The sequence below is a fragment of the Goekera deserti genome (assembly GCF_010685995.1).
GTDB classification, from domain to species: Bacteria; Actinomycetota; Actinomycetes; order Mycobacteriales; family Geodermatophilaceae; genus Goekera; species Goekera deserti.
Genome location: NZ_JAAGWK010000021.1, coordinates 1 through 56570, shown reverse-complemented (window position 1 = coordinate 56570; position 56570 = coordinate 1). Strand labels below are relative to the sequence as shown.

Genomic DNA, 56570 nt, shown 5'->3' with positions numbered 1-56570 from the left:
GGCCCCGCAGCCGACCCTGCAGGCCTGTGGCCTGCCCGCCCCCCGACGGTCCGCCGTCGTCACGCTTATCGTGCGGGAGTGTTCACCACCCGACCGGAACTCTCGGGCACGTTCGGCATGGTCGCCTCCACGCACTGGCTCGCCAGCGCCGCTGGGATGGCCGTCCTCGAGGGCGGCGGCAACGCCGTCGACGCGGCAGTCGCTGCCGGCTTCACCCTCCAGGTCGTCGAGCCGCACCTCAACGGCCCGGGCGGGGAGGTCCCCGTCCTCTTCGCCCGCGGGGACGGGCGGGGGCAGCCGGGCGGGGCCGGGTCGGGGCCCACCGTCCTGGCAGGTCAGGGGACAGCCCCGAGCGCTGCGACGATCGCTGCCCACCGCGATCTCGGCCTCGACCTGGTCCCCGGGACGGGACTCCTCCCGGCGACGGTCCCGGGCGCCGTAGGCGCCTGGCTGACGCTCCTGCGCGACCACGGCACCCAGCCGTTGGACGCCGTCCTCCGCTTCGCCATCGAGTACGCAGAGACCGGCCACCCCGTGCACCCGCGGGTGGCCGCGACCGTGGCCTCGGTCTCCGAGCACTTCCGCACCCACTGGCCCACTTCGGCCGCCACCTGGCTCACCTCCGACGGAGCACCCCCCGCCGCCGGCCGCCTGTTCCGCAACCCGGTCCTCGCCTCGACCTACCGCCGACTGCTCGTCGCAGCGCGCGGTGCCACCCGAGAGGCTCAGATCGACGCGGCACTGGCTGCCTGGTACCAGGGGTTCGTCGCCGAGGCGATCGACGAGTTCTGCCGGTACCCCGTGATGGACGACTCCGGTCGTGCGCACACCGGGTTTCTGACCGGGCAGGACCTCGCAGGGTGGACGCCGACGTACGAGGCACCGGTCACGCTGGACCGGGGTGGATGGACGCTCGCGAAGGCCGGCCCCTGGTCGCAGGGACCCTCGCTGCTCCAGGCGCTGGCGATGCTGGACGGTGATCCGGCAGTCGGGTCGTCCGACCGGTCACCCGGTACGCCTTTCGTCACGGCCGAGTTGATCCACAGCTGTGTGGAGTCGGTCAAGCTGGCGATGGCCGACCGGGAGGCCTGGTACGGCGACCCCGGCACCTGGGGGCCGCTCGGCGGGGACGTCGTGGACGTCCCGGTGGAGGCGCTCCTGTCCCAGCAGTACACCGCCGAGCGGCGGGCGCTCATCGGGGAACGGGCCAGCACCGAGCTGCGGCCCGGGTCACCCGACGGGCGCCCGCCACGGCTCCCTGAGCTCGCCGTCCGCGCCGCGAGCGGGACCGCTCCGTCACGACCGGCCGCGGCCGGCGTCGGGGAGCCGACGGTCGCCCGGGCCGACGCGGACGTCGTCCCCGGCGTGGACTCCCGGACCGGCGAGCAGTCGGTCACCCCGCAGGGCACCACCCGCGGCGACACCTGCCACGTCGACGTCGTCGACCGCTGGGGCAACATGGTCTCCGCCACCCCGTCCGGGGGCTGGCTGCAGAGCTCCCCGGTCATCCCGTCACTGGGCTTCGCCCTGGGCACCCGGGGGCAGATGTTCTGGCTGGAGCCGGGCCTGCCCAACTCGCTGGCGCCGGGCAAGCGGCCGCGCACCACGCTGACCCCGTCGCTCGCGCTGCGCGACGGGGTGCCCGCGCTGGCGTTCGGCACGCCCGGCGGCGACCAGCAGGAGCAGTGGCAGCTGTGCTTCTGGCTGGCGCACACCGCCGGCGGGATGGACCTGCAGCAGGCCATCGACTCCCCGGCCTGGCACACCACCAGCTTCCCGTCGTCCTTCTACCCGCGGGACATGACACCGGGCGAGGTCGTCGTGGAGGACCGGGTGGGGCCGGAGGTGATCGCCGAGCTGCGCCGCCGCGGCCACGACGTCACGGTGTCCGGGCCGTGGTCGCTGGGCCGGCTGTCGGCGGTCTCCCGTGACCCGGAGACCGGCGTCCTGCGCGGTGCGGCGAACCCGCGCGGCATGCAGGGGTACGCCGCCGGGCGCTGACCGGGCCCCGGCGTTGACACTGCTTCGCCGATGTCCTCAGATGTGCTCACCAACCGGTCGTGCACAGCGGACACAGGGGACACGCACATGCGCAGCAGGCTCACCACTCTGGCCATCGGGACCGCGGCACTGGTCGCCGCGGGGCTGGTCGCCCCGGGCACGGCCGGCGCCATCACCGGCGGCACCGAGGACCTCGCCAACAGGTACTCCAACGTCGGGCTGATCCTGTTCTACGACGACGGCGTGCGGTACCGCTGCACCGCCACGCTGGTCCAGCCCGACGTGCTGCTCACGGCCGGGCACTGCACGTTCGGCACGTCCGGCGGCACGATCGTGACCTTCGACCCCGACGTCGCCCGCACCCCGACCGAGGCCGCCGCCGAGATCCCGACCGCGGCCGACCCGGCGCTCGGCTTCCAGCCCGGCGACCTCGGGGCGGACGACGGGGAGTGGCGGATCGGCACCGCGTCGACGCACCCCGCCTACTCCGACTTCACCGACCTGGACAACTGGAACGACGTGGGCGTGGTGCAGCTGGCCGAGCCGGTGGCGGGCATCACGCCGGCGTCGATCGCCGACCGGGGCGCGCTCGACGAGGTGGCGCAGCCGGCGCTGAACAAGACGGCGGTGACGGTCGTGGGCTACGGCACCGAGGTGCGCAAGCCGGTGGCCGGCCCGCAGAAGCCGACCCCGATGAGCTACCCGATCGTGCGCCGCTACACCGACGCGATCGGCCAGAAGCTGACGCCGCAGATCCTGCAGACCAACGGCAACGAGAACGACAACCGCGCCGGCGGCGGCTCCTGCTTCGGTGACTCCGGGGGCCCGTCGTTCCTGGACGGCGACATCGTCACGGTGACCAGCTACGGACGCACCGACAACTGCCGGTACATCGACGGCCTGCAGCGGGTGGACATCGGCGTCGTGCAGGACTGGCTGGCGACGTTCGGCGTGACGCCCGCCGCCTGACGGACCGCGCCCGGCCCCGTCCCGCCGCGGGCGGACGGGGCCGTCAGGCGGGGGGCGCGGGTGCCGGCCAGGGCAGCACGGCCCAGACGGCCTTGTGCCCGGCGCGCACCTGCCAGCCGTGGTCGACGGCGAGCTCGGCGATCAGGTACAGGCCGAGCCCGCCCTGGCTGGGGTCGCGGTCGACGGCGGGTGTGGGCGAGGTGTGGGCGTCGTCGTCGCAGACCTCGACCAGCCAGCCGCCGGTGCAACCGCGCACCGAGGAGACCACCCCGCCGCCGCCGTGCCGCAGCGCGTTGCTGGACATCTCGTCGAAGGCGAGCACCAGCTGGTCGGTCGCGTCGGCCACCGCGTCCGGATCGCGGTGCTCCCCGGCGCCGACCAGGTGACGGCGGAGCTCGGCCCGCACGCGGGGCAGGTCGCTCACCCGGGCCAGTGACCAGCTCCACCCCGCCCCGACCGCGGGGGCCGCAGCAGGGGACCACAGGCGCCGGTCTGCCCTCCCGGCCACCTGGTCTCCCTGCCTCGTTCCGGGTGCCGCCGCCATGACCCGTCGGCAGGTGCTTGCGTTCATCACCCAGTTCCCAAACACATTGTGATGCACCTCATGGAAAGCGGCGCATCGTCGGCCCCGGGTGAGAGGGTGCTCGCGTGCGGTGGGGACGGGTCGAGGTCGCCGGACCGCTCTGCGGACCGGCAGCTCCGGGGCAGCCCCGGGCACGGCAGGGAGCCTCCACCACCACGACGCAGGCGTGTCGCTGCGCTCCGCGCAGGTCAACGCCCGCACGACGGGACTGGCCGAACCGCCCCACCGCACCCCCTGCCCGGTGAGCACCGACCGCGGCCAGGAGGTCGCCCGGGCGCTCGCCGACGCGTTCCTCGGCGCACCGGTGTGGCTGCCCTCGGCCCTGCTGGCCCGCGCCGAGCTGGTGATCGGCGCCCGGCCGCCCTGGCTGGCGGCGGTCGCCGTCACCGCGGCGACGGCGTACCAGGAGCCGCCGAGGGACGCCCCCGGCGAACTGGCCGGGTTCCTCGCGGCCAGCTCGGCGCTGGAGGCCGGGCTGCTGGCCGGCAACCCGACGGTCACCGCCCGGGGCAGGCGCCGCCGGGCGCCGGTCCGGGTCGTGCGCCGGCTGCCCGCCAGCACCGCGATGGGCCGCACCCGCTGGCCGGTCGTCCCGCTGGACGACCTCGGGGACCTGGCCCGGCTGCTGGACGTCGACCCGGGACACGTGGCCTGGTACGCCGACGGACAGGGCCGCCAGCGCCTCGACCCGCCGGGCCGGCTGCACCTCTACCGCCGCGCCTGGCTGCCCCGGCCCGGCCGCACGCCCCGGCTGCTGGAGGTGCCCACGCCGCGGCTGCGCCGGGTGCACCGGCTCGTGCTCGACCAGGTGCTGGCACCCGTGCCGGCGCACCCCGCGGCGCACGGCTTCGTGCCGGGGCGCAGCGCGCTGACCGGGGCGCGGCAGCACGTCGGGGCCGGCGTCGTCGTCTCGATGGACCTGCTGTCGTTCTTCGCCACCGTGCACGTGCGCCGGGTGTACTGGGTGCTGCGCACCGCCGGGTACCCCGAGCCGGTGGCCTCCGCGCTGGCCGGCATCTGCACCGTGGCCACCCCGGTCGCCGACCTGCGGGCCATGCCCGCCGGCGGCGACGACCAGGAGCGGTCGGCGCTGCGCCGGGCGCTGGCCGCACCGCACCTGCCGCAGGGCAGCCCCAGCGCGCCGCACCTGGCCAACCTGTGCGCGCAGCGGCTGGACCGCCGGCTCGCCGGGTACGCCGGCTCGGTCGGCGCCGTCTACACGCGGTACGCCGACGACCTCACCTTCTCCGGGCGGTTCCGGGCGGGCCCGCTGATCAGCGGGGTGGGTGCGGTGGTGCGCGAGGAGGGCTTCCGGCTGAACGTGGACAAGACGCGGGTGCGCGGGCGGGGCAGCCGGCAGTCGGTCACCGGCATCGTGGTCAACGAGCGGCCGACCGTGCCCCGCCCGGAGTACGACGCGCTGCGCGCCCAGCTGTTCAACGCCGCCCGCCGGGGCCCGTCGGCGCGCGACCTGGCCGAGCACCCCGACCTGCGCGCGCACCTGACCGGGCGGGTGGCGTGGGTGGCCCAGCTGGACCCCGAGCGGGGACGGCGCCTGCGGGCGCTGCTCGACCGGGTGGACTGGTCCGGGCCGGCGTCGTGAGCTCCATCGACCCGGCGCGGGTGCGGCCACCCGCGGCGGTGGGGGAGCGGCGGCTGCTGGTGCTGCTCGCCGGCCTGGGCGCCCTGGCCGGTGCGGCGGCCAAGGCGGCCGACGAGTCGCCGTGGCGGTGGGCCGCCGACCTGGGCACCTTACCGGCGGCCTGGGTGCTCGCGGTGGCGCTGCTGGCGCGGGGCGCGGGCAGCGCGCGGGCGGCCGCCGTCCGGTCGGCGGTGTTCTTCTGCGCCATGACGGTCGCCTACTACTCCTGGGCGGCCGGCGTGCTCGACTTCGGCTGGAGCGTGCAGCTGCCGCTGTGGCTGCTGCTCTCGGTCACCGCCGTGCCGGCCTTCGGCGTCACCGTCTGGACGGCGACGCGGCGGGCCGGCGCGCTGCCCGGGCTGCTGCTGGCCTTCGCGGGTGCGGTGACGCTGGCCCGGGGTGCGGTCGGCCGGCTGTGGGCGCAGGCGCTGTCCGAGCAGCTGGGCACCCGGCCGGTCCAGCTGCTGGCCGACGTGCTGGTGGCGGGGTTCGTCGTCCTGGTGCTGCCCGGGCACCGCTCCACCCGGCGGTGGGCGGTGGCGGCGCTGGTGCCGCTCACCCTGCTGGTCCGGCTGGCGCTGGACGCCCGCGGGTGAAGCGACACCCACAGGTGACACGACAGCAGGGGGCATGCCGCCGGCTACGCCGTCCAGGCATACCAGAGCGTGGTGCGGGCCGGGTCCCGGCTGTCCGGGCGGGTGCCGATGGGTGTGAAGCCGAGGCGCCGCAGGATCCGGTGGCTGGCCTCGTTCGGCAGCTGTGCGTTGCTGCCCACCCGGCGCAGGCCCCGCTCCTCCCGCGCCCAGCGCAGCACCTCAGCTGCCGCCTCGAACCCGTGGCCCTGGCCCCAGGACAGCCGGCCGTAGCGGTAGCCGAGGTCCCACTCGGCCGGGTCACCGCCGTCGTTCGACGACGGGTACAGGCCACAGACGCCCAGGACGGTGCCGTCGCAGGTGCGCACCACCAGGAACTCGTCGTCCAGCCGGCCCTGCGCGGTCGCCCGCTCGATCGCGCTGTCGAGGTCGGCGCGGGTGAACCCGTCGCGTCCCGCCCCGACCCAGTGCCAGACCTCCGGGTCGTCCCAGGCGGTGACCAGGCCGTCCCGGTGTGCCTCGGTGGTGAGTGCCCACGGCAGCAGGGTCAGCCGGGCGGTGGTCAGCGGTACGGGCACCGTGCGAGTCGACCACGGCCTCCCGGCCGGTGTCGACGACCCGGGTGTCGGCCGGCGGCGAACACTCAGTCCGTGAGCAGCCCCGCGCGGCACCAGCCGGTCGCACGCCGTGGCGGCGTGGTGCACACCTGCGCGCGGAGCCGCGGATGAGTGCCGTCCGGGACGAGGTGACCGCGCGGCTGCGGGCCGCCGGGTGCGTGTTCGCCGAGGAGGAGGCCGACCTGCTGCTGGTGGCCGCGGCGTCGCCGGCGGAGCTGGACGGACTGGTCCGTTCCCGGGTGGCCGGTCTGCCGCTGGAGCACCTGCTCGGCTGGGTCGAGTTCTGCGGCACCCGCATGTCGGTGGGCCCGGGGGTGTTCACGCCCCGCCGGCGCACCCGGTTCCTGGTCGCCGAGGCCGTCGCCCGCTGCGCCCCGGGCGCCGTCGTGGTGGACCTGTGCTGCGGGTGCGGTGCGGTGGGTGCCGCGGTGGCCGCCCGCGTGCCGGGCGTGCAGTTGCACGTCGCCGACGTCGACCCGGTCGCCGTCGGGCACGCCCGGCGCAACGTCGCCGCGTTCGGCGGGCAGGCCCACGTCGGCGACCTGTACGAGGCGCTGCCCGCCGGGCTGCGCGGCCGGGTCGACGTCCTGGTGGTCAACGCGCCGTACGTGCCCAGCGACGCGATCGCGCTGATGCCGCCCGAGGCGCGCGACCACGAGCCGCACACCGCCCTGGACGGCGGGGACGACGGCGTGCACGTGCAGCGCCGCGTCGCCGCCGGCGCCGGGGAGTGGCTGGCACCCGGGGGACACCTGCTGGTCGAGACCGGGCAGGACCAGGCTCCGCTCACCGTGCGGGCCGTCCGGGACGGCGGCCTGGACGCCCGGGTGCTGACCTCCGACGAGCTGTGCGCCACCGTCGTGGTCGGCGCGCGCGTGCTCTAGCGTCCCCGGGCGTGACCTCCCGCGCGAGCTACGGCGTCGACGGCTGGCCCTACGTGCTCGGGCTGGCCGGCTCCGGTGCGCTGACGTCGCTCGGCGCGGTGCTGGCCGCGCGGGCCGGCCGCGGCCGGTGGGCGGGTGCGCTCGCGGTCGCCGCGGCCGGCGCCCTGGTGCCGGCCGGGCTGGGCGTCGACTACGTGCGCAGCGGCAAGCTGCTGCTCCGCGACCGGCTGCTGGACGCGGTGACCTGGCGCGGCGACGAGGTGGTGCTGGACGTCGGGTCGGGCGCCGGGCTGCTCGGGCTGGGCGCCGCCCGCCGGGTGCCGCGCGGGCGGGTGCACTGCGTGGACCTGTGGGTCGGCACCGACCTCTCGGGCAACGGGGTGGACCGGTTGCGCCGCAACGCCCGGCTGGAGGGCGTCGCCGACCGGGTCGACGCGCGCACCGTCGACGCCCGGGAGCTCGACCTGCCCGACCGCAGCGTCGACGTCGTGCTCAGCAGCCTGTGCCTGCACAACATCGACGACGCCGGCCGCCGCCGGGCCGCCGGCGAGATGGCCCGGGTGCTCGCACCCGGCGGGACCGTCGCGGTCAGCGACCTGGCCGGCACCGACGACCTCGCGGCGTGGTTCACCGCCGACGGTCTGCGCGTGCTGCGGCACGAGCGGGTCCCGCGCACCTTCCCACCGCAGCGCTGGGTGCTCGCCGAACGGCCCCGCTGAGTCGATGAGGCCCGGGACGACGTCCTGGCCGCGCACGCCGGTGCCCACGGGCGCACCCCTCAGGCCTGAGCGGCGGCTGCCGGCTCCCTCCGGGAGCGGCTGGCGCTGCTGGTGAGCAGGCCGACCAGCGCTGCGGCCACCACCACGACCAGCGCGCTGCGCACCCCGGAGCCCTCGGCGACCAGCCCCACCAGCGGCGGCCCGCCGAGGAACGCGCAGTAGCCGATCGACCCGACCACCGACACCCGGACGGCGGCGTGCGCGGGGTCGTCGGCAGCGGCGCTCATGCCCAGCGGGAAGCCCAGCGACGCCCCGACGCCCCACAGGGCTGCCCCGGCGACCGCGCCCGGCAGGCCGGGTGAGACCACGACGGCCAGCGCCCCCGCGGCGACCACCGCCGCGCTGACCCGCAGCACCACCACCCGGCCCAGCCGGTCGACCACCGTGCCACCGACCAGCCGCCCGAGGGTCATCGCCGCGACGAACACGCCGAACACCGCGGCGCCCAGCGCCTCGGTGGCGTCGTAGCCGTCGACCAGCGCCAGGGCCAGCCAGTCGTTGGCGATGCCCTCGCAGAGCGCGAACGCCAGCACCATCACGCCGAGCAGCAGGGTGTGCGGCTCGCGCCACGCCGACAGCGCCGACGGGCGGGGGCCGGCCGGTGCGGTGCCGTCGTCCGGGGGTGCGGTGACGGGCAGGAACGCCCGGGCGGCGAGCACCGCGCCCAGCACGACCGGGGTGGTGAGCAGCAGCTGCACCTGCAGCGGGACGTCGATCGCCGCGCAGCCGCTGCCCACGCCTGCGCCCAGCACGGTGCCCAGGCTGAAGCCGGCGTGGAAGCGGGGCATGATCGTGCGGCCCAGACGGCGCTCGACGTCGGCGGCCTCGATGTTCATCGCGACGTCCCAGGTGCTGGTGCCCAGCCCGAGCACGAACAGCCCGGCGCCGACCAGCGCGGCGGTGGCCGTGGCCAGCCCGAGGGCCATGGTCAGCGACCCCAGCACCACCGTGAGCACGCCGCCGACGACCGCGCGTGACGCGCCGACCCGGGCGACCAGCGCCCCGGACAGCGGCAGCGCGACGAGCGCGCCGGAGGACACGCAGAGCAGCAGCAGGGCCACCCCGCCGGCACTGAGGTCCAGCGCGCCGCGGATGGCCGGCACGCGGGCGGCCCACGAGGCGAAGGCCAGCCCGTTCAGGGTGAACACCACCCCGACGGCGACCCGTGCCCGGTCGACCCGGGCGGCGCTGTGCTCGGCGGTGGTCGGCTGCTCCACGGTGCGGTCCCCCGGTGCGGTACGTGTCGACCAGCCTGGTGCCGAATCGATTCGGCACTCACTGTCGGGGGTGGTCCCGTACCTTGTCAAACCGATTCGGCAACACCGGCGGACGGAGGGTGCGGTGCGGCAGCGAGCCCGGCTGGAGGACGTCGCCGCGCGGGCTGGGGTGTCCCCGTCCACTGCCTCCGTGGCGCTCTCCGGTGCCGGCCGGGTGGCCGCGGCCACGCGCGCGCGGGTGCAGGCGGCCGCGGCCGAGCTGGGCTACAGCCCGGACCCGGTGGCGGCCTCGCTGCGCAGCGGCAGGTCCGGCGTCGTCGGGGCGGTCGTGGGCGAGCGCCTGCTGTACGCGTTCCGCGACCCGGTGGCCGTGCAGCTGCTCGACGGCCTCACGGAGGAGCTGAGCCGGCTCGACGTCGGCCTGCTGCTGCTGGCCGGTGACGCCATGCGCTCGGGTCCGAGCCCGGCCCAGCTGTCCCGGTTGCCGCTGGACGCCGCGGTGTTCGCCACCTGCGGCCTGGAGGACGACCCGGCGTTCACGCTGCTCCAGGCCCGCGGCGTCCCGCTGGTCGCCGTCGAGGGCCCGGTCGCCGCCGGGGTGCCGCTGATCGCCATCGACGACGAGCGGGGCAGCGCCGAGCTGGCCCGGCACCTGCAGCGGCTGGGCCACGCCCGGGTCGTCGTCGTCACGCTGCCGATGCGGCTGGACGGCCGGCGGGGGCCGGTGGACGCCGAGCGGCTGGCGCGCGGGGTGTACCGGGACGCCCGCCGGCGGCTGGTCGGGCTGCGCTCGGTGCTGCCGGGTGCCCCCGCGGTGGAGGCGGCCGGCAACAGCGTCGAGGAGGGTGAGGCGGCGGCACGCCTGGTGCTCGACGTGCCCGCCGCGGATCGACCGACCGCACTCGTCGCGCAGAGCGACGTGCTCGCCGCCGGCGCGCTGCGGGCTGCCGCGGACCTGGGCCTGCAGGTGCCCGGCGACCTCAGCGTGGCCGGCTTCGACGGTGCCGACCTGCCGTGGCTGGCCCCGGTGCGGCTGACCACGGTCGTGCAGCCGACCGCGGCGAAGGGCCGCGCCGCCGGGCATGCGGTGGCCGAGCTGCTGGCCGGGCGCACCCCGGCCGACGTGGAGCTGCCGGTCGAGCTGCGCCCGGGCACCACCACCGGCCCGGTGCCGCCCGGCTGACTCAGGGTGTGGGCACCGGCCGGCGGCGGGCGGTCCACAGCGGGCCGGTGACCAGCCACACCGCCAGCACGACGCCCAGGACGGGGAAGAAGTCGCGCAGTGCCGTGGTGTCGGTGCCATCCGGCACGACCAGCAGCAGGCCGCCGAGCACCGTGGCGGCCACGGCGGCGGCCAGCAGCGCGAGCCGGAACGACCGCCACTCCAGGGCCTGCCGGGCCGGGCTGCCGGCCGGCGGGCGAGGGGCCGGCGGCGGCCCGCCGGCGAACCGGTGGGCCACCCGGACGTCGGCCCAGCGCACCATGTCGTGCCCGAAGGCCACCGAGAAGCCCAGGTACAGCGCGGCCAGGCCGTGCGCCGACTCCGGTTCTGCCCCGCGCCCGAGGTCGACGGCGGTGAGGACCAGGAGGACGACGTCGACCAGGGGCACGCAGACCAGCAGGGCCGCCCCCAGCCGCGGACGGCGCAGCACGTAGCGGGCCAGCAGCCCGGCGCCCAGCACGACCCAAAAGCCGATCTCGCAGGCGATGATCGCGGCGATCATCCCGCACCCCCTCGTTCCGACACAGTTGTGCTGGAACCATAGCAGTACAACTGTGTTAGAAAAGGGGCGTGCCGAGGACCGTCGACCGCGAGGCGCGCCGCCGCGAGCTCGCCGAGGCCCTCTGGCGGGTGGTCCGCCGCGAGGGCATCGACGGCATCTCGGTGCGCTCGGTCGCCGCCGAGGCGGGCACCAGCGCCGGCGCGCTGCGGCACTGGTTCGCCACCCAGGACGAGCTGGCCGCGTTCTCGCTGCGCGCCGTCGTCGACCGGGTGGGGGAGCGGCTGGCGGTCTCGCTGCCCGGGCTGGCCGGTGTGGAGGCGGCACTGTTCCTGCTGGAGCAGATGCTGCCGCTGGACGAGCAGCGCCGGGCCGAGACCGAGGTGTACCTGGCCTTCCTCGGCCGGCCGCACGCCGAGGGGCCGCTGCGGGAGATCCGCGGGGTCGCCGAGGCCGCCAGCCGGCAGGCTGTCGCGGCGGCGGTGCGGCTGCTGGCCGGGGACGGTGGGCTGCACCCCGACCGCGACCCCGCGTCGGCGGTGGACCTGCTGTACCCGCTGGTCGACGGGCTGGCCCTGCACAGCACGCTGTGGCCCGACCGGTACCCCGCCGAGCACGTGCGCGCCGTGCTGCGCGCGCACGTGCACGCGCTCGCCGGCCCGCCCTGAGTCGCCGTCGGCAGTCCGGGGTCACCGTCGGCACGGCAGGACGCGCGGTCGGTGAGCCGTGGGTGCCGCTGGCAGCCGAGGACGCCGCCGTCACCGCCCTGGCGCAGGCCCAGCGCGCGAGGGAGGCCCGCGCGGAGGAGCACGCCGCTGGCTGGCTGCCGACACCGCCTGGGGGCCGCGATCGCCGCCGAACGGCTCTCGCCATGGCCCCGGAACTCAGCAGACGTCGGGTGAGTCCTGGCCGCTGTGGGCGTTGGGTGGGCGGCCCGGCACGAGGCGTGTGGAGAACCAGTCGTTCAGCGACGCTGCCGTGCCCACGCCTTCAGGCACGTGATCGTGGACGAGGTGATCAGCGCGACACCGACGTACAACAAGAGGTTGCTCGCCGGGACCAGCGCGACGATCGCCAATCCCAGTACTGCCCCCAGGATCGCAATGGCCGATGTTCGCTTCTCGGCACCTTGCATCGGCGGCATGGGCAGGGTGTTCACCAGTCTTCCCTCCAGTACGAAGGCGTCGTGCGCGAGCTGACGATTGATGTGATGCTGGCCGTCGATGCGGGCCGCTCACCGTCCCGCTGTGTTGCGCCAGGGGGGACAACCAGTCCAGAAGGGACTGGACCACGGCGACCCCGACGGACGTGATGAGTGTGCAGGTGGCCGAGTTCGAGGAACACCACTGCTGCACGGCGTCGTGACCCTGTTCGATCTCCGACCAGACGTCCCTCTTCCCCTGGGGGTACTGGATCTTCAGGACCGGGGTGTTGTTCTCGAAGAGCCAGTAGTACTGACCTCCACAGGTCCGAGGGTCCTTGCCGGTCCATTCGGTCTGCGTCGTGCCGAAGCCGCACACCGCGTAGTTGCCGTCGGCGACCGACGCCGAGGCTGGCTCGGCCATGCTGACCGCCCTGCAGAGACGAGCGGGGCCGCCAGCCCAGCAATCGAAGACCTCATCGCACGATGCATCGCCGGAACTCCACTGCGGTCTGCAAGCTCGGACTCAGAGTGACAACCAGGTGGTTGCGCCGTGCAATCTGCCGCTCTCTGTCGATGTGTGCAACCCGCGCTCATGGCGTGTGGAGAAGCTGTGAGATCTCGGTGAGCTCCTACAGGGGGAGATGGGCAAGGGCTCCGGGTCTCGGCATCGCGCGCACAGAGAATGGGACTGCCCAGTCGTCAGTTGACTTGGATCGATCGGGCGATCAGGGCCGCGTGAGCGGCTGGGGTCAGCGTCTCGAACTCGATCGGGGTCATGCGTCCGAGGGCGTCCTGGCGTCTGCGGCGGAGGAGGGGCATCGTCGATGACGAACCCGTTGTAGGGCGAGGTGGCCCCACCAAGCGGAGGACCAGCTCGCCGACCTCGAAGCCGATCGTCGAGCCCGGCATCGAGCGGGGTCAGCAACGGCCTGGTTCAGTCCGGTGGGACGACGAAGACGCAGAACGGGTGGCCGGCGGGGTCGGCGTACACCCGCAGCGGCTCCTCCGGGTCGTCCGACCGGTCACGCAGCAGCCGGGCGCCCAGGGCCAGCGCCCGCCCGTGCGCCCGGTCCAGGTCGGCCACCGTCGGCACGGTGCAGTCCAGGTGCAGCATCTGCGGGTGCGGGCCGTCCGGCCAGCCGGGCTCCGGCAGGCCGGGGACCGCCTGGAACGCCAGGCACGGCTCGCCGTCCGGACGGCGCAGGCACAGCCAGTCCGCGCCGGCCGGGTCGGGCTGGCCGGGCGGTGGCGGCTCGTCGCCGGCGCGGTAGCGCAGGCCCAGCAGCTCCCGGTAGAACTCCGCAAGCGCCCGCGGGTCGCGGCAGTCGAGCACCACCTGCCGCACGACGGGCACACCGGTCACCTCGCTCATCCCGCGAGCGTGGCACCCCGACTCGAGGCCGGCCAGCGCAGTCGCGGCAGGGGTCTGGCTGCCAGCCCGCCCGAGGCACGAGAGTCGCTGCGGACCGAATCCAGGTCGCCCGGTCGGGTCGGCGACCGTCGGCCGCGCCCAGGAGCGGCCGGGCACGGGCGTCGTCTCCGGTGATCAGCCCAGTGCGGTCAGCTAGACCATGCGCGCTGGGTCCTCCTCCGGGGCGTAGTCGCTCATGAGCTGCCGCAGGCGTCGTCGGGATCGCGCGAGCCGTGTGCGGACGGTGGCACTCGGGAGGTTCAAAACCATGCTGACCTCCGCCGACGTCAGACCGTCCCACGCAATGAGCGTGACGATCTCCCGGTCGACCTCCGACAGCTGGCCCAACGCGCGGCGGGCGTCGAGACCTGCGTCGACGTGCCCACCGGCCGAGGGCTGCGTACGTTCGGTGAGCAGGCTGGCGAGGTGCGCGGTAGCCGTGTGGCGCCGCGTGGTCGACCGGCGGTGGTTGGCCAGCACGTTCCGGGCCACACCGAACAGCCACGGGACGTCGTGGGGTGAGACCGGCAGGTCGGCGCGGCGGCGCCAGGTGATCAGCATCGTCTCGCTGAGCAGGTCAGCCGCGTCCTCGACGGGCTGCACGCGCCGCGCCAGGTAGCCGAGGACCCGGTGCCCGTGCTCGCGGTACAGCGCCGCGATCTGCTCCTCGACCGGCGGCATGCCGCTCATCTGGCGATGTCGAGGTCGCAGTTGACGTCGGTGTCGCGCTGGATCGGGCGAGGGTCGCCAGCCTGAGCGGCCGCGGCGATCTGCCGCAGGGACTCAGTGACGCCTGCACCGTCGATGTCGCCCAGTACCGGCTCGTCAGGGAAGCGGGCGAGCTGCACCGTCGCCCGGTCCTGCGCCTCGGCGTCGCCCGCCGCGTGGGCGTCCAGCCAGGACAGTTCCCACGAGCAGACGCTCCAGAAGAACGTCTGGCCGCGCAGGCCGTCTGCCTGGACCAAACCGTGGTCGCCGGCCATGAACCGGTCGATGAGCGGCTCCGCGTCGAAGCCGGGTGCCAGGGGCAGCTCCGCCACGTAGCTGCGCAGCAGGTCCGGCACCTCGGGCGACGCCGCGCGGAGGAGCTCTGAGGTGTCGTTCTCGGTCATGCCCGGCTCTCCGAAGACACCGGTGTGCAGCTCGAGGAAGCCGGTCGCGGCAGCGACGCCGGTACCCGCCGCGAGGACCAGCGAGGTCGCGACGGCGGCGCGGAACACTGTCGTCCGACGTCGCGCTGCGGTCCGCGATCCGGTGCGTTCGCCGGTGAGGGGGAGCACGTCGGCCCCGTCCTGCCCGTCGACGTCCCCGCGGGAGTGGGCCTGGGCCAGCATCGCGCCGATGGCATCGTGGACCTCAGGTGTGTCCAGTGACGCCTGGTCCACCGGCGCTGCTCTCCGCAGGATCGTGTCCAGCGGGTCGGCGTTCGTGCTCATGTGCGTTGCCCCTTGCGGTCGTGGCGCGGTCGTGTCATCCACTACTTGTCGCGGCCGACGCCTTCTGTTTCACCAGCGGGATCGCTTTACCGAGGACCTCCGCAGCCGAGCGCCGGCGACGCGGCGATCAGCTGGGTCGGCGGTCACGGGGACATCGACAACCGCTCCACGCGGACGGGGACGTGTCTTTCGATCCTCCCGCCGCCGACCTGACCGGCCTCTCCGGGACTGGTCGAGGTCCCGGGCGCGGTCTCGTCCCGAGTGGTTCGGGCCTCCGGCAGCACCAGGCAGCCCAGTCGCAGGGCCTACAGTCCCGGCGTGGCGACGAAGGGGTTGATCATCGCCCGCGACCTCGTCGTGGGCTACGGCACCGACCCGGTGTGCGCGCCGGTCAGCGTCGCCGTCACCGAGGGCACCGCCCTGGGCGTGGTCGGCCCGAACGGCGCCGGCAAGTCCACGGTGCTGCAGACGATGGTGGGGCTGCTGGCCCCGATCAGCGGCAGCGTCCAGTTCGACGGCCGGGACGTCGACGAGCGGGAGGCCGGGTTCCGCCGGGACGTCGCCACCGTGCTGGACGACGACGCCTTCTTCCCCTCGCTCACCGGCCAGGAGCACCTGCTGCTCACCGCCCGCGGGCACGGCGTCGACGCCGCGGAGGACGTCGTTGCCGCGGAGATCGCCGAGTTCGGGCTGCAGGACCGGGCCGACGCCCTGCCCTCGGCGCTCTCCTCCGGCCAGCGGCGGCGGCTGGCGCTGGCGGCCGCGTTCGTCCGGCCGGCCCGGCTGCTGGTGCTCGACGAGCCGGAGCGCCGGCTGGACACCCGGATGCGGCGCCGGCTCGCCGAGCGGCTGCGCGAGGAGGTCGCCGACGGGCTGACCGTGGTGTTCGCCAGCCACGATCCGGAGTTCCTGGCCACCCTCGCCCGCCGGGTGCTGATCGTCGGGGACGACGCCTGCCGGCTCACCGGCCCGGCCGAGGCCGTCGCCGCGCTGCACGAGGGCTGAGCCACGGACACCGCACTGCCCGGGCACGCCCACGCCGACCAGGCCGGTGAGCTCACCGCCGCCGGGGTGCGGCGGTTCACCCGGCGGGCCTCCGCGGCGCGGGCCGACACCAGCTGGCTGACCCTGCTGGGCGACCTGGTCTCCTACGTGACCGGCGCCGCCGTCGTCGTTGCCGCGCTGGGCAGCACGATCACCTCGCTGCGGGAGGACATCCGCTCCCGGGAGGACACCGTCTCGGCGGTGCTGCCCGGGTCGGTGAGCGCCGCGGTCGCGGGCCTGGTGGTGGCCGCCGCCCTGGCGGGCCTGCTGGACCAGTTGGGCCCGGTCAGCGCGACGCCGCCGGCCGCCGCGTGGTGGCTGCCGCTGCCGGCGGCCCGCCGGGGCCTGCTGCGCGGTGAGCTGTGGCGGATCGGCCTGGTCGCCGTCGTCGTCTCGGTCGTGCTCGGGCTGCCGGTCGTGCTGTCCGGGGCGCGCTCGCCCACCGTGACCGGGGTGCTGCTGGGGCTGGCCTGCGCGGGGCTGCTGGGCGCCGCCGTCACCGGGCTGCTGGCCGCCGCCCAGGGTGCCGGGCGCGGGGGTCGGGTCAGTGCCGCCGCCGGGCTGGTGACGGTGCTGGCCGTGGCGCTACCGGCCCTGGGCGGCACCGCCGCGCACGCCCTCGGCGCCGCCGTCGGCGACCCGCCGTACTGGCTGGAGCTGTGCCTGCCGTCGTCCTGGCCGGTGCTGGTGGCCGGCGGGTCCTGGTGGCTGCTGGTGCCCGCAGCGCTGCTGGCCGTCGCGGGCCTGGTGCTGGGCGACCGGGGTCTGGCCGGGCTGCGGGCCGGCGTGCTGCGGGCCGGCGGGGAGACGGTGCAGTACGCCTCGGCGTCGGTGCTGTCCCTGGACACCCGGGCGATCGGGCGGGCGCTGGCCCGGCCGGTGCGCCGGGGCCGCCGGCCGGCCGCGTTCGGCCGGGTGCGCACCGCGGCACAGGCGGTCGTCGCCTCCGACCTCGCGGTGCTGACCCGCTCGCCGTGGCGCTGGGGGCAGCTGGTGGTGGGCTGCCTGCTGCCGGTGCTGGTGGCCCGCACCGAGGGCCTGGGGGAGTCCCCGCCGCTGGTCGGCATCGCCGTGGTGCTCGGCTGGGCCCTGGCCGCGGTGGCCCTCGGCGAGCCCAGCCGGCACGCGCAGGCCGCACCGGCCGCGGACCGGATGCTGCCGCTGGCCGACCGGGAGGTGGTGCGGGCGCGCGCCGTCGTCCCACTGGTGGTGCTGGTGGGCGTGTGCGGCGTCTCTGCGCTGCTGGTCAGCCAGGGCGCCGGGCTGCCGGTGGGCTGGTTGCTGCTCGGCGCGGCCGCCGCCCCGGCCTGGGCGGGTGCCGCGGTGCGCGGCGGCTACCGGCCCGAGCTGGACTGGTCCGGGCCGGTGGTGTCCTCGCCGATGGGGGCTGTGCCCAGTGGTGTGGGCGCGACGCTGGTGCGCGGTCTCGACGTCGGCGTCGTCGGCACGCTGCCGTTCGTCGTCGCGCTGCTGGTGGGTGAGCCGACCCAGCTGCTGCTCACCGTCCAGCTCGGCTGGGCCCTGCTGCTCGGCGCGGTCGCCGTGCACACCGCCCACTCCTCCCGCACCTGACTCCGGCCCTTCCCGCGGAAACGGCCGCCCAGGGTCGCGCGCCCCCGACCACTTCCGCGGAAACGGCCGTCGGGGTCGGGCACCGGCGGCCGTTTCCGCGGAAAGGGCCGCCGAGGGTCGTGCTCCGGCGGCCATTTCCGCGGAAAGGGCTGGGGGGTCGGGCGCACCGGCGGCCGTTTGCGCGGGGAGGGCCGTCGGGTGGGGTCAGCCGCCGACGAAGATCGGGTCCCAGGCGCCGGTGAGCACGCTGGTGGTGACGGCGAGGGCGCAGACCGCGACGGTGCCGGCCACGAACACCGCGTCCCTGGCGTGCAGCGTGGAGCCGCGGGCGTTGGTGCGCGGGATGCCGGAGTCGAAGCCGCGCGCGTCCATGGCGGTGGCCAGCCGCGTGCCCCGGCGCACCGCGCTGACCAGCAGCAGGAAGCCGATCCCGGCCAGCAGCCGCGCGTGGGCGACCGGGTTGCGGCCGGCGTCGACGCCGCGGGTGCGCCGGGCCAGCCGCACCGACTCCAGCTCCACGACCAGCAGCGGGGCCAGCCGGAGCGCCGCCAGCGCGCCGTAGGCGAACCGGGTGGACAGCCGCCAGTGCACCGTCAGCGCGTCGGCCAGCCGCACCGGGTCGGTGGCGGCCACCAGCAGGACGCCGGGCAGGGCCAGCGCGACCACCCGCAGGGCCAGGCCCAGGCCGGTGACCAGCGCGGCGTCCCGGGACAGCACGACGTTGACCACGCCCACCATCACCGCGCCGAACAGCAACGGCCAGGTGCGCAGCCACAGCGCACGGGGGCTGGTCAGGCCGGCGGCGGGCAGCAGGCACAGCTCGGCGGCCAGCACGACCGCCGGCGTGACGACGTCCAGGCTGGTCAGCAGGACGACGGTGACCGCGACGATCGCGGCGAGCTGGGCGACCGGGTTGACCCGGGACAGCGGGACGTCGGGCGTGGGCCCCAGAGCGAGCGAGGCGGTCACAGGGCGGGGTCCGGGGGCAGGGCGGGGGCCACAGCGGGTTCTGGGAGCAGGGAGGCGGTCACAGCCGCAGCTCCTCGTCGGCCAGCACGTCGACCAGGTCGGCGTCGTGCGTGACCACCGCGACCGCGCACCCGGCGGCGCGGCGCTCGGCCAGCAGCTGCACCAGCTCCCGCCAGGTCGCGGCGTCCTGGCCGAAGGTGGGCTCGTCGAGCACCAGCACCCGCGGGGACGTCGCCAGCGCGGTCGCCACCGACAGCCGGCGCTGCTGCCCGCCGGACAGCGTGAACGGGTTGACGTCGGCGAACGCGGCGAGGCCGAGGCGCTCCAGCAGCTCGTCGGCCATCGCCCGGGCGGCGGCGTCGCCGGACCCGGAGCGCAGCGGCCCCAGGGCCAGCTCGTCGCGCAGCCGGCCGGTGAGGAACTGGTGCTCGGGCTGCTGGAAGACCGTGCCGATCCGGGTGACCAGCTCCGCGGCCCGCCAGCGGTGCGGCTCCCGCCGGCGGGCTCCCGCGGTCAGCTCGTCGGCGGCCTCCACCCGCCCGGTGGTCGGCGCCCGCAGACCGGCCAGCAGCAGCGCGAGGGTGGACTTCCCGGTGCCGTTCCGGCCGGTCACGGCCACGGCCCGACCCGCCCGCAGCTCCACGTCGGTGGGCGGCAGCGCCGGCGCCGCCGCCCCGCGGTAGGTCCAGCCGGCGGCGTGGGCGGCGAGCAGGACCGGTCCGTCACCACCCGGCGGGAGCTGCAGCCCGCTCGTCCGCGGCACGGGCCGCCAGTCCGGCCCGTGCTCGACGACGCCGTCCGGGCCGACCTGCACGACCCGGTCGACCAGCGGCAGCCACGGCCCGGCGTCGTGGTCCACGACCAGCACGGTCACCGCCCGGTCCGCGGTCGCCTGGGCCACCGCGGAGCGCACCAGGGCTGCGCCGTCCGGGTCGAGCTGGGCGGTGGGCTCGTCGAGCAGCAGCAGGCCGGGCCGGCGCACCAGCGCGCCGGCCAGCACGAGGCGCTGCTTCTCCCCGCCGGACAGCGCCTGGGTGGGCCGGTCCCGGCCGTGCCGGAAGCCCACCGCGGCCAGCGCCGCGTCGACCCGCGGCCAGATCTGCTCGGCGGGCACGCCGGCGTTCTCCAGCCCGAACGCGACGTCGTCCCCGGCGCGGGTCATGACCAGCTGGCTGTCCGGGTCCTGGGCGAGCAGGCCCAGCCCGCTGCGCCGGTCCCGCGGCGGGTGCCCGTCCACGGTCAGCTCACCGGTGAGCTCGGCCGAGTCGGGGTCGAGCAGGCCGGCCACGGCGGTGAGCAGGGTGGACTTCCCGGCCCCGGACGCGCCGGTCACCAGCACCCGCTCGCCCGGCTCGACGACGAGGTCCACGTCGCGCAGCGCCCAGGCCAGCCGGCCCGCGTGCCGCACGCCCAGCCCGCGCGCGAGCACGCGGGCCGGGCGTCGGTCCCGCTGGCCGGCCATCGGGACGGCGGGGTCGGCGGTGGTCACCGGGCGCGGTTCAGACGCGTTGGCGACCGGAGGCGAAGGCGGTCAGCGCACCCGTGCCGGCCAGTGCCCGCACCAGCAGGACACCCACCACCCCGGCCAGCACCACGCTGGAGACCACGGTGGACAGCACGTACGGCAGCGCGAACGACGCGAACGGGAACTCGGCCGACACCGGGTAGTACAGCGCCAGGTCCATGACCGACGTCGACAGCCCGGCCGTGACCGCGGCCAGCACCGCCGTCGCCCAGCCGAAGCTGCGGTAGCGGGTGAGCAGGAAGCCCAGCTCGCCGCCCAGGCCCTGGACCAGGCCGTAGACGACGATGATGCCGCCGTAGGGCGAGCCGAGCAGGATGCTGACCGTCGCGGCCAGGGTGGAGGCGAACGTGGCGGCGCCCGGCTTGCGCACGAGCAGCCCGGCCACGACGCCCGGCATCAGGTAGACGCCGTTGAGCAGGCCCTTGATCGGGGGGAAGAAGTCCAGCGGGGTCGCGAGCGTGCTGTTGAGCAGGTTCCAGCCCCAGAAGACGACGCCGAAGGCGACGCCGAGGACGGCGGTGACGACGATGTCGACGGTGCGCCACGAGCGGCGCGGCGCCGTGGCATCGGCAGCGGACGACGGACGGACGGCCTGGTCGGCCATGGTTCCTCCAGGACTCCCTGCGCTGGCATGACCCAGATCAGGTACGAGGGTCTGCGGTTGCCCGCACTCTCAGCGCCGAGGCGCTCCCCTGTCGTGTGGTGCTCTGTGCGCTGCAAGGTACCCCGCCGTCTCCAGGAGCTGCCGGGGGGCCGCGACGCGGGCCGCGGGTGCCCCGCTCGGCGGGTGCCCGGCGTCCCCGTGGTGAGATCGGGTCCGGACCAGAGGACGGCGGGCGACGCGAGGGCATCAGCTCCTCGCCGGCTCACCCGCTCTCGACAGCGAGGAGATGCAACGTGGCAACCGAACGCAGGACGGCCATCGTCACCGGGGCGGCACGGGGGATCGGCGCGGGCGTGGCCCAGCGGCTGGCCGCCGACGGCATGGCCGTGGCCGTGCTCGACCTGGACGAGGGGGCCTGCGCGGGGACCGTCGAGGCCATCACCTCCGCCGGTGGGCAGGCCCTCGCCGTCGAGGCGGACGTCGCCGACGAGGCGTCGGTGAATGCCGCCGTCGAGCGGGTCGCCACCGAGCTGGGCGCGCCCACGGTGCTGGTCAACAACGCCGGCATCACCCGGGACAACCTGCTGTTCAAGATGAGCGTCGACGAGTGGGACCTGGTCATGGACGTGCACCTGCGCGGTGCGTTCCTGATGGCCAGGGCGACGCAGAGCTACATGGTGTCGGCTCAGTGGGGTCGGATCGTGAACCTCTCCAGCGTCTCGGCGCTGGGCAACCGCGGTCAGGTCAACTACTCCGCGGCCAAGGCCGGGATCCAGGGGTACACCAAGACCCTCGCCCTCGAGCTCGGCCGCTTCGGCGTGACCGCCAACGCGATCGGCCCCGGCTTCATCGAGACCGAGATGACCGTGGCCACCGCAGCCCGGCTGAAGATGTCCTTCGAGGACTTCAAGGCGTTCGCCGCCAAGGACATCCCGGTACAGCGCGTCGGTCAGCCCGAGGACATCGCGCACACCGTCTCGTTCCTCGTCAGCGAGGGTGCCGGCTTCGTCTCCGGTCAGGTCATCTACGTGGCCGGTGGCCCGCGCGACTAGACCCGGCGCGTCGGGTGGACCTCCGGGTGCAGGCCGCGCCCGTCCCGGAGGTCCTCCTGGCCACGCCGATGCCGGTGCCAGCGGTCCTGACCGGCAGGTGGTCGTCGACCGGTACCGAGCTGTCGCGGCCGCGACTCAGGACGCCAGCATCGTGGCCGTGACCCGCTGCAGGTAGTCGGTCACCACGGCCTGCTGCTCGGCGGGCAGGCCGGCCGCGACCGAGTCCATCGCCCGGATCACCGGCTCCCACACCGCCCAGCTCTCCTCCCGCGCGGGGCCGGTCAGGTGCACCACGGTGCTGCGCCGGTCGGTCGGGTGCGGACGGCGCTCGGCCCGCCCCGCGGCCACCAGCCGGTCGACCAGCACGGTCGCGGACGCCGTCCGGATGCCCAGCCGGTCGGCCAACGCGCCCACGGTCAACGGGCCGGCCATGTCCAGCTGGCCGACCGCGGCCACGTCGGTGGCGGGCATGTCCAGGCGGCGGGCCATCCGGCCGGTCAGCTCGCGGGAGGCGTTCATCAGGTCCCGCAGACCCACGGTCGCCGGGGCCAGTCCCGGCATCGTCGCGTCGTCGGCCACCACACCTCCTGATTTGCTAGACAATCTAGCTACCTGTCTACTGAGGTCATGACCTCACGCAGCATCCTCGTCTCCGGCGCCAGCATCGCCGGACCCACCCTGGCCTACTGGCTCGCCCGCGCCGGCTGGGAGGTCGCCGTCGTCGAGCGCACCGACGCCCTGCGCGAGGAGGGGCAGAACATCGACGTGCGCGGCGCCGCCCGCGAGGTGCTCCGCCGGATGGGGCTCGAGGACGCCGCGCTGGCTGCCACCACCGGCGAGCAGGGCACCGTCTTCCTCGACGCACAGGGCCGCGAGCTCGCCCGCTTCACCGCCGGCACCGACGACACGTCCGGCCCCACCGCCGAGCTGGAGATCCTCCGTGGCCGGCTCGGCGCGCTCCTGCACGACGCCACCGCCGGGGACGTCTCGTACCTGTTCGGCGACCAGATCGCCGGGCTGGGGCAGGACGCCGGCGGCGTCGACGTCACCTTCGCCTCCGGCCGCGAGCAGCGCTTCGACCTCGTCGTCCTGGCCGAGGGTGTCAACTCGCGCAGCCGCGCCCTGGTCCTCCCCGACGCCCGCAAGCAGCACCTGGGCATGTACGTCGCATACCTGACGATCCCGCGCCGGGACGACGACACGGACGAGTGGCGCTGGTTCGTCGTCGGCGGTGGGCGTGGGGTGAGTCTGCGTCCGGACGACGTCGGCACCATCCGCGCGTCGGTCAACCTGATGTCGGACACGCGTGGGCTGGACGAGCTGGACCGCTCCGGTCAGGTGATCGTGCTGCGGCGGGCGTTCGCCGACGTCGAGCAGGCAGCCCCCCGGGTGCTGGCGGCGCTGGAGGACGGGGCCCCGTTCTACCTGGAGGACCTCGCGCAGATGCGCCTGCCCACCTGGTCGGCCGGCCGGGTCGCGGTCGTCGGGGACGCCGCCTGGTGCGCCACCCCGGTCAGCGGCATCGGCACCACGCTGGCACTGTCCGGCGCCTACACGCTGGCCGCGTGCCTCGCCGGGGCCACCGACCACCACGCCGGACTCGCCGAGTACGAGCGACGGATGCGGCCCTTCGTCGGCAAGGCGCAGTCGCTGCCGCCGGGCACCCCACGGGTGGCCAACCCCCGCAGCGCGCTGGGCACCAAGGCCTTCGGCGCCGCGTTGCGGGTCATCGGCAGCGCGCCCGCGCAGCGACTGGGCGGCGTCCTCGGTGGCATCGGTTCGCCGCCGGCGGACCAGTACGAGCTGCCGGCGTGGCCGACCTGCCGGTAGGCCGACGACTCCGTCGGCGGACCTGGCCGGGCACACCTGGGCCCCGGCGGCGACCCGGTGGAGCCGCGGGACACGGGTCGGTCGCTGTCGCTCAGGGGTCGCGCGTCCCGGACGCGCGCAGGTGGTGCGTCTCCCACCCGGTGCCCCTCCTCCTGACCCGTGCACGTCGATGGCCCGGTCAGGTGACAGGACGACGGTCACCGGACCGTCGTCCGACCGGGTCAGCCGGCGCGGTTGGCCGGACCGCCGTGCAGCCCGCGGCGGGCCAGCACGGCGGTCAGGGCCGTCCACGGGCGCACCGGGACCAGTCGGGCGAGCTTCATCGCGACCATCATCGGGGCCGGGAAGACGATCTCCGCCTTGCCCTTGGCGATCCCGTCGGCGATGGAGCGTGCGGCCTGCTCCGGCTCGACCATGAACGGCATCGGGAAGCGGTTGCGGTCGGTCATCGGGGTGCGGACGAAACCCGGGGAGATGGTCTGCACCACGATCCCGCGCACGCCCAGCGAGGCGCGCAGGCTCTCGAGGAGGTTGAGCAGCGCCGCCTTGCTCGCGCCGTAGGCCTCCGACCCGGGGATGCCCCGGTAGCCCGCGACCGAGGCCATCCCGGCGATCTGCCCGTGGCCGGCGGCCAGCATCGCCGGCACCACCGCCTCCAGCGAGTGCACGGTGCCCATCAGGTTGACCTGCAGGTGGTCGGCGAAGGCCTGGGAGTCCCACTGCTCCACGTGGAACTGCGACCAGGTGCCGGCGTTGAGCACCGCCAGGTCCAGCCCGCCCAGCGCCTCGCGCACCGCGGCACCGGCGGCCACCGTGGCGGCCCGGTCGGTGACGTCGACCGGCTGCACGTGCATCCGCCCCGCCGCCACCGCGGTCAGCCGCTCGGCGTCCCGGGCGCTGATCGCGACGCGCGCGCCACGGTCGGCCAGCTCCCGGGCCAGCGCCGCCCCGATGCCCGACGACGCGCCGGTGACCCACACCCGTGCCGTTGCGATGTCCACCGGGCACACCCTGCCAGCACCCTGCCCGGGCCCCGCACGTCCGTCCCCGGCGGTCGGGTGCTGTCGCGCTGGTGCCGCAGACCGCCGGGGAGGACTGCAGCATGCTGTCCCCGGCAGCGCCGTGCCGTCCTGATCAGCGGCGTCACCCGCTCGACCAGCCCCTGCACCACCCACCGCCCCGTACCACCGACCCGGAGGACACCCGCAGATGAGCACCCCCACCGCACGCGTCCCGGCACCACCGACCGACCCGGCCGAGCAGCTGCAGTGGCTGGTCGACCGGGCCGCGATCAGCGACCTGCTCGTCGAGTTCGCCCGGACGCTGGACGAGAAGGACTTCGAGGCGAACACGGCCCTGTACCTGCCCGACGGCACCTTCACCGTCGAGGGCGCCCCGTTCGTGCTGGTCGGGCACGAGCAGCTCATGCGGACCGGGTCACCGACCGGTCTGGCCAAGTGGCACGCCACCTGGCACCTGTCGGCCAACCACGCGATCCACGTCGACGGCGACACCGCCACCACGCGGTCCTACCTGATCGGCGTGCACCGGTTCACCGAGGACAAGCACCGGCACGCCGACGGCGCCGGCTGGTACGACTGCACGCTGCGCCGCACCCCGGAGGGCTGGCGGTTCGCCACCGTCCGGATCCACGAGGTGTGGATGGCCGGCGAACCCCTGCCCGAGGTGGCGCCGGGCGGCCCGCCGGCAGCCGGCTGACCGCGGCCGCCCGCACCGGCGGCGCTCACCCGGGGGTCGGCGTCCCCTGCGGGGCGGGGGACCCGGCGCCCAGGCGCCGCTCGAAACCCGGGGGGACGACGACGTCGTCGGGGCGCAGGTCGTGCACCGACTCGTGCCCGAGTCCGACCAGCGCCGAGCCCAGCCCGTCGCGCATCAGGTCCAGCACGTTCTCCACGCCGGCCTGCCCGTTGGCCGCGAGACCCCACAGGTACGCCCGGCCGATCATGACGGCCTTCGCGCCCAGCGCCAGGGCCTTGGCGACGTCGCCGCCGCGCCGGATGCCGCCGTCCAGCAGCACCTCGACCTGGTCGCCCACCGCCTCGGCGACCGCCGGCAGGGCACGGATCGAGGCGGGGGTGCCGTCGAGGTTGTTGCCGCCGTGGTTGGACACCGAGATCGCGGTGACGCCGGCGTCGACGGCCCGGTGGGCATCGTCGACCCGCATGACGCCCTTGAGCATGAACGGTCCGTCCCACTGGGCGCGCAGCCAGGCGACGTCGTCCCAGCTGGGCATGGGCGAGGCCATCCACTCGCCGTAGGCGCCGAAGAACGTGGGCGCCGGGGCGCCGGGTGCCGTCGTCATGTTGGGCACGGACAGGTCCGGGATCCGGCCGGTCCGGGCGAAGGCGGCCAGCCAGCGCGGGCGCAGGAGCACCTGCGGGGCGTACTTCCGCACGGCTTCGAGGTCGATCTTCTCCGGGATGAACGGGCTGCCCCAGTCCCGGCCGTAGGCGAAGGACCAGTCGAGCGTGGCGATCATGCCGACGGCGCCGGCGGCGCGGGCGCGGTGCATCCGGGCGACCATGTCCTCGCGGCTGCCGACCCAGTACATCTGGAAGAACGTCTTCGGGTTGGCGGCGACGACCTCCTCGACCGGCTTGGAGGCGAAGGAGCTCAGGCCCATCGCCACGCCGCGGGAGGCGGCGGCCCGGGCGACGGCGACCTCGCCGTCCGGGTGCACGGCCTGGACGCCGGTGGGGCTGATCAGCACGGGCAGCGAGACCTGCTGGCCCATCACCGTGGTGCCCAGCTCGCGCTTGTTGCTCAGGCCCGCGGTGTGCGGGGCGAAACCCAGCTCGGCGAAGGCGGCGGTGTTGTCGTCGGCGGTCAGCCCGCGCTCGGACCCGGCGACGAGCGCCCCGTAGACCCCGGAGGGCAGGCGCTTCCGGGCGCGGCGCTGCGCCTCGGCGACCGACTCGAACCAGGCGTTGGCCATGGGCGTGCTCCTCCTCGGCCAGCTCCGTTGCTGGCGGTCCACTGACGTGCCGCGGCCCGGTCCAGCCCCGGCACGTCAGTGTGACACGCATCGCCCCCCGGGTGGCACTCAGTGCCACGCGGGGTGGGTCAGCCGACCCGCAGCGCGGGTCGCGTGGTGGCCGGCACCCGGAACGAGGGCAGGTGCGGCAGGACGGCGGCGACCGTCCGGTCCGCGGCCAGCACGGTGCCGTCGGGCCGGACGACGACGGCGCCGGCCCGGCCCCGGCGCAGCCACCGCTCCAGCGGCTCCCCGGCCCGCACCTGCAGCGGGACGGCGCCCCGGCGTTCCACCGTGTCCCGCTGCTGACCGGTGAACGGCTGGCGGCTGACCAGCAGGAACTGGTCGGGTGCGACCTCGTCGAGCCGGCGCTGCCCGTCGACCAGGGCATTCGGGCAGAGCCGGCCGGGCAGCGGGCCGCTGCGCAGGCTGCGTCGCACGAGCGGCCCGGCCGACAGCCGCGGCGTGGCACTGTCCAGGACCCGGGCCCGCACCCCGGGCAGCAGCTGCAGCCGCGGGGCGACCAGCTCGCGCAGCAGGTCGCCGAGGCGGCCGCCGTCGGTCATCGCCCGGCCGAGGCCGATGGCCAGGCGCACCATCGCCGTGGCGTGCGGCTTGCGCTCGGCCTGGTAGGTGTCCAGCACGTCGCCGGGCAGCTCACCCCGCAGCACCCCGGCCAGCTTCCAGGAGAGGTTCGCGGCGTCCCGCAGCCCGGCGCCCATGCCCTGGCCGATGAAGGGCGGGGTCAGGTGGGCGGCGTCGCCGAGCAGGAACACCCGGCCCGACCGCCACTGCTCGGCCACCTGGGCCCGGAACTCGTACTCGGCGGTGCGCAGCACGGTGAGCTCCTCGTCGGCCACGTGCGCGGCCCACGGGTCGATGAGCGTGCGCAGCCGGGCGAGGTCGGTGTAGTCCGCCGCGGACTCGCCGGCCAGCAGCTGGAACTCCCACCGGTAGCGGGTGGTGCCGATCCGCATGTAGGTGCCGGCCCGGCGGGGGTCGCACACCTGGTGCACGCCCTCCCACGCGTCCATCTCCGCCGTGGTGGCCACGTCGACGACGAGCCAGCGCTGGGCGAAGCCGAGGTCGCGGACGCCGATGCCGAGGACCTGCCGCACCAGGCTGTTCGCGCCGTCGCAGCCCAGCACGTACTCGGCGGTGACGTGCTCCTCGACCCCGGTCAGCCGGTCCTGCAGCTCGACCCGCACCGAGCCACCGGGCGAGGTGGACAGCCCGGTGATCTCGACGTCGCCGCGGAAGGTCACCTCGGGCCGCTGCTGCAGGTCCGCGCGCAGCGCGGCCTCCAGGTCGGGCTGGTCGAACATGCTGGCCTGGGGGTAGCCGTGCACGCCGGTGGCCTCCGACCGGCTGAACTCCGCGAGCACCCGGTGGTCGGCCGACAGCGCCCGCAGGCCCAGGGCCGGCCGGCTGATCGCCGCGAAGGCGCCGGCCAGGCCGAGGCGGCCGAGCAGCCGGTACACCTCGTCGTCCAGGTGGACGGCGCGAGGCTGCGGGTACACCGAGGACCAGCGGTCCAGGACCAGGACCGGGACGCCCTGCTGGGACAGCAGCAAAGCGGCGACGACGCCGGCCGGGCCGGCCCCCAGCACCACGACCGGGTGGGCGGCGCTCCCGGTCATGCCTGTACCTCCACGCGGGCCCGCACGGTGAACTGCTCCAGCACCGCGGTCACCTCGGCGGTGTCCCGGTCGGCCGCGACCGTGACCGTGACGACGACCGTACCGTCCTCGACCGCGCCCTCGGTGCCGACGACGCCGGGCAGGTCGGCCAGCGCCTCGGCGAGGGCCTGCCCGGCGGCGTGGGCGCGCAGCGGGAGCTTGTACGGCTTGCCCACGTCGGTGACCGGGAGGTCGGGCCGCACGGTCACCGAGCGCGGCGCCGCGGCCGGCTCCGGGACGTGGCCGGCCGCCCACTCGCGCAGCGCCTGCTCGTCGGCCTCGGCGCCCGGGGCGAGGGTCACGTAGGCCACCGGCACCTCACCGGCGTGCACGTCGGGCCGGCCGACGGCGGCGGCACCGGTGACGGCGGGGTGGCTCAGCAGCGCGTCCTCCACGGTGGAGGGGTCGATGTTGTGGCCACCCCGGATGATCAGGTCCTTGGCCCGGCCGGAGAGCCGGATGAACCCGTCGGCGTCGACCGAGCCGAGGTCGCCGGTGTCCAGCCAGCCGTCGACCAGCGCACCGAGCCCGTCCAGCTGCAGCCCCGAGGCGTCCCGGCCCACCACGTAGCCGGGGAAGACGGTGGGCCCGCTGATGACCAGCCGGCCGGTCTCGCCGGCCGGCAGGTCCTGCCAGCTGCCGTCGCCGGCGACGGTGACCGCGCGGACCTCCTGGTAGGGCAGGCGCTGGCCCACCGACCCGGCACGCAGGTCGGCCGGGAAGCTGCGCGCGGTGGCGCAGGTGGCCTCGGTCAGGCCGTACCCCTCGACGAGGTCCAGGCCGGTGTGCTCGCGGAACCCGGCACGCACGGAGTCCGGCAGCGGGGACGCCCCGACGAGGGCGAACCGCAGCGAGGAGACGTCGGCGTCGACCGGGCAGGCGGTGAGCACCGCGTAGACGGTGGGCACGGCGCTCATGGCCGCGATCCGGTGGCGCTCCACGATCTTCCAGAAGCAGCCGTAGAGCGCCGGCTCGCGGTAGCCCAGGGGCCCTGCCCACACCACCCGCTGGCCGCGCAGCAGCGGGGCGAGCAGGGTCACGACCAGCGCGTTCACGTGGAACAGCGGGAGCGCGGCGAAGCCCGTGCTGTCCTCGGTGAACTCGCTGCTGGTGGCGATCATCCAGGCGTCGCTGATCTCGTTGCGGTGGGTGTGCGCGGCGAGCTTCGGTGTGCCCGTGGTGCCACCGGTGTGGAAGAGCGAGGCCAGGCTCTCCGCCGTCGGCGGCGTACCGGCGAACGCGCCGTCGTCGTGGGCCGCGGCGGCGTCGGCCAGCCCGAGGACGGCCACGCCGTGCAGGTCGTCCGGGACGTCGCCCACCGACGCGCCGGTGGGCGCGAGCACCAGCACGGTGTCGAGCAGGCCCTGCTCGGCCAGCGCCCCGGCGGTCGACCAGGCGGTCGGGTCCAGCGCGGGGGACGACGTGACCAGCACCCGGGCGCCGGAGCGGCGGACCAGCTCGGCGACGTGCGTCTCGGCCAGCGCGGGGTTGACCGGCTGGACGATGCCCGCGGTCTGCGCGGCCAGCAGGGCGGGCAGCAGCTCGGCGCAGTTCGGGGAGAGCAGCGCGACGGCGTCGTCCCGCCGCACCCCCAGGGCGTGCAGCAGGTTGGCCGCGCGGTGCACGTCGGCCAGCAGCTGTGCGAACGTGCGGGTGGCCGGCGTCTCGTACTGCTCGGCGTCGGGCAGCACGGCCACCGCGGTGCGGTCGGGCCAGAGCCGGGCGGCACGCGCCAGGGCCTCGTAGCTGGTGCCGGGCAGGCCGCGCTCCTCCAGCGGCACCTGCTCGATCCGCGTCAGGTCCTCCGGTCCGGAGCACTCGGCCCAGACCAGTTCGGTCACGGCGACGTCGGTCATCGCGCCCACCGCACCACGGTCCGCTGCCGGCCCAGGTCCAGGGCACCGTCGGGGGTGCCGATGGCCAGCTCCATGACGTCGCCGTCCTGCAGGTAGTCGGGGTTGGCCGCCTGCCGGCGGAAGAACGTCTTCCACTTCACGTGCGGGGGCAGCAGCGCGCCGATCAGCTCGATCGGTCGGGCCGGTGCCTTGAGTGCCGTGCCACCCGGGGTGCCGGTGAGCAGCAGGTCGCCGGCCTGCAGCTGCTGGAAGCGGGCCAGGGCCTGCAGTGCCTCCAGCGGCTGGTAGACCATGTCCGCCACCGTGCTGTCCTGCCGCACGGAGCCGTTGACCCACAGCCGGAGCCGCAGCTCGCCGAACCGGGCGAACTCCCCGGCGTCGAGCAGCAGCAGCACCGGCCCGACGGGGGTGAACGTCGGGTAGGACTTGGCCTCGTAGAACTGCGTCTTGGGCAGCTGCACGTCGCGCGCCGAGACGTCGTTGGTGATCACCAGCCCGGCCACGAGGTCGGTGAGGTCGCCGGCGGTGACGTCGGTGCCGACGGGCAGGTCCCGGCCGATGACCAGGCCGATCTCCACCTCGTAGTCCAGGAAGCGCACGTGCGCCGGCCGGACGACGTCCGCGTGCGGGCCGGAGATCGACCCGGAGGACTTGCGGAAGAACGTGAGCGGCACGGTCGCCGGGTCCATGTTGGAGTCGCGGATGTGCGACTCGTAGTTGGTCATCTGGGCCACCACGCGGCACGGGGCGGTGACGGGGGAGACGAGCGCCAGCTCGTCGACCGGCACCGCGGGTCCGCCGGACGACGCGGCCGCGTCGACGGCGGCCCGGTCGGCGAGCAGCTCTCGGGTGGTGGTCGCGGACGTGTCCACGCGCACCGCCCCGGCATCGGTGAGCACGTACCAGGCGTCGCTGGTGCGGAGGACGGAGCGGCTCATGACAGTCCCACCTTCACGAGGCCACGCAGGCGCTCGAGATCGAATTCGTTCTCCTCGCGCAGTGCTCGGGCGATGCCGGCGAGCTCCTCGAGGCTGGACTTGCGGGGTGACAGGCCGAGGAAGTCCTTGCTGGCCGGCGGACCCCACTGGGCCAGGCCGGAGGCGGTCATCGGCGCCCAGCCGGGCTCCAGCGTGTTGTCGAAGTGGTCACCGTCGGAGAAGTGCTCGACCAGGAAGCCGTCCGGGTCGCGCCAGTAGTCGAAGATCTGGCTGCCCTGGATGTGCCGGCCGATGCCCCACGAGCGGGTGTAGCCCTCCTCGAGCAGGTGCTCCCCGCCCGCGGCGAGGGCGTCGATGTCGGCCACCTGGTAGGCGGAGTGCACGTAGCGGTTGGTCGGGCCGAGCGCCATCGCCAGGGTGTGGTGGTCGGCCGGCTCGGACCCCCGGTCGCACCGGATGAAGCTCATGGTGGGGCCACGATCGCGCTGACCCTCGTAGTACAGGAAGTCGCTGACGATCATCCCGAGGGTGTCCAGGTACCAGTCGAGGGTCTGGCGGTAACGGTTGGACTGCAGCACCACGTGGCCCAGTCGCTCCACCCGGGCCGGCTCGCGCGGCGGGCGCTGGGTGGCGTTCACCCGGTGCAGCTCGTGCCCCACGTTCCAGGTGAGCGGGGCCTGCGTGGGCAGCGCGGCGTGCTCGAGCAGCCCGGCCACGACCCGGACCGGCAGGCCACTGGGGTCGTGCAGCCGGACGCCCCAGCCGCCCAGGGCATCGGCGAGCGGCTCCACGCGGCTGCCGAGGGCGTCGGCGAGGGTGGCCAGGTCGACCGCCTCGGCGGCCAGGAACGTCGGCCCCAGGAACGCCGAGCGGGGTCCGCGGCGCACCACCAGGCACGGCGCCCCGGCCAGCACGCCGCGCAGGTGCAGCTCGTCGCGGGTCTGCAGGGTGGGCACGAAGCCGAAGGAGCGGGCGAAGCGCGCCGCGCCGTCCAGGTCGGGCTTCTGGAACTCCAGCCAGGCGAGGTCGCGCACCTTGACCAGCGGGTTCCGCGACCGGCCGGGGTGCTCACCGGCCAGGGCGCCTCGTTCGCTGTGCAGGTCGTCGTGGGTTCCGTGCTGTTCGATCACCGCGAGCTCCTCTCGAGCAGGGGGTGGGGGATCCGGGGACTGGGCTGCCAGGTCATGCCGGTGCCGGGACCGAGCTGCGCGCACCGGCCCGCGAGCGGGCCCGCAGCCGGCCGGCGGTGATGGGACGGCCGTGGGCGACGACGGTGTCGGGGCCGCCGTCGTGCCGCCAGGTCAGCAGCGCGTTGCCGGTGTCGGGGTCGCCCTCGACGTCGTCCGGGGGGCCGTGGACCGGCAGCGGACCGACCGCCTTGACGGAGGTGCCGGCCACCGAGGTCCAGAAGTAGTCGTCGGTGGGCGGCCCGGACGGCGGCAGGCCCAGCACCGAGGCGGCGGCCACCCCGGCCATGGCGACGGCCTGGGACCAGAACGGTGTGCGGCCCGAGCAGGGGGTGTCGAGGCAGGCGACGTCGCCGACGGCCCAGATGCCGGGCACGGCGGTGCGGCACTGCTCGTCGACGTGCACGCCGTGCGGGCCGGCCAGCTCGGTGCCGGCGAGCCAGTTGGTGCACGGGGTGTCGCCGGCGCAGGTGACCACCACGTCGGCGGAGAGCACGGTGCCGTCGGGCAGCCGCAGCCCGCTGACCGGGTCGCCGACCAGGGCGACGTCGCCGTCCACCACCAGGACCTCGATGCCCGCGGCCTCGGCCCGCGCGGTGAGCAGCCCGGAGAGGTACCCGCCCAGCACCCGCTCCAGGGGCGGCTGCCGGTCGACCACGGTGACCGGGACGCCGCGACGGGCGCAGGCGCTGGCGACCTCCATGCCGAGCACCCCCGACCCGACGACCAGCGCGCTGCGCGCGGTGTCGAGGCGGGCGCGCAGCGCCTGCGCGTCCGGGAGGGTGCGCAGCACGAGCTCGCCGCGCTGGCCGGGGCCGGCGAGCCGGCGCGGCTCGGCGCCCGTCGCCAGCACCAGCGCGTCGTAGGCCAGCGCCCGGCCGTCGGCGAGGCAGAGCGTCCGCGCGGCCGGGTCCAGGCCGGTGGCGGCGACTCGGACCAGCTCGATGTCCAGGCCGTCCAGCGCGTGGCCCAGGGTGTCGTCGTGCTGGGCGCCGTCCAGCACGTGCTTGGACAGCGGGGGCCGGTTCGGTCCCCCGCCGGGCTCGGCACCGACGAGGGTCAGCGGGCCGGTGTGGCCCAGCGCGCGGAGCCGCCGGACGGTCGTCGCGCCCGCCACCGACTCGCCCACCACCACGACACGGGGCCCTGCCTGGCTCACGGGGTGGCCCGGAGCGCGGCCACCGGGCAGCTGGACACGGCGGCCCGGGCCGCGGTCTCGGACTGCTCGGGCAGCTCGTCGCCCTCGTGGGCGACCACCAGCTCGCCGTCGTCGTCGAGGCTGAAGAGGTCGGGGGCGACGTCCTCGCAGAGCCCGTGGCCCTCGCAGCGGGCCCGGTCGACGATGATCTTCACGGCTCTCTCCTGGTGTCGGGTGCCGCGGAGGCGGCGGGGACGAGCTCGACCGGCACGCTGCTGTGCGTGCGGACGACGTTGTTCAGGCCCCAGGTGGGGGTGCCGCGCAGCTCGATGCGCTCGACCTTGGCGAGCAGCTGGCGCAGGATCGCCGCGGTCTCCATGCGCGCCAGACCCTGGCCGGCGCAGCCGTGCGCACCGTGGCCGAAGCCGAGCTGCTGGCTGGTGTCGCGGGTGATGTCGAAGGTGTCCGGGGAGGGGAAGACGCGCTCGTCGCGGTTGGCCGACGCGTAGAGCACGAGCACCCGCGACCCGGCCGGCAGCGGCGTGCCGGCCAGCGTGACGCCGTTGCCGTGCACCCGGCGGGAGAAGGCCCGGATGGGGGAGGTGAACCGCACGACCTCGTTCACCGCCGCCTTGACCAACGAGGGGTCGTCCTTGAGCAGCGCCCACTGGTCACGGTGCTCGGCCAGCAGCCGCACGGCGCTGGATATCGCACTGATCGTGGTGTCCAGCGACGGCGCCACGTAGTCGATGAGCAGCGCCGGGCACTCCGAGGGGCCGATCCGGCCCTCGTCGACCGCGCGCAGCAGGTCGGCGCCCATGCTGTCCGGCAGCAGCGTCCGGGTGCGGGAGACGCGCTTGGTGAACCGGGTCATCGCCAGGGCGGCCGGGACCGCGCGCACCGCCCGTCGGTTGGCCGGGCCCAGCACGTCGAAGGTCGCGGCGGCCCAGCGCAGCAGCTGGTCACGCCCCTCGAGCGGCCAGCCCACCAGGTCGGGCACCACGGCCACAGGGAGCGCCCGGGCCAGGTCGTCCACGGCGTCGACGTGCCGACGGGAGAGCGCAGCGTCGACGACCGCGGCGGCCTTCTCGTCCACGACCTCCTCCATCGCGCGCAGGGCGCGGGGGGTGAGGCGGTGGGCCACCAGGTCGCGACGGTCCTGGTGTTCCTTGCCGTCGCTGTTGAGCGTCGTGCCGCGGCTCATCCGGTTGATGACCGGGTTCATCGCGACACCCGCCCCGGACCGGAAGGTCTCGTCGTCCAGCAGGACCTGCTTGCACTCCGCGTGCCGGGAGACGGCGAATGCCCGGTGCCGGGGGAGCCGGACGACCGGCCCGAGCGCTCGCAGCCGGGCGTAGTGCGGGTACGGGTCCAGCAGCGCGGCACGCCGGTACAGGTCCTCGTCGTACGTGGGTGTGGGAGCGTGCTCCAGACCACTAACTGATGATCTCATCAGTGATGACCATAGCGTCAGATGCGCCCCCTGTCACACCCCGGGCGGGTGACTCGGGGCGCCGGGGAGTGACGGGCGGTGCGGTGGTTAGCCTCGGGCCGTGACGTCGGAGGTCGGAGAGGACGGGCGCGTGTCCCGCGGCGAGCGGCGCAAGGCCCAGACCCGGGCGGCGCTCGTGCGGGCGGCCCAGCAGCTGCTGGCCGCGGGCCTCACCGAGGTGAGCATCCAGCAGATCACCGAGCAGGCCGACGTCGGCTTCGGGTCCTTCTACAACCACTTCCGTGACAAGGACGAGCTCTGGAAGGTCGCCATCCTGGAGGTGCTCGAGCTGCAGGGCGACCTGATCGACCAGGCCACCAGCGAGGGCGACGACCCGGCCGAGGTGTTCTGCGTCGGCCTGCGGCTGATCGGGCGCCTCGCGCGGGAGGAGCCGGAGCTGGCCCGGGTGGTGCTGCGCGGCGGCACGAGCTATCTGCTCGTCGACCACGGGCTGATGCAGTTCGCCCGCCGGGACGTCGCCGGGGCCGTGCGGGCGGGCCGGTTCGACGTCACCGACGTGTCGCTCGCCCTGGCGACCACCGGGGGCGCGCTGCTGGGCCTGCTGGCCCTGCTCGAGTCCGACCCGCAGGCGGACGCCGCGTCGTTGTCGGACGACCTGGCCGAACGGCTGCTGCGCGCCTTCGGCCTCGACCGGGCCGAGGCCGCGGAGATGGTGGCCCGCCCGCTGCCCGCCGTCCGGGACGCCCTCGCCCGCTGACCGCCGGGCGGCGGTGTCAGCCGACGGCGGTGCCGGGCTCCGGCTGCACGATCAGGATGCTGCTGGTCGCGGTGGCCAGCAGCCGGTCGGCGGAGTCGTGCAGCGTCGCCTCGGCCAGCGCCACCCGGCGGCCCAGGTGGGTCACCGTGCCGGTGCACCGCACCCGGCCGGTGTCCACGGTCATCGCCCGGAGGAACTTCACCGTCAGGTCCAGGCTGGTGTAGCCGACCCCGGCGGGCAGCCGGGAGTGCACCGCGCAGCCGGTGGCCGAGTCCAGCAGGGTGGCGTAGACGCCGCCGTGCACCGAGCCGATCGGGTTGTAGTGGAACTCGGCCGGCACCAGGGTGAACACCACCCGGCCGGGCTCGGCCGACTCCAGCTCGAAGCCCAGCGTGCGGCCGATCGGGGTGGCCGGCAGCTCGCCGGCGGCGACGGCCTGCAGCAGCTCCAGCCCGGCACGGGTGCGGGTGGCCAGGGCGGTGACCATCGGGTCGCCCCAGGTCGTGGTGCGCTCGCGGACCGGCTCGGCGTTGCTCACGACCCGACGGTAGGGCACTCGCGCGCCGCTGCGGTGGGCGGCATCATCGTCGTCCGTGGAGCCGGTGACCCTGCGCGCGCCCGGGCTGCTGCTGCGCCCCTGGACCCCGGACGACGTCGACGCCGTGCACGCGGCCCTGGCCGACCCGGACATCCGGCTGTGGAACGGCAGCGGCGCGGGCTCCCGGGAGGACACCGCGGCGCTTGTGGCCCGGCGTGCGGACTGGAGCGCCGGCGACCACGCGTCGTTCGCCGTCACCGACGAGGCCGGGCTGCTGCTCGGGTCGGTGTCGCTGCACGCGATCGACCGGGACCAGGCCGACGCCGAGATGGGCTACTGGGTCGTCCCGGCGGCCCGTGGCCGGCAGGTCGCCGTCCGCGCCGTCGACGTGGTGTGCGGCTGGGGCTTCGCGACCCTCGCCGTCGACCGGGTCCAGCTGTTCCACGCGGTGGAGAACGAGCCCTCGGGCCGGGTGGCGGCGCGGGCCGGCTTCACGCTGGAGGGCCGGCTGCGCCGATCCCACCGCTACGGCGACGGCGTCAGGCACGACGAGCTGCTCTGGTCGAGGCTGTCGGACGACCCGCCGGCGCCGATCAGCAGCCGCAGCTGAGCCCGGCGGGCGCGGTGAGCAGGTCGACGGAGCCGCGCTGCACGCCGGCCGCGGTCTGCACCGGCAGACCCTCGCGCGCCCAGTACTCGAAGCCGCCGAGCATCTCCCGCACCCGGAAGCCCAGCAGGGCGAGCGCCAGTGCGGCCCGGGTCGCGCCGTTGCAGCCCGGTCCCCAGCAGTAGGTGACCACCGGGACGCCGGGGTCCAGCAGGCCGGCTGCCTCGGTGGTGATCCGGGCGCCGGGCAGGTGCACGGCGCCGGGCACGTGCCCCTGCGCCCAGGACTCCGCACTCCGGCTGTCCAGCAGCACGAACCCGGGGACGCCGGACTCCAGCGCCGCGTGCACGTCGCTCACGTCGGTCTCCGTGGACAGCCGCCGGCGCAGGTGGGCGACGGCGTCGGCGGGCTCGGCCCAGTCGGTGGTCACGGAGGTGATGCTCCGGTGCCAGGCGGTGGGCGCACCAGGTGCCGGACTGCCGCCGACCGCGTCGATCCGGCCGAGGTACGGCGGCTCGCGCGGTGGGCTCGGGTCCGGTGCCGTCCACGGGTCCGGGTCCTCGTCCGGTTCACGGGTCCAGGTCCGGGTCCGGCTCGGCACGGGTCCGGGTCCCGCTCGGCACGGGTCCGGGTCGCTGGGTCGCGGTGCCGGCCCGGCGGCACGCCGGTGGTCCGGCCACCCGTGGGGGTGGCCGGGCCGTCGGTGTGCGGTGCTCGCGGTTACTGCTGCCGGCGGCGGGTGCCGGTGGTGATGGCCAGGCCGAGGGCGAGGGCGAGCAGGCCGGCGAGCAGCACTGGGAGGGTGCTGGTGCCGGTGTAGGCCAGCCGGCCGTCGGTGGCGGCGGTGGTGGTCTCCGGGCTGGCGTCGGCGCGGGGGGCGACGGTGGTCCGGACGGTGGCGGCCGGGCTGGTGCCGGTCGCCGGGGTGAGTGGTGCTGCCGCCGGGGTGGTGGCGACGGTCGCGGGCAGCAGCGGGTAGGTCGGGGTCGTCGGGGTGGTGGGGGTCTCCGGGGTGCTCGGGGTGGTCGGGTTGGTGGGGGTGGTGGGCGTGGTGCCGGGGGCGGTGCAGGTGCCGGTGGCGTCGCCGAGCAGGCCGATGCCGGTGCCGCAGACGGTCACCGGGACGGTGACCGTGCCGCCGGGGGTGGTGCCGGTGCCCGGGGTGGTGCTGCCGGGCGTGCTGCCGCTGCCCGGCGTGGTGCCGGTGCCGTTGCCGGGGGTGGTGCAGGTGCCGGTGGCGTTGCCGAGCAGGCCGATGCCGGTGCCGCAGGCCGTGACGGGCACGGTGACCACGAGACCGCCGCCGGTGGAGGGCGTCGTCCCGCTGGCCGGAGCACTGCCGGTGCCGGTGCCGGTGCCGGTGCCGATGACGCCGATGCCGTTGCCGCCGATCAGGACGGGCACGGTGACGGCGATGCCGCCGGAGGTGGGCGTCGTGCCGGTGGCGGGTGTCGTGCCGGTGGTGGGCGCGGTGCCGGTGGCCGGGGCGGAGCCCGTCCCGGCGCCACTGCCCAGGACGCCGACGCCGTTGCCGGCGACGATGACCGGGACGGTCACGTCGAGGCCGCCGTTGGTGCCGCCGGTGGCCGGAGCCGGTGCGGTGCAGGTGCCCTCGCCGAGGACGCCGACACCGGTGCCGCAGACGGTGACCGGCACGGCGACGTCGATGCCGCCGCCGGGGCCGGCCACGGCCCCGCCGGTCGCCGGCGTGCCTGCCGGCGCGGTGCCGGTGCCCTCACCGAGCACGCCGATGCCGTTGCCGACGACGGTCACCGGCACGGCCAGGTCGATCCCCGTGCCGCTGCCGGAGCCGGTGCTGGTGGGGATGCCGGCCGGGGCGCCACCGGTGCCCTCACCCAGGACACCGGTGCCGTTGCCGGCCACGGTCAGCGGAACGCTCAGGTCGATGCCGCCGCCGTCGACGGCGGCGGCGGAGGTACCGCCGGTGGGCGTGCTGCCCGGGGCGGCGCCGGTGCCCTCGCCCAGCAGGCCGATGCCGTTGCCGGCGATGGTCACCGGCACGGCGACGTCGATGCCGCCGTCGTCCCCGCTGGTGGGGGTGCCGGCCGGCGCACTGCCGGTGCCGGTGCCGAGCAGGCCGACGCCGTTGCCGGCGACGGTGATCGGGGCGGTGACGTCCACGTCCAGGCCGTGGACGTCGAGGCTGCCGGCGAACAGCCCGGCGGTGGTGGTGTGCGAGGGGGCGGGGGTGTCGGCGGAGGCGATGCCGGCGCCGGCGGCGAGCAGGCCTGCGGTGAGCAGGCCGGTCTGCAGGCCGCGTGTGATCCACACGTTCATGAGAGGTGTCCTTCGAGGTGACTGAGGGACCGGTCCCGGACGGGGCCGGTGGGGTGTGCCGGGGTCAGCGCGGGGCTGACGGCGGCGGTCTCAGTCGGGTGCGAAGGAGGGGTCGGTGGCCGGGGTGGCCACCGCGTCCCGGGCGGTGTCGGCGACCGCCGACAGCGCCAGCACGGCCGCCGCGCCGGAGGCGGCGGCCAGGTCGCCGGACACGCGGTCCGGGTGCTGCGTGGGCCCGGCCGCGCCGCCGCAGCCACCGGCCGGCGCACCGGCGGGCAGCGGCAGCGGCACGGGCAGCGGAGCGGGGGCGCCGGGAGCAGGGGCGTCGATCGGGGTGGGCGTGCCCGCGCCGGCGGCGGGGACGCGGTCCAGCACGGATCCACGGACGGCGTCGGCCGGGCCGGCGACGATGCGGGGGTCGGGCACGTCACCGGCGTCCGTGGTGGCGGCGCCGGTACCGGGCAGCAGCACCCCGGTCGCGTCCGGCGCGGGCAGGAGCGGCAGGGCGGGCGCCGTGATCACCGGCGCGGTCCCGGCCGACACCGCGCCGACCGGGACGACCGGTGCCAGCACGGGCGCGGCGGCCTGGACCACGGGCGCGAGGACGGGGGCGGCGGCCCTGACCACGGGCGCCAGGATGGGCGCGGCGGCCTGGACCACGGGTGCTGCGGCCTGGACCACGGGCGCGAGGACCGGCGCAGCTGCCTGGACCACCGGCGTCAGGACGGGCGCGGCGGTGCGTACGACGGGCCCTACGACGGGTGCGGCAGCCTGCACCACGGGGGTCACGACAGGCGCCGCGGCCTGGACGACCGGTGCCGCCTCCTGCGCGACGGGCGTGACCACGGGGGCGACGACGCCGCCCACCACCGGCGCGACCGCCTCGGTCACCGGCGCGGTCACGGAACCGACCGCCCTGGTCAGCGGCGTGACTGCCGACGTGACCGGGCCGGTCAGCCCGGCGAGGGTCTGGCCGAGCGAGGGGGCCGGAACCGGCTCCGTGGCGTCGGCCACGCCCTGGCCGGCCAGCCACAGGCCGGCACCGAGCCCGGCGACGACCAGGGCGCGGCCCGCCATCCGGGCCAGTGCCGGCCGACGCGGGCCGGGAGCGGTCTCGCAGGGAGGCAGGCGGCCGTGATCGGACACCGCACGCACCCCCTCGGCCAGTCGGTCTCGCCGGAACGAGACCCACTGTGCCCCGGATCGCCGGCATCCCGCGTCACCCGATGTGCTTGTTCAACTACACCGGCGGTCACGCGGGGTGACCTCCGGTGCTGTCACGCTGGCCGCGAGTGCCGTGAGGCGGGAGCCAGGGCAGCCCCGGCCGGGGGCGAGCGCCGGGTGTCAGCTGGCGAGGTCGTCGAGCCGGCGATCGGTGGGGCCGGGGGACCGTCTGGACGAGCTGCGGGACGGCCACCGACAGTCCGGCGACGACGAGGACCACCAGGGCCACCATGCCCGTGCACATCGCTCGCGGCCCCACCGAGGGCACCACAGCCCTCGACGATCCGCGGACCGGCGCCGCCATGACCGACCAGCAGCTGCCGGAGTCCGACGCCGAGCCGGTGCTGTCGCCGCGCCCGGCCGATCCCGGCCGGTCGTGTCGGCTGGGTGATCACGGCTCGGCCGGCGGAGCGGTCTCCCCACGCGGGCTCCAGGGAGCTCAGGTGCCTGGTCCGGTGGGGAGGGCTCCGGTGGTGACGAGTTCGTCGGCGACGGTGTGCAGCTTGCGGTTGGTGCGCTGGCTGGCCGCTGCCAGCAACGCGAACGCCTGGTCGGGCGTCACCTTGTACCGCTCGACGAGCACGCCCTTGGCCATGCCGATCACGTCCCGGGTGACCACCGCGGCGCGCAGGTGCTCGTCGCTGAGCGCTTCGGCCACCGCCACCGCGGCGTGCGCGGCCACCGCCAGCGCGACCAGCTCGGAGTCGCCGGTGAACGCCCGCGGCGCGCTGCTGCTGACGGTCAGCGCTCCCAGTTCCCCGTGCTGGCCGTCGACGAACAGCTGCACGCTCAGCATGCTGCCCACCCCCAGCTGTCGGGCACGGGCGGTGAACGCCGGCCACCGGGACTCCGCGGCCAGGTCCTCGAGCCGGACGGTGTGCCGGCCGAACAGGGTGTCCAGGCACGGGCCCTGCCCGGTGTCGTACTGCGACTGGTCCAGCTCGCGTGCCGCTGGGCCGGTGGCGGCCAGGGTGTGCACCTCGCGGTGGTCGCGGACGGCGCTCACGCTGGCTTGCTCGGCACCGGGGATCGTGACCAGGGCGGCGCGCACCGCGGTCTCCAGCCGGCCCTGCACCCCGGGGGTGCCCTGCAGGGAGCGGGCCAGGTCGGCCAGCTGGGGCAGCACGTCGTCCGCGTCGGCGCCCGGGCGTGGGGTGGACGCGGGTCCCTCTGTCATGGACACATGGTCGCCCGGCCGTGCACTCCGTGCCGTCTTCCTCCGTGACGCGCCCGCTGCCGGGGACAGGTCAGGACCTGCTCGCAGCTGGCGCACCGCTTCGCGGTCGATGCGGGCGTCGTTGACCGCGGCTTCCACAGCGCTGCGGTCGTGATCGGTGACGTCGGGGAGGTCGTCGTCGAGCATGGCCTGGACCTGGGTGGGTGTCAGGTCGCCGGTGAGGGCGAGCTGGGCCCGGTACAGCGCCTCGGCGGACAGGCCGCTTGCCCGCGCTCCCTCGGCCAGGGACGACGACGACTGGGCGGTGATCGGCATGAGATGGACCCTCGCGGGTGGAGGCGAGAGCGCTGCACGCCCGGGCCCCGTCCACGCCGGCGTGGCTTGCCGGCACCCCCGACGATCCCAGACTCCGTCGGGTGCCGCGACCCGCGGCCGCGTTCCCCCCGGGCGCAGTGGATCAGCGGGCCCGGTTCCTGGTGACGGTGCTCGACGGCCTGATACCCGCCGCGCCCTGCCCACGGACGTGCTGCAGCTCGAGGCGGAGACCGGGGCACCGGAACCAGCCGTCCACGCTGTCACGACCGCGTGGACCACGGATCCGGCCCCCGAGGGTGCACCCTGACGGGGCATCACCCGGGGGCGGGGCAACGGACGCGCCGACGGCCGCCCGGGGAGGTCCCGGACGGCCGTCGGTGGAGCAGGTGCTGCCGGCTCAGGCCGGGAACGGGTGGCGCGCCAGACCGAGCTGGCTGACCCCCAGGTAGCCCACCCGGAACCCGGCCTCGCAGTAGGCCAGGTAGAACTCCCACATCCGCTGGAAGGTCTCGTCGAACGAGCCGTCCAGGGAGTCCCAGTTGGCTCCGAACCGCTCGCGCCAGAGCTGCAGCGTGCGGGCGTAGTGCGGCCCCAGGTCGCGCCGCTCGACGATGGAGAGCCGGGTGTGCGCGTCCAGGTTCTGCTCGATCGACCGGATCGAGGGGATGATCCCGCCCGGGAAGACGTACTTGTGGATCCACGTGTACGCGCGCCGGCTGGCCATCATCCGGTCGTGCGGCATGGTGATCGACTGCAGGCCGACCCGGCCGCCCGGCTTCAGCAGCGTGTCCAGCGCGGTGAAGTAGGTGGCCCAGAACTTCTCGCCGACCGCCTCGATCATCTCCACCGAGACGACGGCGTCGTACTGCCCGCGGGCGTCCCGGTAGTCCTGCAGCCGCACCTCCACCAGGTGGCCCACGCCGGCGTCCTCGGCGCGGCGGCGGGCCAGCGCCTGCTGCTCGGTGGACAGGGTCAGCGTGGTGACCCGGGCGCCGCGGTCACGGGCGGCCCGGATCGCCAGGGCACCCCAGCCCGAGCCGATCTCCAGCACGTGCATGCCCTCGCGCACCCGCGCCATGTCCAGGACGCCGTCGATCTTGCGCACCTGGGCGGCGAGCAGGTCGTCGCCGGGCTCGAACCAGCCGGACGAGTAGGTCATCGTCTCGTCGAGGAAGGCCTCGAACAGCTCGTTGGAGAGGTCGTAGTGCCGGCTGATGTTGTGCCGGCTGTTCTCCTTGGTGTTCTCCTCCCCGATCGGCTGGGTGCGCTCGGCGACGTGCCGCAGCCGCTGCAGGAGCGGGTGCACCAGGTGCGACATCCGGGCGGCGAAGGGCGCCAGCAGGTCGGCGAGGTCGGTGTCCAGCCCCGTCGTCCAGTCGCCGGTCATGTAGGCCTCGCCGAAGCCGATCTTCGCGTCGGCCCCCAGGCGGTGGTAGACGGTGGCCGGCCGGACCATCCGCATCACCGGTGCCGAGCGGTCGCCGCTGCCCAGCACGGTGCCGTCGGGGTAGACCACCCGCACGGGAAGCGTGGCGACGGCCTTCTTGAACAGCGCCTCGGCGATCCGGGCGCGGAACGCGTCGTGCGGCGGGACGGCGAGACCCGGCCAGACGCACTCGTCCGGGCGCGGCACCGGGAACCGTGCGTCGTCGGCGTCCGTCGGCTTGTGCTCCACCGTTGTCATGACCTCTCCTCGCCGTCCGCGTGCGCTGTGTGCTGGGCCGCGGCGTCGGGGCCCGCGTGCTCGCCGGTGTTCGTGCCCACCCCGGGTACCGGATGGTGTGGCGGCCGCCTGACCAGCGGCAACCGTCGTGCCCAGAGGCGGATCCCCTGCCAGCGGATGAGCGTGCTGACCCACAGCGCCATGAACGGCCACCGCAGCACGGTGCGCAGCACCGCGGCCGTGGTGGCCGGGCGGGCGGTGCCGCGCATCCACGCGGTGAACGGCGTCCGGTCGCCCTGGCGCAGCGCGATGGCCACCCGCAGCTGGGCCGCGGGGGCGGAGAAGCGCATCAGGTACCGGCCGTCGACTCCTGCGAACGGCGACACGTAGAAGGCCTTGTCCACCTCCGCCCGGCCGGCCTCGTCGGGGCTCAGCAGGTAGGCGTGCCGCTCGCCGTAGGTGTTGTGCACCTCGGCGACGATGCAGCTCAGCGAGCCGTCGGCCCGGTAGCACCAGTACGTGGACAGCGGGTTGAACACGTACCGGCCCGAGCGCGCGTTGGCCAGCATCAGCACCCGGACGACGTCGTCCACCCCGCGCAGCCGGGCGAACGTGACGACGTTCTGCTTGATCGAGCGCGACGGGTCGCCCAGGTGGTCGCTCGCCGCGAACCGGGCCAGCCCGCGCAGCCCGCGAGGCAGCTGCGGCAGGGCGTCCAGGTCGACCAGCCACTGGTAGCCGCGGTAGCTGAACGTGTTGTGCAGCGGGTGCGTGCGGGTGTGCCCGATCCGGACGTCGTAGAGCGCCGGTGTGCCGAACGGCGTCCAGTCCTGGGCCGGGGGAGCAGGCGCGGGTGACGGGGGTGAGACCAGCGTCACCAGCCGCTGCCCAGCGACTCGGCGGCCCGCACGCCGGAGGCGCAGCCGTCCTCGTGGAAACCCCAGCCGTGGTAGGCCCCGGCGAAGGCCGTGCGGCCGGTGTTCAGCGCGGGCAGCAGCCGCTGCGCGGCCACCGACTCCGGGGTGTACAGCGGGTGCTCGTAGACCATCCGGCGCAGCACCGACCCGGCCGGCACGCGGTCGGTGCCGTTCAGCGTGACCAGGTAGTCCAGCGGCTCGTCGATGGCGTGCAGCCGGTTCATCCAGTAGGTCACCTGCACGGCCTCGACCTGCTGGTCGCAGGCACCCATCCGGTAGTTCCACGACGACCGGGCGGCCTGCGCCCGCGGCAGCACGGTGGAGTCGGTGTGCAGCACCGTCTCGTTGCGCGAGTAGGAGAACGCGCCCAGTGCGGCCCGCTCGGCGTCGGTCGGGTCGCCCAGCAGGCGCAGCGCCTGGTCCGGGTGCGTGGCCACCACGACGACGTCGGCCTCGTGCCGCTCGCCGTCCCCGTCGACCAGCTGCACGCCGTCCGGGTGCCGGGTGAGCGACCGGACGCCGGCCCCGGTCTGCACCGCGGTGAGGCCCTTGGCGGCCTTCTCCACGTAGGCCCGGGAGCCGCCGGTGACCGTGCGCCACTGGGGCGAGCCGGAGACCGAGAGCATGCCGTGGTTGGCCAGGAACCGGAACAGGTACTCGGCCGGGTACTGCAGCGAGAGCCCGGTGCCCGAGGACCACACGCAGCTGACCACCGGCACCATGAAGTGCCGCACGAAGTAGTCGGAGTACCCGCCCAGGGCCAGGAACGCGCCGAGGGTCAGGCCGTCGAAGCCGGTGCCGGCGTCCGCGGCGGCCAGCAGGCGCCGGGCCTGCGCGTGGAAGCGGGTCACCTCGGTGAGCATCTTCAGGTACCGCGGGTTGGCCAGCTGCTTCTTCTGCGCGAAGACCCCGGGCAGCCCGCGCGCCCCGGCGTACTCCAGCCCGCACCCGCCGCAGCTGATCGACATGCTCATCTCGGTGGGCTGGGTGGCCACCCCGAGCTCGGCGAACAGCCGCAACAGGTTCGGGTAGGTGCGCTCGTTGTGCACGATGAAGCCGGTGTCGATGGGCACCACCCGGTCGTCGGGGGTCTCGACGTCGTGGGTGTGCGCGTGCCCGCCCAGGCGCGGCTCGCTCTCGAACAGGGTGACGTCGTGCGTCTTCTGCAGCAGGTAGGCGGCGGTCAGGCCGGACACCCCCGCGCCGACGACGGCGGCGGTGGGCCGGGTCACCGGTCGGCCCACCGCAGCGAGAGCGCGCAGAGACCGGCGTAGCCCAGGGCGACGGCGAGGGACTTCGCGCGCTTGTCGGCCGGGGCGTTCAACCCGAAGGCGACCGCGTCGGTCAGGTCGGAGAACACCCGGACCGCGGTGACCGTGCGCAGCGGCGTGCCGGCAGGGGCGAGCGTCATGCCCACCCCGATCACCACGTCGCGCACCCCGAGCGTGTGGTGCAGCGTGCGCAGTGCGCGCGACGGCGGACCCAGTCCAGCCGCCGTGCCGTACAGGTCGGGCCGGGCGAACTCGAGGACACCGAACCCGGCGGTGGCCACGCCGAGCACTCGGGACAGGACGGGCATGGCGGTGTGCTCCCTCGCGCGGACTCTGCCCAGGACGGGCTCTGGGCTCCCGGAAGCCCAGGTCCGCGCGTACCGCCGCACCCCTACAGGGGGACGGCGAGACCCTCCGGGCTCGGCTGCCGCAGCGCGTTCGACACATCGGCCCGCATCGGTTCGAGTCCGGTGCCGGCGAGCACCGCGTCCCGGGCGAAGGTGTGCCACTGGTGCGCCGAGCGAAGCATGCCGTGTCCACCGGCCACGGTGAAGCGGGCCACGCGGGCGCCGGCGCGCCGGGCCCGCACCGCGAAGTCCGCGGAGAGCTTGGCCGGCACCCAGCGGTCGGCCCGGCCGTGCAGGATCGTGACGGTCTGGTCGCGCAGGTGCATGACCGGCTCGCCCGGTGGCGTCCACGGCGCCAGCGCGCAGACCCCGGTCACCGAGGGCTCCCCGCCGGCCCGCAGCGCCGCGCGCCCGCCCATGGAGTGGCCGACCAGCACGATCGGCACGTCGGCGCCGTGCTCGGCCCGCATCTGCCCGATCGCCCAGCGGACGTCCGCGAAGGCGTCGGCGGCCTCCCCGTTCCAGCCGGCAACGCGGTAGCGGACCAGGCAGGTGGCGATGCCGCGCTCGGCGGCGCTGCGGTGCACGAACTGCTCGAAGGCCCGCATGCGCACCAGGGACAGGGCCTTGTCCTTGGGCGGGGAGACGCTGGCCGCCGTACCGCCGTGGCAGAAGACGGCGATGCCGCGCGTCTCGCCCTCGGCGGGGCGCGTCTCCAGTCTCGGGTGCTCCACGGTTCCTCCAGTCAGCGCCGCACGACCGGGGCGGCGCTCCGGCGTTCGCGATCCAGCGTCGTCCCGGTGGGCGGGGGGCGCATGTGATCTCCGTCGCAGCACCCGGTCGCTGGAGCGGCAGGGGTCGGGGGGCGGGGGTCAGAAGAGGCCGAAGCGCTTCTTCCGGGGCTGCGGGCCGAAGCGCCGGCGGGCCCCTTCGGCGAGCGCCCCGCCCTTGAGCAGGGCACCGCTGACCGCGGGCGGGCCGCCCCGGCGCTGGACGGCGAGTCCGGCCGAGCGCAGCACGCTGGAGACGAGCGGGACGACGACGGTCAGGACCAGCCACGTGCGCAGCCGCCGGGTGAAGAAGAGCCACATGCCCGCCCCGTTCCCCGAACCCCACCCTCCCAACCCGCCGTCCGCCGGAGCATCGGCCCCGGAACGGCCACTCCCGGAGGGGGAACGGCCGGTCCCGGGCCGATGCCCACGGGATCGACGCTCGGTGCGCCGCCGGGCACGCGCCCGCCCGGACGGCGCCGGGTGGGTCCGGCGGGCGGCGACGTCGCCGCCCGCCGGCACCTCAGTACCGGGACCGCGCCACCGACCCGCGGAGGTCCACGGCCATCCGGGAGAGCTCGTCGACGGCGACCTGCGTGCTGCCCAGCGCGGTCCTGGCCGCCACCGACGCCATCACCGAGCGCAGCGACCCCAGGGCGCTGTCCAGTGCGGCGGCCATCCGGCCGACGTCGTCGCGCTGGTCGATGCCGGTGTCGTGGGTCAGGTCGCCGTCGGCCAGCCGCTCCAGCGAGGTGCGCACCCGCCCGAGCCCGCGGGAGGTGCCCCGGGCGACGAGCACCCCGACGAGCAGGGGCCCCGACCGTCCGCAGCCGGCCGGGCGAGGCGTCGGCTCACGTCGACGGGAGCCGGCGCGGCGCCGCGCCCGTCACCCGCCGACCCGGACGACCATCTTCCCGGTGTTGGCCCCGCGCAACATGTCCAGGAAGGCGGTGACCGCGTGGTCCAGGCCCTCGACCACGGTCTCGCGCGCCACCAGCTCGCCCGAGCGCAGCCAGCCGGCCACGGCCTCCTGGAACTCCGGGCGCAGGTCGGTGTGGCTGCCCACGATGAACCCGCGCAGGCTCAGCTGCTGGCCCACGACCAGCATCATGTTGCGCGGTCCGGGCGGGGCCTCGGTGGTGTTGTAGCCGGAGATCGCCCCGCACAGCGCGGCCCGGCCGTGCAGGCGCAGCGCGCCGATCGCCGCCTCCAGGTGCTCGCCGCCCACGTTGTCGAAGAAGACGTCGATGCCGTCGGGCGCCGCAGCCGCCAGCGACGTCCGCACCGGTCCGTCGTGGTAGTCGAAGGCGGCGGTGAAGCCGAGCTCCTCGGTCAGCCAGCGCACCTTCTCCGGCGTACCGGCGCTGCCGACCACCGCCGAGGCACCCCGCAGCCGGGCGAACTGCCCGACCAGGCTGCCCACGGCGCCGGCGGCCCCGGAGACGAACACGGCGTCGCCCTCGTGGAACTCGGCCAGCCGGAACAGCCCGGCCCATGCGGTGAGCCCGGGCATCCCGAGCACACCCAGGTGGTAGGTCAGCGGGATGCCCTCGAGCTCGGGCAGCACCACGACCTGGCTCGCGTCGACGACGGCGTGCTCGCGCCAGCCCAGCCCGTGCAGCACCCGCGAGCCCACCGGGACGCGGTCGGACCGGCTCTGGAGCACCTCGCCGACCGCGCCGCCCTGCATCGGCTCGCCCAGCTCCCAGGCTGCGGCGTAGGAGCGGCCGGCGTTCATCCGGCCCCGCATGTACGGGTCGACCGACATCGCGGTGGTGCGCACCAGCACCTGCCCGTCTGCGGGGTCGGCCAGCTCGGTCTCGACCAGCCGGAAGTCCGCCGGGGTCGGCTCGCCGTGCGGCCGTGCCGCCAGGTGCCACTCGCGGGTCGTGGTGCTCATCGGGCTGCCTCCGGGGCGGGCGGGGTCACTGCGGGACGGCGCGGCGCGGGCCCGGTCATCGCGGGAAGTCCGGCTCGTTGCGCGGCACGATCGTCATCTCCGGCACGTAGCTGGACGGCGGGGACGTCACCATCACCAGCACCATCCGCGCGACGTCGGCCGGCGGCATCATCCGGTGGGCCGGGATGCCCCAGCGGTGCATCATCGGCGTGTCCATCGCCGCCGGCACGATGCTGTGCACCCGCGCCGGGAACGGCACCTCGACGCCGTCGGAGGTCACGGTGGCCTTCTCCCGCAGCTCGCGCTGGATGCAGCGGGTGGCGCTGCGGAACGCGGCCTTGGAGCTGTTGTAGGCGATCGCCCCGCTGCCGGAGGTCACCGCGGACAGGCTGGTGACCTGCACGACGTCGGACATGCTGCCGGCCGGGCGGTGCTGGGCGCGCTTGAGGAACTCGCTGGTGAGGAAGACCGGGCCCTCGCAGTTGACCGCGTGCACGGTGCGGTAGTCGGCAAGGTCGATGTCGGTGGCGTAGCCGGGCCGGTCGATGCCGGCCACGTTGACCAGCAGGTCGAAGCGGTCGCCGAAGCGGTCGAACAGCCCGGCGGTGACCCGGCGGCGCGCCTCGTCGTCGGTGACGTCGAGCTCCACGGCCTCCGCGCTGCCGCCGGCCTCGGCCACCTCGGCCGCCGTCCGCTGCGCGCCGGCGGTGTCGACGTCGCCGAGCACGACGTGCGCGCCGGCGACGGCGAGCATCAGGCCCACGGCGCGGCCGAGGCCGCTGGCCCCGCCGGTCACCAGGGCCACCCGGCCGGTCAGCTCGCCGGTGGTGGTCTCGTCTCGACCGGTGTCGTCCTCAGGCGTGCTCATGCGCTCCTCGTTCGTGTCGGTGGGTGCGGGCCGGGGCCCCGACCACCTTCACACCGGGGCGCCGCCCGCGCCCGGTGAGCGGCCTGGGTGGGCTCAGCGAGGGCGCCGGCGGTGGGCGGGGGGCGTCGTGGACAGTGGACGGGTGTCCGAGACCCTGTTCGACCAGCTGCGCCGAGCCCCCGACGTCGAGGCACCCGACCTGGTCGCGGTGGACGCCACCGACCGGCTGCTGCTGGACGAGGCAGCCGCCGCGGTCGCCGTGCACCCTGACGACGTCGCGGTGATCGACGACTCGCACGGCGCGCTGACCCTCGGCGCGGTGGCGCTGCACGGTGCCCGGTCGCCGCGGGTGGGCCAGGACCTGCTGGTGGGTGAGCTGGCGCTCGCGGCCAACGCCGAGCGCACCGGGCTGGCCGGCAGCTACCGGTCGCATCCGCTGGGCCCGGAGCTGCTGACCGGCGCCCGGGTGGTGCTGGTGCAGGCACCCAAGAGCCTGGCCGCGCTGCGCGAGATCGCCGAGGCCGTCGCCGGCCACGCCGCCCCCGACGTCACCCTGTTCGTCGGCGGGCGGGTCAAGCACATGACCCGGGCGATGAACGACGTGCTGGGTGACGCGTTCACCGACGTCCACGCCACGCTCGCCCGGCAGAAGTCACGGGTGCTGGTCGCCGCGGGCCCCCGCGTACCGGCGCCCGGGCCGACGTTCCCGCAGTGCCGCACGGACGGCGAGCTGGGCCTGCAGGTGTGCGCGCACGGCGCTGCCTTCGCCGGCACCAAGCTCGACCTGGGCACCCGGGCGCTGCTGGCGGTGCTGCCCGGGGCGATGCCCGCGGCGGCCACCGCCGTGGACCTCGGCTGCGGCACCGGACTTCTCGCTGCGGCGCTGGTCCGGTCCCGGCCGGGGCTGCGGGTGCGGGCCAGCGACCAGTCGACGGCCGCGGTCGCCTCGGCGTCGGCCACGGTGGCCGCCAACGGGCTCGCCGGGCGGGTGGACGTCGTCCGGGAGGACGCGCTGTCCGGGCTGGCCGACGCCTCGGTCGACCTCGTGGTGTGCAACCCGCCCTTCCACCAGGGCACGGCGGTGACCAACGGCGTCGCCGAGCGGTTGTTCACCGCCGCGGCCCGGGTGCTGCGGCCGGGCGGTGAGCTGTGGACGGTGTACAACTCCCACCTGCAGTACCGGCCGACGCTCACCAGGCTGGTGGGTCCCACCCGCCAGGTGTCCCGGGACCAGAAGTTCACGGTGACGGCGTCGGCTCGTCGCTGAGCGCACCCGCCGGGCCGGGCACCGGGGGCGCACTCCCCGCGGATCCCCAGGATGTCGTTCGATGGAGTGACGCAGGTCTCCATCGTGCGCACGATGAGCGCCGGCGGGCCGTACCGGGGCGGCGCCCCGGCCGATGACCAGGTGATCCGCACCGTCGTCCTCGAGCAGAGGGGACCCATGGAACTGGCAGCTCGGCTGTCGCTGATGAGCTTCGAGCAGGCCTGCCGGGCGGTCGTGTCCACGCTCAAGCGCACGATCCCGCTGGCCTCCTGGGCGGTCACCCGGCACGACGGCGACCGCCAGGTGTTCGTGGCGGTGGAGGACGACGTCTACGGTGCGGTCGCCGGTGACAGCCGCGCCTGGGCCGACTCCTTCTGCCGCAGCATGGTGGCCGGTGAGACCCCACCGATCGCGCCCGATGTCTCCGCGGTGCCGGAGTACGCCGCCAGGGCGCTGGCCCTCGGGCTCGTGGTCGGCACCTACGCCGGGGCGCCCGTGCGCGCCGCCGACGGCTCGGTGGTCGGCTCCCTGTACGGGCAGGACCCGATGGTCGGTGCGGACGACCTGCTGCGGCACGCCCCGCTGCTGGAGCTGCTCGCCGCCCTGCTCGGGCAGGTGCTGCAGGGCGACCAGCGGGAGGCCGAGGCCCGCCACGGTGCGGCGGACCTCTGCTGGCGGGCCACCCACGACCCGCTGACCGGCCTGCCCAACCGGGTGCTGTTCTCCCAGCGGGTGCAGCACGCCCTGGCCGTGCGACGTCGCCAGCGGCACCCGCTCGGCGTCCTGCTGCTGGACGTCGACGGCGTCACGGTGGTCGACGGTCCGGACGGCCCGGTGGTCGACGCCCCGGTGGTCGACGGCCCGGTGGTCGACGGAGCGGACGGCCACGCCACCGCCGAGCGGGTGCACGCCGAGGTCGCGCGGCGCGTGGCCGGCACCCTGCGGGCCGGGGACACCCTCGCCCGGCTCGACCACGACGCGTTCGCCGTCCTCATCGAGGACGGCGGCGACCCGCACGCCGCCGCGGGGCGGGTGCTGGACTGCCTGCGAGCACCGGTCGAGGCCCACGGGGCGAGCGTCACCGTGCACTGCAGCGTGGGCGTCGTCGAGCTGCCGGTCGACCACCCGCCGACCGACGTGGACGCCGTGCTGGCCCGCCCGGACGCGGCCCGGTACTCCGACGAGCACGCCGTCGAGAGCCCGGTCGGCGTGCACGACCTGCTCCCGGCCGACCCCGCGCTGCGGCTGCTGGGGGCGCTGCGCTGGGCGATCGCCGCGGGGGACGTGGAGCTGCACTACCAGGCCATCGTCGAGCTCGGCGAGCCCGACGTGCGCTCCTTCGAGTCGCTGGCCCGGTGGCGGCTCGGCGGGCGGTGGGTGCCGCCGGAGGTCTTCGTCCCGCTGGCCGCCCGCAGTGGCCTGCTGCCGGCGCTGACCGCCCACCTGATGGACACGGCCTGCGCCCAGCTGGCCCGCTGGTCCGCGGACCCCGGGCACCCCGGCACCCGGGTGGGGGTCAACGTCTCCCCGGACTCCCTGACCGACCCCGCCTTCCCCGACCTGGTCGCCGGCTGCCTGGCCCGGCACGGCGTGCGGGCCGACCAGCTGGTGCTGGAGATCACCGAGGACGCGCTGCTGACCGACCTGGACGCCGCCGCCGTGGTGACCGCCCGGCTGCAGGCCCTCGGCACGCCGCTGTCGCTGGACGACTTCGGCACCGGTTACTCCTCGCTGCGGCACCTGCGCCACATCCCGCTGGCCACCTTCAAGATCGACCGCTCCTTCACCCGGGACCTGGACACCGACCCGGGCGCGGAGCGGTTCGTCGCGGCGCTGCTGCAGCTGGGCCGGGATCTCGGCATGGAGGTCGTCGTCGAGGGGGTGGAGCGGCCGGGGCAGCTGGCGGTGCTCCGCCGGCTCGGCTGCCGGTACGCCCAGGGGTGGCTCCTCGCCCGGGCGGTACCGGCCGCGGACGTGCGGTGGACCGCTGACCTCGACGTCGACGCCCATGACAGGCCGACTCGCTTGGACTGCACTTCGGTCTGCTGATGCCGATGAGGAGGCAGGTGCCCGATCCGCGGCACCGTTCCTCGTGAGCCCGGCCGGCCGGGTGGTCCTGGAGTTCCTGTGGCGCAGACGTGGTGGACCGACCGGCCGATGCGCGTGAAGCTGGCAGCGATCGTCGCGACCGGCGCCCTCGGCATGGGTGCCCTCAGCCTGGTGGCCGTGGACGCGCTCACCGAGGCGGGGGAGCGCTCGACGGTGCTGCTGGCCAGCAGTGAGGCGATCGCGCTGGCTCTCGAGGCGGACATGATGCACGACGCCGTCCGCGCCGACGTCCTCCAGGCCCTGCTCGCCGGTGCCGGCCCGCAGTACGACGCGGCCGTCACCGAGCTCGCCGACCACTCCGCTACCCTGCGCGAGACCCTCGCCGGGGTGTCGGCGGTCGGCCTGGGTGCCGACGTCGCCGCTGCGGTCGACGAGGTGTCCCCCGCGGTGGAGGGCTACCTGACCACGGCGCAGGACATCACCCGGCAGGCCGGTGTCGACGTGCTCGCCGCCCGTACCGCCTACCCGTCGTTCCTCGGTGCCTTCGAGGCGCTGGAGGAGGCACTGCCCGTGGTGGGCGAGGCCGTCTCCACGCACGCCGCCGACGTGGTGGCCGCCAACGCCACCGAGCGCACCGGAGCCGTCCGGACGCTGGTCGTCCTCGCGGTGGCCGCGGTGCTGGTGCTGCTCGCGCTCGGCGAGACCGTGACCCGCTCGGTCGTCGGACCGCTGCGCCGGGTCGCCGCCGTGGTGGGTCGCCTGGCCGAGGGCGACCTGCGCGGCACCACCGGCGTGCGCAGCCGGGACGAGGTGGGTGACATCGCCGCGGCCGTCGACCGCTCCCTGGTCGGCCTGCGCTCGCTCGTCTCGACCATCGGCGCGAGCGCCACCACCCTCGCCGCGGCCACCTCGCAGCTCGGCACCGGCAGCGCCGGCGTCTCCCGGCTCGCCGCCGAGGCCTCGACCGGCACCGCGGTGGTGGCCGACGCCGCCGGGCAGGTGTCCCGCAACATCCAGACCGTCGCCGCCGGGTCGGCCGAGATGGGCATCGCCGTCCGCGAGATCGCCCGGAACGCCGCCGAGGTCACCCTGGTCGCCGGTGAGGCCGTCCGCGCTGCCGACCGGACGACGACCACCGTCGCGCGCCTCGGCGACAGCTCGCAGGAGATCGCCGGCGTGGTGAAGACGATCACCGCCATCGCCGAGCAGACCAACCTGCTGGCCCTGAACGCCACCATCGAGGCCGCCCGCGCCGGCGAGGCCGGCAAGGGCTTCGCCGTCGTCGCCAACGAGGTCAAGGAACTGGCCCAGGAGACCGCGGCCGCGACCACCGTGATCACCGCCCGGGTGGACGCCATCCGGGCCGACACCGACGGCGCGGTCGCGGCCATCGCCGAGATCGCCTCGATCATCGCCCGGATCAACCACGCGCAGGGCTCGATCGCCGCGGCCGTCGAGGAGCAGACCGCCACGGTCGCCGAGATGGACCGCAACGTGGCCGAGGCAGCCGGTGGCGCCGAGCAGATCGCGGCCAACATCGCCGGTGTGGCCCGGGGTTCGGAGTCCACCGCGGCGGGCATGCACGACGCCGAGCAGGGCATCGACGCCGTCACCCGGATGGCCGCCGAGCTCAACGCGGCGGTCGCCAGCTTCCGCTGCTGAGGCCGCCGGTGTCCCGGGTGTGTCGGTGCGTCAGTGACCGGCAGCGCCGGCCCGGGAGACCACCGGGGGCAGCGACGACCAGGGGAAGTCGATCCACTGGTCGGTGCGCTTCCACACGTAGTCGCAGCGCACCACCGAGCGCGGCTTCTCGTAGACCACGGCCGAGCGGACCTCGGCGACGTAGCCGGCGCAGAAGTCGCGCACCAGCTCCAGGGTCTTGCCGGTGTCCGCGACGTCGTCGGCGATCAGCACGTTGGCCCCGGTCAGGTCGACCCGGTCCAGCGTGGGCGGGAGGACCACCGGCAGCTCGAGGCGCTGGTCGACGCCGGTGTAGAACTCCACGTTCATCACGAAGATGTTCTTCACCGACAGCGCGTAGCCCAGCGCACCGCCGAGGAACAGCCCGCCCCGGGCGATGGACAGGACCAGGTCCGGCTCGTACCCGTCGTCGGCGACCTGCTGCGCCAGCTCGCGCGCGGCGGTGCCGAACAGCTCGTAGGTCAGGGTCTCGCGCTCGTCGCTCACGCGTGCATGGTGCCGTACCGGCCTGGGACGGGCTCCGGGGTTCGAGCGCCCGGGGTCGGGCGCTGCGGTCGGGCGGTGGGGTCAGCAGAAGCCCGGCGTCCCCTGCCAGGCGACCTCGGCGGCGGGCACGTCGTCGCGCAGTACCGAGCCCTCGATCAGCCCGTAGGGCCGGTCGTCGGCGTGGTAGACCACGCCGGGGCCGTCCAGGGTGTTGTCCAGCCCGAACGCGGACAGGTCCTGCAGGAAGTGGTGCCGGTTGGGCATCGACATCCGCACCTCGGCGACCTCGGGGTGCCGCTCCAGCACCGCGGTGCCCATCGCGAACTGGGTCTGCTGCAGCGCCAGGGAGTGCACGCTCGCGAAGGTCTCCAGCATCGTCGTCCGGACGCCGTCGTAGACGCCGGCGAAGTCCAGCTCCGCCGACGTGTAGCGCCAGCGGGCGGTGACCGCGGTGGCCAGGATGCGGTCCCGGGTCTCCGGCAGGGTGGTGTACCGGTCGACCGGGTAGCCCCAGAACTCCGAGCCCGTCGACTTCAGGACGACGAGGTCGCTGAGCCCGGCCACCACGTGCGCGTCCTCGCCGTCGACGGTGACCACCGCGGTGCGCACCTCGCCCCCGGAGCGGCGGAAGGCGTGGTCGTGCGGCGTGCCACCGACGCTCAGCCGGTCCCAGCCGTAGGACTCGACCGCGATCCGGGCGCCGGTGACCCACTCGGACGTGCCCACGAAGTGCCGGGCCAGCCGCAGCCCGAACTCCTCCGGCGTCCCGATGCCGTCCCGGGCGAAGGCGAACACGGTGTTCTTCTGCGTGTCCGTGGTCAGCACGTGGCTGTTGTCGCCGTCGGTGAACGCCGCGTCGAAGTCCCCGCGCAGGGCGCACGACACGTTGAGGTCCACGAGGGTGTGCCGGGCGGTGGTGCGGTCGACCGCGACCACCCGCACCTCGGCCTTCCCGTACTGGTTGGGTCCGAGCACGATCGCCATGGGCGCACCTTCTCCGATCGGTGTTGCCGCGGTGTTGCACGTGGAACCTGCCGGCCCCGACGGACGCCGACCCCGCCATCATCCCGCCCCGGCGCCCCGGCGCCCCGGCGCCCCGGCGCCCCGGCGCCCCGGCGCCCTCGCGCCCTCGCGCCCCGGCCGCGCAGGACGGTGCTGCTGTGCCGCCGGCGCTGCTCTTGCGGTGTTGCCGTCGCTCCAGCGGTGCTGGAAGGCCGCAAGAGCGTCAACAACACCGCAGGAGCACAGGTCGGTCGGTGCAAGGCGGGTGATCGCCGTGCTGTCACCCACGCGGGCGCTGGCTCGCCACCCGCCGCAAACCGCCTCTGCCGACCGCGCTTCCGGGCCGCTCTTGCGGTGTTGTCGTCGCTCCTGCGGTGGTAAGGGGCCGCGAGAGCGTCAACAACACCGCAAGAGCAGCGTGGGTCCGTGGATGGCGGTGCGGTCGGCGTGCAGCCAGGTGCGTCGGCGCGCTCCACGCACCCGCCCCCTGCTCCTGCCCCCGGCGTGCGCTCCCGGCGCCTGCTCCCGGCGCGCTTCACGCACCCGCTCCCGGCGCCTGCTCCCGGCGCGCTTC

54 protein-coding genes, 2 pseudogenes and 1 riboswitch are annotated in these 56570 nt (G+C 75.4%); of the genes and pseudogenes, 18 read left to right on the top strand and 38 right to left on the bottom strand.

All coding sequences use genetic code 11. The annotated features are described in order from the left end of the window. The first annotated feature begins 78 nt into the window (after positions 1–78). Together G1H19_RS14450 and G1H19_RS14445 are read left to right on the top strand one after the other, a co-directional pair. The gene (locus G1H19_RS14450) at positions 79–2001 is read left to right on the top strand and encodes a gamma-glutamyltransferase family protein (RefSeq protein ID WP_162393357.1); all 1923 of its coding nucleotides are present in this window, start codon (positions 79–81) and stop codon (positions 1999–2001) included. Between the two features lie 87 nt (positions 2002–2088). Further along, positions 2089–2970 (top strand): trypsin-like serine protease, encoded by an 882-nt coding sequence (locus G1H19_RS14445; RefSeq protein ID WP_152731515.1) that lies wholly within the window; start codon positions 2089–2091, stop codon positions 2968–2970. Between the two features lie 43 nt (positions 2971–3013). Here G1H19_RS14445 and G1H19_RS14440 read toward each other — a convergent pair whose 3' ends face one another. After that, a complete protein-coding gene (locus G1H19_RS14440; protein WP_235928251.1) occupies positions 3014–3394 on the bottom strand; it encodes an ATP-binding protein in 381 nt (126 codons plus the stop codon). Between the two features lie 400 nt (positions 3395–3794). On the opposite strand from G1H19_RS14440, the gene G1H19_RS14435 reads away from it, so the two are divergent. Both G1H19_RS14435 and G1H19_RS14430 read left to right on the top strand, forming a co-directional pair. Then, entirely contained in the window at positions 3795–5156 is a 1362-nt protein-coding gene (locus G1H19_RS14435) for a reverse transcriptase family protein (RefSeq protein WP_152731514.1), read from the top strand. Beyond that, the gene (locus G1H19_RS14430; RefSeq protein ID WP_152731513.1) at positions 5153–5791 is read left to right on the top strand and encodes a hypothetical protein; all 639 of its coding nucleotides are present in this window, start codon (positions 5153–5155) and stop codon (positions 5789–5791) included. Before G1H19_RS14435 ends, G1H19_RS14430 begins: the two co-directional genes overlap by 4 nt. A gap of 44 nt (positions 5792–5835) precedes the next feature. Here G1H19_RS14430 and G1H19_RS14425 read toward each other — a convergent pair whose 3' ends face one another. Then, a complete protein-coding gene (locus tag G1H19_RS14425) occupies positions 5836–6366 on the bottom strand; it encodes a GNAT family N-acetyltransferase (protein ID WP_162393355.1) in 531 nt (176 codons plus the stop codon). Positions 6367–6512: 146 nt separating this feature from the next. Here G1H19_RS14425 and G1H19_RS14420 point away from each other — a divergent pair, with 146 nt between their 5' ends. Continuing rightward, positions 6513–7289: a putative protein N(5)-glutamine methyltransferase gene (locus G1H19_RS14420; RefSeq protein ID WP_152731511.1), complete on the top strand. Its 777-nt coding sequence runs from the start codon at positions 6513–6515 to the stop codon at positions 7287–7289. A gap of 11 nt (positions 7290–7300) precedes the next feature. Further along, the gene (locus tag G1H19_RS23335; RefSeq protein ID WP_152731510.1) at positions 7301–8008 is read left to right on the top strand and encodes a class I SAM-dependent methyltransferase; all 708 of its coding nucleotides are present in this window, start codon (positions 7301–7303) and stop codon (positions 8006–8008) included. 59 nt (positions 8009–8067) lie between these two features. On the opposite strand, the gene G1H19_RS14410 is transcribed toward G1H19_RS23335, so the two are convergent. Next, complete coding sequence (locus tag G1H19_RS14410) at positions 8068–9285, bottom strand: MFS transporter (RefSeq protein WP_162393354.1); 1218 nt, start codon at positions 9283–9285, stop codon at positions 8068–8070. Here G1H19_RS14410 and G1H19_RS14405 point away from each other — a divergent pair. Continuing rightward, positions 9209–10468 (top strand): LacI family DNA-binding transcriptional regulator, encoded by a 1260-nt coding sequence (locus G1H19_RS14405; protein ID WP_268895999.1) that lies wholly within the window; start codon positions 9209–9211, stop codon positions 10466–10468. The genes G1H19_RS14410 and G1H19_RS14405 overlap by 77 nt on opposite strands. A 1-nt stretch (position 10469) precedes the next feature. Here G1H19_RS14405 and G1H19_RS14400 read toward each other — a convergent pair whose 3' ends face one another. Beyond that, positions 10470–11009 (bottom strand): hypothetical protein, encoded by a 540-nt coding sequence (locus G1H19_RS14400; RefSeq protein ID WP_152731508.1) that lies wholly within the window; start codon positions 11007–11009, stop codon positions 10470–10472. A 68-nt stretch (positions 11010–11077) separates the two neighbouring features. Here G1H19_RS14400 and G1H19_RS24600 point away from each other — a divergent pair, with 68 nt between their 5' ends. Beyond that, positions 11078–11674, top strand: coding sequence for a TetR/AcrR family transcriptional regulator (locus tag G1H19_RS24600; protein ID WP_152731507.1), 597 nt, complete (start codon positions 11078–11080; stop codon positions 11672–11674). 296 nt (positions 11675–11970) lie between these two features. On the opposite strand, the gene G1H19_RS14390 is transcribed toward G1H19_RS24600, so the two are convergent. The 4 genes from G1H19_RS14390 to G1H19_RS14375 all read right to left on the bottom strand — a co-directional run bounded on the left by G1H19_RS14390 (position 11971) and on the right by G1H19_RS14375 (position 14841). Next, positions 11971–12165 carry a hypothetical protein gene (locus tag G1H19_RS14390; RefSeq protein WP_152731506.1) on the bottom strand — a complete coding sequence of 65 codons (195 nt, stop codon included), beginning with the start codon at positions 12163–12165 and terminating at the stop codon, positions 11971–11973. A 919-nt stretch (positions 12166–13084) separates the two neighbouring features. After that, complete coding sequence (locus G1H19_RS14385; RefSeq protein ID WP_152731505.1) at positions 13085–13522, bottom strand: VOC family protein; 438 nt, start codon at positions 13520–13522, stop codon at positions 13085–13087. Between the two features lie 192 nt (positions 13523–13714). Beyond that, positions 13715–14251 (bottom strand): RNA polymerase sigma factor, encoded by a 537-nt coding sequence (locus G1H19_RS14380; protein ID WP_152731504.1) that lies wholly within the window; start codon positions 14249–14251, stop codon positions 13715–13717. After that, a complete protein-coding gene (locus tag G1H19_RS14375) occupies positions 14248–14841 on the bottom strand; it encodes a hypothetical protein (RefSeq protein ID WP_204282680.1) in 594 nt (197 codons plus the stop codon). Before G1H19_RS14375 ends, G1H19_RS14380 begins: the two co-directional genes overlap by 4 nt. Positions 14842–15315: 474 nt before the next feature. Here G1H19_RS14375 and G1H19_RS14370 point away from each other — a divergent pair, with 474 nt between their 5' ends. After that, entirely contained in the window at positions 15316–16002 is a 687-nt protein-coding gene (locus tag G1H19_RS14370) for an ABC transporter ATP-binding protein (RefSeq protein ID WP_162393351.1), read from the top strand. Between the two features lie 66 nt (positions 16003–16068). Then, positions 16069–17613: a DUF6297 family protein gene (locus tag G1H19_RS14365; RefSeq protein ID WP_152731502.1), complete on the top strand. Its 1545-nt coding sequence runs from the start codon at positions 16069–16071 to the stop codon at positions 17611–17613. Positions 17614–17817: 204 nt separating this feature from the next. Here the strand turns inward: G1H19_RS14365 and G1H19_RS14360 are convergent, their stop codons facing one another. The 4 genes and pseudogenes from G1H19_RS14360 to G1H19_RS14350 form a co-directional block, all read right to left on the bottom strand. After that, positions 17818–18582, bottom strand: a complete 765-nt coding sequence (locus G1H19_RS14360; protein WP_202925989.1) for an energy-coupling factor transporter transmembrane component T family protein — start codon at positions 18580–18582, stop codon at positions 17818–17820. A gap of 58 nt (positions 18583–18640) precedes the next feature. Beyond that, positions 18641–19216, bottom strand: a pseudogene (locus G1H19_RS24900) (ABC transporter ATP-binding protein); the annotation flags it as partial. A gap of 318 nt (positions 19217–19534) precedes the next feature. Beyond that, positions 19535–19990 (bottom strand): annotated as a pseudogene (locus G1H19_RS24895) (ABC transporter ATP-binding protein); the annotation flags it as partial. 91 nt (positions 19991–20081) lie between these two features. Next, positions 20082–20711 carry an ECF transporter S component gene (locus G1H19_RS14350; protein WP_152731501.1) on the bottom strand — a complete coding sequence of 210 codons (630 nt, stop codon included), beginning with the start codon at positions 20709–20711 and terminating at the stop codon, positions 20082–20084. Next, positions 20709–20811, bottom strand: a riboswitch (TPP riboswitch). It overlaps the preceding gene by 3 nt. Before the next feature lie 193 nt (positions 20812–21004). On the opposite strand from G1H19_RS14350, the gene fabG reads away from it, so the two are divergent. Next, the gene (gene fabG, locus G1H19_RS14345; RefSeq protein WP_162393350.1) at positions 21005–21763 is read left to right on the top strand and encodes a 3-oxoacyl-ACP reductase FabG; all 759 of its coding nucleotides are present in this window, start codon (positions 21005–21007) and stop codon (positions 21761–21763) included. A gap of 135 nt (positions 21764–21898) precedes the next feature. Here fabG and G1H19_RS14340 read toward each other — a convergent pair whose 3' ends face one another. Beyond that, complete coding sequence (locus G1H19_RS14340) at positions 21899–22342, bottom strand: MarR family winged helix-turn-helix transcriptional regulator (protein WP_193616542.1); 444 nt, start codon at positions 22340–22342, stop codon at positions 21899–21901. Positions 22343–22390: 48 nt separating this feature from the next. On the opposite strand from G1H19_RS14340, the gene G1H19_RS14335 reads away from it, so the two are divergent. Then, on the top strand, positions 22391–23593 hold the full coding sequence (locus G1H19_RS14335) for an FAD-dependent monooxygenase (protein ID WP_152731500.1): 1203 nt from the start codon (positions 22391–22393) through the stop codon (positions 23591–23593). Positions 23594–23814: 221 nt separating this feature from the next. On the opposite strand, the gene G1H19_RS14330 is transcribed toward G1H19_RS14335, so the two are convergent. Then, positions 23815–24594 (bottom strand): SDR family NAD(P)-dependent oxidoreductase, encoded by a 780-nt coding sequence (locus tag G1H19_RS14330; RefSeq protein WP_162393349.1) that lies wholly within the window; start codon positions 24592–24594, stop codon positions 23815–23817. 208 nt (positions 24595–24802) lie between these two features. Here G1H19_RS14330 and G1H19_RS14325 point away from each other — a divergent pair, with 208 nt between their 5' ends. After that, positions 24803–25312, top strand: a complete 510-nt coding sequence (locus G1H19_RS14325; protein ID WP_152731499.1) for a nuclear transport factor 2 family protein — start codon at positions 24803–24805, stop codon at positions 25310–25312. 25 nt (positions 25313–25337) lie between these two features. Here the strand turns inward: G1H19_RS14325 and mftD are convergent, their stop codons facing one another. The 8 genes from mftD to G1H19_RS14285 all read right to left on the bottom strand — a co-directional run bounded on the left by mftD (position 25338) and on the right by G1H19_RS14285 (position 34839). Further along, positions 25338–26549 (bottom strand): pre-mycofactocin synthase MftD, encoded by a 1212-nt coding sequence (gene mftD / locus G1H19_RS14320; RefSeq protein ID WP_152731498.1) that lies wholly within the window; start codon positions 26547–26549, stop codon positions 25338–25340. 128 nt (positions 26550–26677) lie between these two features. Further along, positions 26678–28228: a bifunctional 3-(3-hydroxy-phenyl)propionate/3-hydroxycinnamic acid hydroxylase MhpA gene (gene mhpA, locus G1H19_RS14315; RefSeq protein ID WP_152731497.1), complete on the bottom strand. Its 1551-nt coding sequence runs from the start codon at positions 28226–28228 to the stop codon at positions 26678–26680. Then, the gene (locus G1H19_RS14310) at positions 28225–30123 is read right to left on the bottom strand and encodes an acyl-CoA synthetase (protein ID WP_152731496.1); all 1899 of its coding nucleotides are present in this window, start codon (positions 30121–30123) and stop codon (positions 28225–28227) included. The genes mhpA and G1H19_RS14310 overlap by 4 nt, the downstream gene beginning before the upstream one ends. Next, positions 30120–31061: a fumarylacetoacetate hydrolase family protein gene (locus tag G1H19_RS14305; protein ID WP_152731495.1), complete on the bottom strand. Its 942-nt coding sequence runs from the start codon at positions 31059–31061 to the stop codon at positions 30120–30122. The genes G1H19_RS14310 and G1H19_RS14305 overlap by 4 nt, the downstream gene beginning before the upstream one ends. Further along, the gene (locus G1H19_RS24595) at positions 31058–32191 is read right to left on the bottom strand and encodes a VOC family protein (RefSeq protein ID WP_202925988.1); all 1134 of its coding nucleotides are present in this window, start codon (positions 32189–32191) and stop codon (positions 31058–31060) included. The genes G1H19_RS14305 and G1H19_RS24595 overlap by 4 nt, the downstream gene beginning before the upstream one ends. A gap of 52 nt (positions 32192–32243) precedes the next feature. Continuing rightward, the gene (locus G1H19_RS14295) at positions 32244–33377 is read right to left on the bottom strand and encodes an NAD(P)/FAD-dependent oxidoreductase (RefSeq protein WP_268896001.1); all 1134 of its coding nucleotides are present in this window, start codon (positions 33375–33377) and stop codon (positions 32244–32246) included. 26 nt (positions 33378–33403) lie between these two features. Further along, complete coding sequence (locus tag G1H19_RS14290; protein ID WP_162393347.1) at positions 33404–33601, bottom strand: ferredoxin; 198 nt, start codon at positions 33599–33601, stop codon at positions 33404–33406. Then, positions 33598–34839: a cytochrome P450 gene (locus G1H19_RS14285; protein WP_152731493.1), complete on the bottom strand. Its 1242-nt coding sequence runs from the start codon at positions 34837–34839 to the stop codon at positions 33598–33600. The genes G1H19_RS14290 and G1H19_RS14285 overlap by 4 nt, the downstream gene beginning before the upstream one ends. A 100-nt stretch (positions 34840–34939) precedes the next feature. On the opposite strand from G1H19_RS14285, the gene G1H19_RS14280 reads away from it, so the two are divergent. Next, positions 34940–35596 carry a TetR family transcriptional regulator gene (locus tag G1H19_RS14280; RefSeq protein WP_202925986.1) on the top strand — a complete coding sequence of 219 codons (657 nt, stop codon included), beginning with the start codon at positions 34940–34942 and terminating at the stop codon, positions 35594–35596. A gap of 16 nt (positions 35597–35612) precedes the next feature. On the opposite strand, the gene G1H19_RS14275 is transcribed toward G1H19_RS14280, so the two are convergent. Continuing rightward, complete coding sequence (locus G1H19_RS14275) at positions 35613–36134, bottom strand: PaaI family thioesterase (RefSeq protein ID WP_235928245.1); 522 nt, start codon at positions 36132–36134, stop codon at positions 35613–35615. Between the two features lie 55 nt (positions 36135–36189). On the opposite strand from G1H19_RS14275, the gene G1H19_RS14270 reads away from it, so the two are divergent. Then, the gene (locus G1H19_RS14270; protein WP_162393346.1) at positions 36190–36744 is read left to right on the top strand and encodes a GNAT family N-acetyltransferase; all 555 of its coding nucleotides are present in this window, start codon (positions 36190–36192) and stop codon (positions 36742–36744) included. Here G1H19_RS14270 and G1H19_RS14265 read toward each other — a convergent pair. The 13 genes from G1H19_RS14265 to G1H19_RS14210 all read right to left on the bottom strand — a co-directional run bounded on the left by G1H19_RS14265 (position 36728) and on the right by G1H19_RS14210 (position 49491). Then, complete coding sequence (locus tag G1H19_RS14265; RefSeq protein WP_162393345.1) at positions 36728–37171, bottom strand: rhodanese-like domain-containing protein; 444 nt, start codon at positions 37169–37171, stop codon at positions 36728–36730. The genes G1H19_RS14270 and G1H19_RS14265 overlap by 17 nt on opposite strands. Positions 37172–37461: 290 nt before the next feature. After that, complete coding sequence (locus G1H19_RS24040; protein WP_162393344.1) at positions 37462–39039, bottom strand: hypothetical protein; 1578 nt, start codon at positions 39037–39039, stop codon at positions 37462–37464. A 90-nt stretch (positions 39040–39129) separates the two neighbouring features. After that, on the bottom strand, positions 39130–40116 hold the full coding sequence (locus tag G1H19_RS14255; RefSeq protein WP_152731491.1) for a hypothetical protein: 987 nt from the start codon (positions 40114–40116) through the stop codon (positions 39130–39132). Positions 40117–40702: 586 nt separating this feature from the next. After that, positions 40703–41755, bottom strand: a complete 1053-nt coding sequence (locus tag G1H19_RS14250; protein ID WP_152731490.1) for a GAF and ANTAR domain-containing protein — start codon at positions 41753–41755, stop codon at positions 40703–40705. 397 nt (positions 41756–42152) lie between these two features. Further along, entirely contained in the window at positions 42153–43439 is a 1287-nt protein-coding gene (locus tag G1H19_RS14245; protein WP_152731489.1) for an SAM-dependent methyltransferase, read from the bottom strand. Then, positions 43436–44296 carry a DUF1365 domain-containing protein gene (locus tag G1H19_RS14240; protein WP_202925985.1) on the bottom strand — a complete coding sequence of 287 codons (861 nt, stop codon included), beginning with the start codon at positions 44294–44296 and terminating at the stop codon, positions 43436–43438. Before G1H19_RS14240 ends, G1H19_RS14245 begins: the two co-directional genes overlap by 4 nt. Next, positions 44293–45567, bottom strand: coding sequence for an NAD(P)/FAD-dependent oxidoreductase (locus G1H19_RS14235; protein ID WP_235928243.1), 1275 nt, complete (start codon positions 45565–45567; stop codon positions 44293–44295). The genes G1H19_RS14240 and G1H19_RS14235 overlap by 4 nt, the downstream gene beginning before the upstream one ends. After that, a complete protein-coding gene (locus G1H19_RS23315) occupies positions 45564–45914 on the bottom strand; it encodes a hypothetical protein (RefSeq protein ID WP_235910165.1) in 351 nt (116 codons plus the stop codon). Before G1H19_RS23315 ends, G1H19_RS14235 begins: the two co-directional genes overlap by 4 nt. Positions 45915–45997: 83 nt before the next feature. Continuing rightward, entirely contained in the window at positions 45998–46687 is a 690-nt protein-coding gene (locus tag G1H19_RS14230; protein WP_162393343.1) for an alpha/beta hydrolase, read from the bottom strand. Positions 46688–46825: 138 nt separating this feature from the next. Then, positions 46826–47044: a hypothetical protein gene (locus G1H19_RS14225; RefSeq protein ID WP_152731487.1), complete on the bottom strand. Its 219-nt coding sequence runs from the start codon at positions 47042–47044 to the stop codon at positions 46826–46828. Positions 47045–47246: 202 nt separating this feature from the next. Beyond that, positions 47247–47522 carry a HAMP domain-containing protein gene (locus G1H19_RS14220; protein WP_235928241.1) on the bottom strand — a complete coding sequence of 92 codons (276 nt, stop codon included), beginning with the start codon at positions 47520–47522 and terminating at the stop codon, positions 47247–47249. 87 nt (positions 47523–47609) lie between these two features. Continuing rightward, positions 47610–48623, bottom strand: coding sequence for an NADP-dependent oxidoreductase (locus G1H19_RS14215; RefSeq protein WP_152731485.1), 1014 nt, complete (start codon positions 48621–48623; stop codon positions 47610–47612). 55 nt (positions 48624–48678) lie between these two features. Next, positions 48679–49491: an SDR family NAD(P)-dependent oxidoreductase gene (locus tag G1H19_RS14210; RefSeq protein WP_152731484.1), complete on the bottom strand. Its 813-nt coding sequence runs from the start codon at positions 49489–49491 to the stop codon at positions 48679–48681. A gap of 142 nt (positions 49492–49633) precedes the next feature. Between G1H19_RS14210 and G1H19_RS14205 the strand changes: the two genes are divergently transcribed. The 3 genes from G1H19_RS14205 (at position 49634) to G1H19_RS14195 (ending at position 54469) form a co-directional block, all read left to right on the top strand. Further along, positions 49634–50758: a class I SAM-dependent methyltransferase gene (locus G1H19_RS14205; protein ID WP_235928239.1), complete on the top strand. Its 1125-nt coding sequence runs from the start codon at positions 49634–49636 to the stop codon at positions 50756–50758. 177 nt (positions 50759–50935) lie between these two features. After that, positions 50936–52807, top strand: coding sequence for a putative bifunctional diguanylate cyclase/phosphodiesterase (locus G1H19_RS14200; RefSeq protein WP_162393342.1), 1872 nt, complete (start codon positions 50936–50938; stop codon positions 52805–52807). A gap of 78 nt (positions 52808–52885) precedes the next feature. Further along, a complete protein-coding gene (locus G1H19_RS14195) occupies positions 52886–54469 on the top strand; it encodes a methyl-accepting chemotaxis protein (protein WP_162393341.1) in 1584 nt (527 codons plus the stop codon). A 30-nt stretch (positions 54470–54499) separates the two neighbouring features. Here G1H19_RS14195 and G1H19_RS14190 read toward each other — a convergent pair whose 3' ends face one another. Further along, positions 54500–54994, bottom strand: a complete 495-nt coding sequence (locus G1H19_RS14190) for a phosphoribosyltransferase (RefSeq protein WP_162393340.1) — start codon at positions 54992–54994, stop codon at positions 54500–54502. 81 nt (positions 54995–55075) lie between these two features. Further along, positions 55076–55978: a factor-independent urate hydroxylase gene (gene pucL / locus G1H19_RS14185; protein WP_152731482.1), complete on the bottom strand. Its 903-nt coding sequence runs from the start codon at positions 55976–55978 to the stop codon at positions 55076–55078. Between the last annotated feature and the right edge of the window lie 592 nt (positions 55979–56570).

What these genes read in the sequence shown, in the direction of transcription:
- G1H19_RS14445 (WP_152731515.1), top strand. Translation starts at nt 2,089, where the DNA reads ATGCGCAGCAGGCTCACCACTCTGGCCATCGGGACCGCGGCACTGGTC.
- G1H19_RS14420 (WP_152731511.1), top strand. Translation starts at nt 6,513, where the DNA reads ATGAGTGCCGTCCGGGACGAGGTGACCGCGCGGCTGCGGGCCGCCGGG.
- G1H19_RS14400 (WP_152731508.1), bottom strand. Translation starts at nt 11,009, where the DNA reads ATGATCGCCGCGATCATCGCCTGCGAGATCGGCTTTTGGGTCGTGCTG.
- G1H19_RS14385 (WP_152731505.1), bottom strand. Translation starts at nt 13,522, where the DNA reads ATGAGCGAGGTGACCGGTGTGCCCGTCGTGCGGCAGGTGGTGCTCGAC.
- G1H19_RS14380 (WP_152731504.1), bottom strand. Translation starts at nt 14,251, where the DNA reads ATGAGCGGCATGCCGCCGGTCGAGGAGCAGATCGCGGCGCTGTACCGC.
- G1H19_RS14350 (WP_152731501.1), bottom strand. Translation starts at nt 20,711, where the DNA reads ATGGCCGACCAGGCCGTCCGTCCGTCGTCCGCTGCCGATGCCACGGCG.
- G1H19_RS14335 (WP_152731500.1), top strand. Translation starts at nt 22,391, where the DNA reads ATGACCTCACGCAGCATCCTCGTCTCCGGCGCCAGCATCGCCGGACCC.
- G1H19_RS14325 (WP_152731499.1), top strand. Translation starts at nt 24,803, where the DNA reads ATGAGCACCCCCACCGCACGCGTCCCGGCACCACCGACCGACCCGGCC.
- mftD (WP_152731498.1), bottom strand. Translation starts at nt 26,549, where the DNA reads ATGGCCAACGCCTGGTTCGAGTCGGTCGCCGAGGCGCAGCGCCGCGCC.
- mhpA (WP_152731497.1), bottom strand. Translation starts at nt 28,228, where the DNA reads ATGACCGGGAGCGCCGCCCACCCGGTCGTGGTGCTGGGGGCCGGCCCG.
- G1H19_RS14310 (WP_152731496.1), bottom strand. Translation starts at nt 30,123, where the DNA reads ATGACCGACGTCGCCGTGACCGAACTGGTCTGGGCCGAGTGCTCCGGA.
- G1H19_RS14305 (WP_152731495.1), bottom strand. Translation starts at nt 31,061, where the DNA reads ATGAGCCGCTCCGTCCTCCGCACCAGCGACGCCTGGTACGTGCTCACC.
- G1H19_RS14285 (WP_152731493.1), bottom strand. Translation starts at nt 34,839, where the DNA reads ATGAGATCATCAGTTAGTGGTCTGGAGCACGCTCCCACACCCACGTAC.
- G1H19_RS24040 (WP_162393344.1), bottom strand. Translation starts at nt 39,039, where the DNA reads ATGAACGTGTGGATCACACGCGGCCTGCAGACCGGCCTGCTCACCGCA.
- G1H19_RS14255 (WP_152731491.1), bottom strand. Translation starts at nt 40,116, where the DNA reads ATGGCGGGCCGCGCCCTGGTCGTCGCCGGGCTCGGTGCCGGCCTGTGG.
- G1H19_RS14250 (WP_152731490.1), bottom strand. Translation starts at nt 41,755, where the DNA reads ATGCCGATCACCGCCCAGTCGTCGTCGTCCCTGGCCGAGGGAGCGCGG.
- G1H19_RS14245 (WP_152731489.1), bottom strand. Translation starts at nt 43,439, where the DNA reads ATGACAACGGTGGAGCACAAGCCGACGGACGCCGACGACGCACGGTTC.
- G1H19_RS23315 (WP_235910165.1), bottom strand. Translation starts at nt 45,914, where the DNA reads ATGCCCGTCCTGTCCCGAGTGCTCGGCGTGGCCACCGCCGGGTTCGGT.
- G1H19_RS14225 (WP_152731487.1), bottom strand. Translation starts at nt 47,044, where the DNA reads ATGTGGCTCTTCTTCACCCGGCGGCTGCGCACGTGGCTGGTCCTGACC.
- G1H19_RS14215 (WP_152731485.1), bottom strand. Translation starts at nt 48,623, where the DNA reads ATGAGCACCACGACCCGCGAGTGGCACCTGGCGGCACGGCCGCACGGC.
- G1H19_RS14210 (WP_152731484.1), bottom strand. Translation starts at nt 49,491, where the DNA reads ATGAGCACGCCTGAGGACGACACCGGTCGAGACGAGACCACCACCGGC.
- G1H19_RS14200 (WP_162393342.1), top strand. Translation starts at nt 50,936, where the DNA reads ATGGAACTGGCAGCTCGGCTGTCGCTGATGAGCTTCGAGCAGGCCTGC.
- pucL (WP_152731482.1), bottom strand. Translation starts at nt 55,978, where the DNA reads ATGGCGATCGTGCTCGGACCCAACCAGTACGGGAAGGCCGAGGTGCGG.